General features: G+C 43.6%; 57 protein-coding genes and 1 tRNA gene. 52 read left to right on the top strand and 6 right to left on the bottom strand.

The features are described 5' to 3' along the window. Positions 1–156: 156 nt before the first annotated feature. From MHH26_RS14435 to MHH26_RS14355, 17 genes are all read left to right on the top strand, one after another. Complete coding sequence (locus tag MHH26_RS14435; RefSeq protein WP_106030538.1) at positions 157–1332, top strand: ATP phosphoribosyltransferase regulatory subunit; 1176 nt, start codon at positions 157–159, stop codon at positions 1330–1332. Then, positions 1325–1966 (top strand): ATP phosphoribosyltransferase, encoded by a 642-nt coding sequence (gene hisG, locus MHH26_RS14430; protein ID WP_340973864.1) that lies wholly within the window; start codon positions 1325–1327, stop codon positions 1964–1966. Before MHH26_RS14435 ends, hisG begins: the two co-directional genes overlap by 8 nt. Next, positions 1963–3252, top strand: a complete 1290-nt coding sequence (hisD, locus tag MHH26_RS14425; protein WP_340973863.1) for a histidinol dehydrogenase — start codon at positions 1963–1965, stop codon at positions 3250–3252. The genes hisG and hisD overlap by 4 nt, the downstream gene beginning before the upstream one ends. Then, the gene (gene hisB, locus MHH26_RS14420; RefSeq protein WP_034660084.1) at positions 3249–3833 is read left to right on the top strand and encodes an imidazoleglycerol-phosphate dehydratase HisB; all 585 of its coding nucleotides are present in this window, start codon (positions 3249–3251) and stop codon (positions 3831–3833) included. The genes hisD and hisB overlap by 4 nt, the downstream gene beginning before the upstream one ends. After that, a complete protein-coding gene (hisH, locus tag MHH26_RS14415; protein WP_034660083.1) occupies positions 3833–4471 on the top strand; it encodes an imidazole glycerol phosphate synthase subunit HisH in 639 nt (212 codons plus the stop codon). The genes hisB and hisH overlap by 1 nt, the downstream gene beginning before the upstream one ends. Further along, positions 4468–5205 (top strand): 1-(5-phosphoribosyl)-5-[(5-phosphoribosylamino)methylideneamino]imidazole-4-carboxamide isomerase, encoded by a 738-nt coding sequence (hisA, locus tag MHH26_RS14410; protein WP_307500298.1) that lies wholly within the window; start codon positions 4468–4470, stop codon positions 5203–5205. The genes hisH and hisA overlap by 4 nt, the downstream gene beginning before the upstream one ends. Then, positions 5202–5960, top strand: a complete 759-nt coding sequence (gene hisF / locus MHH26_RS14405; protein WP_034660081.1) for an imidazole glycerol phosphate synthase subunit HisF — start codon at positions 5202–5204, stop codon at positions 5958–5960. The genes hisA and hisF overlap by 4 nt, the downstream gene beginning before the upstream one ends. Further along, positions 5957–6586 carry a bifunctional phosphoribosyl-AMP cyclohydrolase/phosphoribosyl-ATP diphosphatase HisIE gene (gene hisIE / locus MHH26_RS14400; RefSeq protein ID WP_034660080.1) on the top strand — a complete coding sequence of 210 codons (630 nt, stop codon included), beginning with the start codon at positions 5957–5959 and terminating at the stop codon, positions 6584–6586. Before hisF ends, hisIE begins: the two co-directional genes overlap by 4 nt. Positions 6587–6716: 130 nt before the next feature. After that, the gene (locus tag MHH26_RS14395) at positions 6717–8177 is read left to right on the top strand and encodes a tetratricopeptide repeat protein (RefSeq protein ID WP_034660079.1); all 1461 of its coding nucleotides are present in this window, start codon (positions 6717–6719) and stop codon (positions 8175–8177) included. 363 nt (positions 8178–8540) lie between these two features. Beyond that, positions 8541–9923: a C40 family peptidase gene (locus MHH26_RS14390; protein ID WP_340973862.1), complete on the top strand. Its 1383-nt coding sequence runs from the start codon at positions 8541–8543 to the stop codon at positions 9921–9923. 233 nt (positions 9924–10156) lie between these two features. Further along, positions 10157–11107 carry a thioredoxin-disulfide reductase gene (trxB, locus tag MHH26_RS14385; protein ID WP_034660715.1) on the top strand — a complete coding sequence of 317 codons (951 nt, stop codon included), beginning with the start codon at positions 10157–10159 and terminating at the stop codon, positions 11105–11107. A gap of 357 nt (positions 11108–11464) precedes the next feature. Then, positions 11465–11929 carry an 8-oxo-dGTP diphosphatase gene (locus MHH26_RS14380; RefSeq protein ID WP_003213484.1) on the top strand — a complete coding sequence of 155 codons (465 nt, stop codon included), beginning with the start codon at positions 11465–11467 and terminating at the stop codon, positions 11927–11929. Between the two features lie 39 nt (positions 11930–11968). Then, entirely contained in the window at positions 11969–12856 is an 888-nt protein-coding gene (gene rapZ / locus MHH26_RS14375) for an RNase adapter RapZ (RefSeq protein WP_034660713.1), read from the top strand. Further along, complete coding sequence (locus MHH26_RS14370; protein WP_034660077.1) at positions 12857–13816, top strand: gluconeogenesis factor YvcK family protein; 960 nt, start codon at positions 12857–12859, stop codon at positions 13814–13816. A 17-nt stretch (positions 13817–13833) separates the two neighbouring features. Continuing rightward, complete coding sequence (gene whiA / locus MHH26_RS14365) at positions 13834–14784, top strand: DNA-binding protein WhiA (protein WP_034660076.1); 951 nt, start codon at positions 13834–13836, stop codon at positions 14782–14784. Between the two features lie 26 nt (positions 14785–14810). Continuing rightward, on the top strand, positions 14811–15068 hold the full coding sequence (locus tag MHH26_RS14360; RefSeq protein WP_106043544.1) for an HPr family phosphocarrier protein: 258 nt from the start codon (positions 14811–14813) through the stop codon (positions 15066–15068). A gap of 39 nt (positions 15069–15107) precedes the next feature. Beyond that, positions 15108–15851, top strand: a complete 744-nt coding sequence (locus MHH26_RS14355; RefSeq protein ID WP_340973860.1) for an arylamine N-acetyltransferase family protein — start codon at positions 15108–15110, stop codon at positions 15849–15851. A 48-nt stretch (positions 15852–15899) separates the two neighbouring features. Here MHH26_RS14355 and MHH26_RS14350 read toward each other — a convergent pair whose 3' ends face one another. Then, entirely contained in the window at positions 15900–16388 is a 489-nt protein-coding gene (locus MHH26_RS14350) for a ribonuclease (protein WP_034660072.1), read from the bottom strand. Between the two features lie 184 nt (positions 16389–16572). Further along, the gene (locus MHH26_RS14345) at positions 16573–17550 is read right to left on the bottom strand and encodes a 2-hydroxyacid dehydrogenase (RefSeq protein ID WP_307500291.1); all 978 of its coding nucleotides are present in this window, start codon (positions 17548–17550) and stop codon (positions 16573–16575) included. Positions 17551–18102: 552 nt separating this feature from the next. On the opposite strand from MHH26_RS14345, the gene MHH26_RS14340 reads away from it, so the two are divergent. Both MHH26_RS14340 and MHH26_RS14335 read left to right on the top strand, forming a co-directional pair. Continuing rightward, positions 18103–18684 carry a beta-class carbonic anhydrase gene (locus tag MHH26_RS14340; RefSeq protein WP_117731853.1) on the top strand — a complete coding sequence of 194 codons (582 nt, stop codon included), beginning with the start codon at positions 18103–18105 and terminating at the stop codon, positions 18682–18684. Between the two features lie 37 nt (positions 18685–18721). Beyond that, on the top strand, positions 18722–20344 hold the full coding sequence (locus MHH26_RS14335; protein ID WP_307500290.1) for a SulP family inorganic anion transporter: 1623 nt from the start codon (positions 18722–18724) through the stop codon (positions 20342–20344). Positions 20345–20372: 28 nt separating this feature from the next. On the opposite strand, the gene MHH26_RS14330 is transcribed toward MHH26_RS14335, so the two are convergent. Beyond that, on the bottom strand, positions 20373–20714 hold the full coding sequence (locus MHH26_RS14330; RefSeq protein ID WP_034660068.1) for a MazG nucleotide pyrophosphohydrolase domain-containing protein: 342 nt from the start codon (positions 20712–20714) through the stop codon (positions 20373–20375). A gap of 136 nt (positions 20715–20850) precedes the next feature. Between MHH26_RS14330 and MHH26_RS14325 the strand changes: the two genes are divergently transcribed. Continuing rightward, positions 20851–21429, top strand: coding sequence for an LOG family protein (locus MHH26_RS14325; RefSeq protein ID WP_034660067.1), 579 nt, complete (start codon positions 20851–20853; stop codon positions 21427–21429). A 59-nt stretch (positions 21430–21488) separates the two neighbouring features. Here MHH26_RS14325 and clpP read toward each other — a convergent pair whose 3' ends face one another. After that, entirely contained in the window at positions 21489–22085 is a 597-nt protein-coding gene (clpP, locus tag MHH26_RS14320) for an ATP-dependent Clp endopeptidase proteolytic subunit ClpP (RefSeq protein ID WP_034660066.1), read from the bottom strand. 252 nt (positions 22086–22337) lie between these two features. Here clpP and MHH26_RS14315 point away from each other — a divergent pair. The 9 genes from MHH26_RS14315 (at position 22338) to abc-f (ending at position 32044) form a co-directional block, all read left to right on the top strand. Beyond that, positions 22338–22413: transfer RNA gene (locus MHH26_RS14315), tRNA-Arg, on the top strand. Positions 22414–22785: 372 nt separating this feature from the next. Then, positions 22786–23676: an ABC transporter substrate-binding protein gene (locus tag MHH26_RS14310; RefSeq protein ID WP_340974406.1), complete on the top strand. Its 891-nt coding sequence runs from the start codon at positions 22786–22788 to the stop codon at positions 23674–23676. A gap of 168 nt (positions 23677–23844) precedes the next feature. Next, the gene (locus tag MHH26_RS14305; protein WP_340973856.1) at positions 23845–25014 is read left to right on the top strand and encodes a macrolide family glycosyltransferase; all 1170 of its coding nucleotides are present in this window, start codon (positions 23845–23847) and stop codon (positions 25012–25014) included. A gap of 121 nt (positions 25015–25135) precedes the next feature. Further along, the gene (gene nikA / locus MHH26_RS14300) at positions 25136–26767 is read left to right on the top strand and encodes a nickel ABC transporter substrate-binding protein (protein ID WP_340973855.1); all 1632 of its coding nucleotides are present in this window, start codon (positions 25136–25138) and stop codon (positions 26765–26767) included. A 15-nt stretch (positions 26768–26782) separates the two neighbouring features. Then, entirely contained in the window at positions 26783–27712 is a 930-nt protein-coding gene (gene opp1B, locus MHH26_RS14295; RefSeq protein WP_340973853.1) for a nickel/cobalt ABC transporter permease, read from the top strand. A gap of 5 nt (positions 27713–27717) precedes the next feature. After that, positions 27718–28605: a nickel/cobalt ABC transporter permease gene (gene opp1C, locus MHH26_RS14290; protein ID WP_034660710.1), complete on the top strand. Its 888-nt coding sequence runs from the start codon at positions 27718–27720 to the stop codon at positions 28603–28605. Next, positions 28568–29386 carry an ABC transporter ATP-binding protein gene (locus MHH26_RS14285; protein WP_340973852.1) on the top strand — a complete coding sequence of 273 codons (819 nt, stop codon included), beginning with the start codon at positions 28568–28570 and terminating at the stop codon, positions 29384–29386. The genes opp1C and MHH26_RS14285 overlap by 38 nt, the downstream gene beginning before the upstream one ends. After that, entirely contained in the window at positions 29380–30150 is a 771-nt protein-coding gene (locus MHH26_RS14280) for an ABC transporter ATP-binding protein (protein WP_106039055.1), read from the top strand. Before MHH26_RS14285 ends, MHH26_RS14280 begins: the two co-directional genes overlap by 7 nt. Positions 30151–30484: 334 nt before the next feature. After that, the gene (gene abc-f / locus MHH26_RS14275) at positions 30485–32044 is read left to right on the top strand and encodes a ribosomal protection-like ABC-F family protein (protein ID WP_223251432.1); all 1560 of its coding nucleotides are present in this window, start codon (positions 30485–30487) and stop codon (positions 32042–32044) included. Positions 32045–32059: 15 nt separating this feature from the next. On the opposite strand, the gene MHH26_RS14270 is transcribed toward abc-f, so the two are convergent. Further along, positions 32060–33469 (bottom strand): polysaccharide deacetylase family protein, encoded by a 1410-nt coding sequence (locus MHH26_RS14270; protein WP_060597344.1) that lies wholly within the window; start codon positions 33467–33469, stop codon positions 32060–32062. Positions 33470–33791: 322 nt separating this feature from the next. Here MHH26_RS14270 and MHH26_RS14265 point away from each other — a divergent pair, with 322 nt between their 5' ends. The 4 genes from MHH26_RS14265 to MHH26_RS14250 all read left to right on the top strand — a co-directional run bounded on the left by MHH26_RS14265 (position 33792) and on the right by MHH26_RS14250 (position 37105). Continuing rightward, on the top strand, positions 33792–34820 hold the full coding sequence (locus MHH26_RS14265; RefSeq protein WP_181185428.1) for a FecCD family ABC transporter permease: 1029 nt from the start codon (positions 33792–33794) through the stop codon (positions 34818–34820). Next, complete coding sequence (locus MHH26_RS14260; protein WP_060597343.1) at positions 34817–35818, top strand: FecCD family ABC transporter permease; 1002 nt, start codon at positions 34817–34819, stop codon at positions 35816–35818. The genes MHH26_RS14265 and MHH26_RS14260 overlap by 4 nt, the downstream gene beginning before the upstream one ends. 17 nt (positions 35819–35835) lie before the next feature. Further along, the gene (locus MHH26_RS14255) at positions 35836–36741 is read left to right on the top strand and encodes an iron-hydroxamate ABC transporter substrate-binding protein (protein ID WP_060597722.1); all 906 of its coding nucleotides are present in this window, start codon (positions 35836–35838) and stop codon (positions 36739–36741) included. A gap of 139 nt (positions 36742–36880) precedes the next feature. Then, complete coding sequence (locus tag MHH26_RS14250; protein WP_034660052.1) at positions 36881–37105, top strand: phage holin; 225 nt, start codon at positions 36881–36883, stop codon at positions 37103–37105. A gap of 88 nt (positions 37106–37193) precedes the next feature. On the opposite strand, the gene slrR is transcribed toward MHH26_RS14250, so the two are convergent. After that, positions 37194–37664 carry an HTH-type transcriptional regulator SlrR gene (gene slrR / locus MHH26_RS14245; RefSeq protein WP_034660051.1) on the bottom strand — a complete coding sequence of 157 codons (471 nt, stop codon included), beginning with the start codon at positions 37662–37664 and terminating at the stop codon, positions 37194–37196. 258 nt (positions 37665–37922) lie between these two features. Between slrR and MHH26_RS14240 the strand changes: the two genes are divergently transcribed. From MHH26_RS14240 to MHH26_RS14150, 19 genes are all read left to right on the top strand, one after another. Further along, positions 37923–38654: a YveK family protein gene (locus MHH26_RS14240; RefSeq protein WP_034660050.1), complete on the top strand. Its 732-nt coding sequence runs from the start codon at positions 37923–37925 to the stop codon at positions 38652–38654. After that, positions 38644–39327, top strand: a complete 684-nt coding sequence (locus tag MHH26_RS14235; protein WP_034316653.1) for a CpsD/CapB family tyrosine-protein kinase — start codon at positions 38644–38646, stop codon at positions 39325–39327. The genes MHH26_RS14240 and MHH26_RS14235 overlap by 11 nt, the downstream gene beginning before the upstream one ends. 164 nt (positions 39328–39491) lie before the next feature. Continuing rightward, positions 39492–41366, top strand: a complete 1875-nt coding sequence (locus MHH26_RS14230; protein ID WP_066030343.1) for a polysaccharide biosynthesis protein — start codon at positions 39492–39494, stop codon at positions 41364–41366. Then, positions 41332–42471 carry a glycosyltransferase family 4 protein gene (locus tag MHH26_RS14225; RefSeq protein WP_340973850.1) on the top strand — a complete coding sequence of 380 codons (1140 nt, stop codon included), beginning with the start codon at positions 41332–41334 and terminating at the stop codon, positions 42469–42471. Before MHH26_RS14230 ends, MHH26_RS14225 begins: the two co-directional genes overlap by 35 nt. Before the next feature lie 2 nt (positions 42472–42473). Then, positions 42474–43313 carry a glycosyltransferase family 2 protein gene (locus tag MHH26_RS14220; protein WP_340973848.1) on the top strand — a complete coding sequence of 280 codons (840 nt, stop codon included), beginning with the start codon at positions 42474–42476 and terminating at the stop codon, positions 43311–43313. Next, the gene (locus MHH26_RS14215; protein WP_340973845.1) at positions 43306–44436 is read left to right on the top strand and encodes a glycosyltransferase family 1 protein; all 1131 of its coding nucleotides are present in this window, start codon (positions 43306–43308) and stop codon (positions 44434–44436) included. Before MHH26_RS14220 ends, MHH26_RS14215 begins: the two co-directional genes overlap by 8 nt. A gap of 14 nt (positions 44437–44450) precedes the next feature. Then, complete coding sequence (locus MHH26_RS14210) at positions 44451–45554, top strand: EpsG family protein (RefSeq protein WP_307500275.1); 1104 nt, start codon at positions 44451–44453, stop codon at positions 45552–45554. A 27-nt stretch (positions 45555–45581) separates the two neighbouring features. After that, entirely contained in the window at positions 45582–46604 is a 1023-nt protein-coding gene (locus tag MHH26_RS14205; protein WP_307500274.1) for a glycosyltransferase family 2 protein, read from the top strand. Between the two features lie 5 nt (positions 46605–46609). Next, a complete protein-coding gene (locus MHH26_RS14200) occupies positions 46610–47638 on the top strand; it encodes a polysaccharide pyruvyl transferase family protein (RefSeq protein WP_370876280.1) in 1029 nt (342 codons plus the stop codon). 28 nt (positions 47639–47666) lie between these two features. Beyond that, on the top strand, positions 47667–49181 hold the full coding sequence (locus MHH26_RS14195; protein WP_307500273.1) for an MATE family efflux transporter: 1515 nt from the start codon (positions 47667–47669) through the stop codon (positions 49179–49181). Positions 49182–49201: 20 nt separating this feature from the next. Then, complete coding sequence (locus MHH26_RS14190) at positions 49202–49795, top strand: sugar transferase (RefSeq protein WP_060597336.1); 594 nt, start codon at positions 49202–49204, stop codon at positions 49793–49795. Then, positions 49758–50444: an acetyltransferase gene (locus MHH26_RS14185; RefSeq protein ID WP_307500271.1), complete on the top strand. Its 687-nt coding sequence runs from the start codon at positions 49758–49760 to the stop codon at positions 50442–50444. Before MHH26_RS14190 ends, MHH26_RS14185 begins: the two co-directional genes overlap by 38 nt. After that, positions 50444–51622, top strand: coding sequence for a DegT/DnrJ/EryC1/StrS family aminotransferase (locus MHH26_RS14180; RefSeq protein WP_307500270.1), 1179 nt, complete (start codon positions 50444–50446; stop codon positions 51620–51622). The genes MHH26_RS14185 and MHH26_RS14180 overlap by 1 nt, the downstream gene beginning before the upstream one ends. Positions 51623–51771: 149 nt before the next feature. Next, on the top strand, positions 51772–53394 hold the full coding sequence (gene nikA / locus MHH26_RS14175; protein ID WP_340973838.1) for a nickel ABC transporter substrate-binding protein: 1623 nt from the start codon (positions 51772–51774) through the stop codon (positions 53392–53394). Between the two features lie 18 nt (positions 53395–53412). Continuing rightward, a complete protein-coding gene (gene nikB / locus MHH26_RS14170; protein WP_106048199.1) occupies positions 53413–54357 on the top strand; it encodes a nickel ABC transporter permease subunit NikB in 945 nt (314 codons plus the stop codon). Next, positions 54354–55187 carry a nickel ABC transporter permease subunit NikC gene (gene nikC, locus MHH26_RS14165; RefSeq protein WP_066030351.1) on the top strand — a complete coding sequence of 278 codons (834 nt, stop codon included), beginning with the start codon at positions 54354–54356 and terminating at the stop codon, positions 55185–55187. Before nikB ends, nikC begins: the two co-directional genes overlap by 4 nt. A gap of 4 nt (positions 55188–55191) precedes the next feature. After that, positions 55192–56007: an ABC transporter ATP-binding protein gene (locus MHH26_RS14160; protein WP_307500267.1), complete on the top strand. Its 816-nt coding sequence runs from the start codon at positions 55192–55194 to the stop codon at positions 56005–56007. Between the two features lie 13 nt (positions 56008–56020). Then, the gene (nikE, locus tag MHH26_RS14155; RefSeq protein WP_034660031.1) at positions 56021–56836 is read left to right on the top strand and encodes a nickel import ATP-binding protein NikE; all 816 of its coding nucleotides are present in this window, start codon (positions 56021–56023) and stop codon (positions 56834–56836) included. A 62-nt stretch (positions 56837–56898) separates the two neighbouring features. Next, positions 56899–57671 (top strand): MATE family efflux transporter (locus MHH26_RS14150; RefSeq protein ID WP_340973835.1); only part of this gene is annotated, 773 nt, incomplete at its 3' end.

Here is a 57671-nt window from a genome sequence, read left to right as displayed (position 1 = left end):
GTCACTTGAATGTAATAATTCCACAAATTTTTCATGAAAATAGAGAGAAAATAAAAATGATTGATTTAATTACTTTATTTTGTTAGCATATTATCATATTAGCGAACTAAAGGATTCGGAATTTTTTGTTTTAATGTGTTGGAGGTGCAGAAGAGCATGTTTATGTTTGAGAAACCATATGGTATGCGGGATTCATTACCAGGATTGTATGAGACGAAGAAAAAAGTGAGACATTCATTAACAGAGGTCATGAATGGCTGGGGTTACCGTTTGATGGAGACACCAACGCTTGAATTTTACGATACAGTCGGTGTTCAATCGGCGATTACAGATACACAGCTCTTTAAGCTTTTAGATCAGAACGGGCAAACCCTTGTACTCAGACCTGATATGACGGGACCCATTGCGAGAGTGGCGGCTTCAAAGCTTCATGAACAGGCGTATCCGCTTCGCGTTGGGTATGCGGCCAATGTGTTCCGGGCGCAGGAAAGAGAAGGCGGAAGGCCATCAGAATTTGAGCAGGTCGGAATTGAGTTGATTGGTGACGGTTCGATTAGTGCAGATGCTGAAGTGATCGCGCTTGTCGTATTTGCATTAAAAAATGCCGGGCTAAAGTCCTTCAAAATCGCGATCGGGCATGTCGCTTTAGCAGAGACGTTATTTGTAGATGTATTGGGAAATACAGAGCGTGCAAACGTCCTCCGCCGATTCTTATATGAAAAGAATTATGTAGGATACCGCCAGCATGTGAAGCAATTGCCACTCTCCTCCATCGATAAAACGAGGCTGTTACAGCTTTTAGAGTTAAGAGGCGGCCAGGAAGTCACAGAGCGGGCAGAGGAAATCGTCGTTTCACAAGAGGGAAAAGAGGTGCTCACACAGTTAAAATCGCTTTGGGAGACTCTTGAAGATTACGGCTGTACAGAATATATCCGTTTAGATTTAAGCATGGTGAGTCATATGAGCTACTACACGGGCATTTTGTTTGAAGTATTTGCAGATCATGTTGGATCAGTCATCGGAAGTGGCGGCAGATATGACCAATTGCTGGCTCATTTTGATGCACCTGCACCAGCTACAGGATTCGGACTTCGATTAGACCGTCTGCTTGAAGCGCTTGATGCAAAAGAAATCAATGAGCCGCAGGAGGCAGTGATTTTTAGTAAAGAACAAAGGCTGGAGGCTTTTGCTTTTGCAGAAAAGGAGCGGTCAAAAGGGAAAAAGATCGTCCTGCAAGACTTAGCAGGGATTGAAAATATTGACGCGATGACCAAGGCATTTGAGCAGGTGACTTATTTTATCGGCGCTAGAAAGGGAGAGTCAAATGGGTAAAGTGTTGACGATGGCGATGCCAAAGGGCCGGATATTTGAAGAAGCAGCTGGGCTGTTAAGACAGGCGGGATATCAGCTGCCAGAGGAATTCGAGGATTCAAGAAAGTTAATCATTGATGTACCGGAAGAAAACCTCCGCTTTATTTTAGCGAAGCCAATGGATGTGACGACTTATGTAGAGCACGGTGTAGCAGATGTTGGCATTGCAGGGAAGGATGTCATGCTCGAAGAAGCTCGTGATGTGTACGAAGTGCTCGATTTAAAAATCAGCAAATGCCATTTAGCGGTTGCCGGATTACCGGGAGCCAGCTGGGGCGGTGTCGCGCCGCGTGTGGCAACAAAGTACCCAAATGTCGCATCTTCTTATTTTAGAGAACAAGGGGAGCAGGTGGAGATCATTAAGCTGAATGGCTCCATTGAATTAGCACCGCTCATCGGACTTGCCGATCGTATTGTTGACATTGTCTCTACAGGTCAAACACTCAAGGAAAATGGACTTGTTGAAACGGAGCATATTTGTGATATTACGTCACGGTTTATTGTCAATCCTGTGAGCTATCGGATGAAGGATGCGGTGATCGATGAAATGGCGCAGCGCCTTGCAAGAATCATTGAAGGGGAGGAAACATCATGAACATCACCTACATACAAGAAGGTGAGACAGAGACTCTCTCGCTCAAGCGGACTATAGATACAGGTACGGAAGAGCAGCGCCTGGCTGTTCAGCGGATTATACAAGAAGTGAAGCTAAATGGTGATCAAGCGGTACAGTCTTTTACAAAGCAATTTGATGGAGTGCTGCTTGAAGATCCGCTTGTCACAGAGGAGGAAATGACAAAAGCCTCCGAACGCTTGGACCCAGCCATGATTCAGGTGATTCAAACGGCTATCCGTCATATTCGCACATACCATGAGCGTCAGCTGACATCCTCTTGGTTTTATCACCAGCAGGATGGCTCGATGCTCGGACAAAAGGTGACACCGCTCGATGCAGTCGGTGTGTATGTCCCCGGCGGAACAGCTGCTTATCCATCATCTGTTTTAATGAATGTGATTCCGGCGCTTGTCGCTGGTGTTGAACGAATTGTCCTTGTCACACCTCCAGGGAAAGATGGCCATCTCTCAGACGCTGTACTGGCTGCTGCAAAGGAGCTCGGTATTTCTGAGATGTATAAAATGGGCGGTGCGCAGGCGATTGCGGCACTTGCCTATGGAACAGAAAGCATCCAGTCTGTTGATAAAATCACAGGTCCAGGCAACATATATGTAGCCCTGGCAAAGCGGGAAGTATTTGGCCTGGTAGACATTGATATGATTGCCGGTCCAAGTGAAATTGCGGTTCTAGCAGACGATACGGCATCGGCACATGAGGTAGCGGCTGATTTACTTTCGCAGGCAGAACATGATGCGCTGGCATCTAGTGTTTTGGTGACACCGTCTAAGACACTTGCTGAAAACGTGCAGGCTGAGGTGCAAGCGCAGCTGGACACCTTGCCAAGAAAATCAATTGCAGCTCAATCCATACAAGATTATGGCCGTATATACGTGACAGAATCTATGGATCGTGCAGTAGACGTCGTCAACCAGTTAGCGCCAGAGCATTTAGAAGTGCTGACAGCATATCCAGAATCACTTCTTGGTCAAATCAAGCATGCAGGGGCGATTTTTTTAGGGCGTTATAGCCCTGAGCCGGTGGGAGATTATTTTGCAGGACCAAATCACGTGCTGCCAACCAACGGAACGGCTAGATTCTCCAGCCCGCTTGGTGTGACTGATTTTCAAAAGAAAACGAGCATTATTTCATATAGTCAAGAAGCCTTTGAGACACACAGGGATAGCATTGCGGCTTTTGCCAGATTAGAAGGGCTCGAAGCGCATGCAAGGTCGATTGAATCGAGAAAGCGGGAGGAATCGTCATGAGACAGGCGGAAACAGCGAGACAAACAAATGAAACGAATATTTCGTTAGCGTTAGAGATTGATGGGGAAGGAAAAGCAGATATTCAAACAGATGTCCCTTTTATGACACACATGCTTGATTTATTTACGAAGCATGGACACTTTAATTTGACCGTCGATGCGAAAGGAGATACGGATGTTGATGATCACCACACAACAGAAGATATCGGCATCGTGCTTGGGCAAATGTTTAAGGAAGCGTTAGGTGATAAAAAGGGAATTAAGCGGTATGGCTCCAGCTTTGTTCCGATGGATGAAACGCTTGCCCAGGTCGTGGTCGACTTAAGCAATCGCCCTCATTTGGAAATGAGAGCGGCCTTTCCAAGTCAAAAGGTCGGTACCTTTGATACAGAGCTCGTGCATGAGTTTCTTTGGAAGTTTGCGCTAGAAGCTCGTATAAATCTTCATGTGATTGTTCACTACGGAACCAATACGCACCATATGATTGAAGCCATTTTTAAAGCGATGGCACGTGCCCTAGATGAGGCAACAACCATTGATCCACGTGTGAAAGGGATTCCTTCGACAAAGGGGATGCTCTAATGATCGGAGTCATTGATTACGGAATGGGAAATTTGTTCAGCGTATCAAAAGCACTGGAACGAGCAGGTGCCAGTTATATCGTCTCCTCTGATGTGGAGGAGCTCAAAAAGGCAGATGCTTATATTTTGCCTGGGGTCGGTTCGTTTCGTGATGCGATGCAGCTGTTAAAACAGACAGGACTTGAAGAGTTTATCCACCAAGTTGTGCAGGAAGGAAAGCTGCTATTTGGTATTTGTCTCGGGATGCAGCTGTTATTTGAAGAAAGTGAAGAGGCAGGACGTACGAAAGGTTTGGGGCTGTTAAAAGGGCGTGTCGTTCTTTTAAAGGATCGCGACCAGGATGGGCAAAGGCTGAAGGTGCCTCATATGGGGTGGAATGAGCTCACATTTCATCAGCCCTCCCCATTGTTTGATGGTGTACCGGAAGGATTTGCGTACTTTGTTCACTCTTATTATGTAAGTGATATGAATCCAAAAGAGCAATTAGCAAGTGCGGATTATGGCGTTCAAGTACCAGCAGTTGTCGGCAAGGGGAATGTGCTTGGCGCACAGTTTCACCCTGAAAAAAGCAGTACAACGGGAATGGCGCTGCTCAAACAATTTATTCAATTAGCAAACGAACAGAGGGTGAACAAATGAGTGAATTTACATTGTATCCAGCGATTGATATGAGAAATGGCAAATGTGTACGGCTTGTGCAAGGAGATTATGATCAAGAAACCATTTATGGAGATTCGCCGCTTGATATGGCTGCGCGGTTTGCAAATGAAGGAGCAAAGTGGATTCATCTCGTTGACCTAGATGGTGCGAAAGCAGGGAACCGCGTCAATCATGAGCATGTACTGGCGATTGCTTCATCCTTAGATGTGAATGTACAAATTGGCGGCGGCATTCGGACAGAAGAAGACGTTGCCTTTTATATAAACAATGGTGTAGCTAGAGTCATCCTTGGCAGCTCCGCTGTTTCTAATCCCGCCTTTGTGAAAAAAATGCTTGCCCAATATGGGGAGAAAATAGCGATTGGGATCGATGCGCGAAATGGCTTTGTATCGACTGAGGGGTGGCTTGAAACGTCGAAAGTGAAGGCGGAGGAACTCGGCAAAGAATTGGCAAAGGAAGGCGCGGAGGTCTTTATTTTCACGGATATTCAAAAGGATGGCATGCTGTCTGGACCCAATGTGGAAAGTACAGTTCGCTTAGCGGAAGCTACCGGCAAACAAGTCATTGCTTCAGGTGGTGTAAGCGCGCTAGCTGATCTTCAAAAGCTGTCAGCACAAAAACAGTCAGGTGTTTCTGGTGCGATCATTGGAAAGGCCCTTTACACGAAGCGGTTTACTTTAGCTGAAGCAATTGAAGGGCTTGACCGCGTATGATGACAAAACGAATCATCCCATGTCTCGATGTGAAGGAAGGGCGTGTGGTCAAAGGGGTGCAATTCCTCGGCTTAAAGGATGCTGGTGATCCGGTAGAATTAGCGCAGATGTATGATGAGGAAGGTGCGGATGAACTTGTCTTTCTTGATATTTCTGCCTCTCATGAAGGCCGGAAAACGATGGTGGATGTGGTCAAGCAAGTGGCGTCCACTCTTGCCATCCCTTTTACGGTAGGCGGCGGAATTAACCACCTTGATGACATGAAGCGCTTATTAAGAGCGGGTGCAGACAAAGTATCTGTGAACACAGCGGCAGTTTTAAGACCAGAACTGATTTCAGAAGGCGCCGATTTCTTTGGTTCCCAGTGCATCGTCGTCGCAATAGATGCAAAGTACGATGAAGAGAAAAAAGAGTACATGGTCTACACACACGGAGGGCGCCGTCAAACGGATATAGAGGTCAGCGATTGGGCAAAAGAAGCCGTGCTGAGGGGAGCAGGAGAGATTTTACTGACAAGTATGGATGTTGACGGTGAGAAAACAGGCTTTGATCATCGATTAACAAAGCTTGTGTCAGAAGCCGTCACCGTGCCTGTCATTGCCTCGGGAGGCGCTGGCAATGCCCAGCATATGCTGGAGGCATTTACAAAAGGAGAAGCTGATGCAGCATTAGCAGCCTCCATTTTCCATTATAAAGAGACTTCAATTCAAGAGGTAAAGACATACTTGAGAGAACACGGGGTGAAGGTCAGATGAAACAGGCAAACGAATTATCCTTTAATGAGGCAGGCCTGATACCTGCGATTGTACAGGATGCTCAAAGTAAGGAAGTATTGACATTGGCGTATATGAATCAAGAATCCTATGAAAAAACACTGGAGACAGGGGAAACATGGTTTTACAGCCGGTCGAGAAACGAGCTTTGGCACAAAGGCGCCACATCTGGGCATACTCAGCGAGTCACATCCATTCGATATGACTGTGACAAAGATGCTCTGCTTGTTCTTGTCACACCAAGTGGACCAGCCTGCCATACTGGCAGCTATAGCTGCTTTTCGGAAGAAGGCGTGAAGCTTCAAACGGAAGAGCAGGATCGTTTTGCGATTTTAAATGAACTTGAACAGGTGATTGCAAAACGTCAGACAGAAATGCCAGAAGGCGCTTATACAACCTATCTATTTGAAAAAGGGGTCGATAAAATCCTAAAAAAGGTAGGGGAAGAAGCGTCAGAGGTCATCATTGCAGCGAAAAACCGGGATCAAGAAGAATTGAAATGGGAAACAGCCGATCTCCTGTATCATCTGCTTGTGTTATTACGTGAACAGCAATTGCCGCTTGATGAGGTATTAAAAGTATTAAAAAAGCGTCATCAAGGTGAGTGAAAAGCCGGGGGCACCTCTGGCTTTTTGTTTTTGAGTGAAAAACAAATCCTTCCTTTTCTTTTGTTCTATGTGACGACTCGTGAAGTATGTTATACTACACACGGTACACTGTTCGAAATGGAGGGTATCGGTGAGTAAATACACTTCTCAAAATAATCACACACAAGTCGTCCAGCTATTCCAAGATGGGCATTACTTTTTTCATAAAGGTCTAAAAGCTTATAGAGAAAGAAATCTATCTAAAGCGAGTAAGCTGATACAGCGGGCTATCGTACTTGAGCCTGAAAATGTAGAAATGCTATCACAGCTTGCCATTATTTATACTGAAATGGGTCATTACCAACAATCAAATGAACTGCTTGATTTCATACTTGAACATATCGATGAAAACATGTCTGAGTGTCACTATTTTAAAGCCAATAATTATGCGAATCTAGGACTCTTTCAAGAGGCATATAAGTCAGCTACTGCCTATGCTTCATTGGAAGAGAACGGGGAATTTGCAGATGAAAATGACGATCTCCTCGACCTGCTCGATATGAGCGACGAAGAGGACGAAGATTTTCCTTACGATCAGGATGACCTGATTGTCAAGCAGGATCAAGCGAATCACTTGCTAGAAAGCGGCAGGCTTGATGAAGCCATTGAAATGCTGGAACAGATGATTGTTGAGTATCCAGAATTTTGGTCAGCGTATAATAATCTCGCTTTGGCCTATTTTTATTCTGGTCAAATCCATCAGGCGAAAGAGATGTTGAACCGGGTTCTTCATGAAAATCCGGGTAATCTGCATGCCCTTTGCAACCAGCTTGTCTTCTATCATTATGAAAAAGAAGAAGAAAAGGTCAATACGTTAGCGAAGCAATTAACGCACGTGTATCCAATATTAAGTGAACAGCGTTATAAGCTTGGCGCAACATTTGCCCTAGTTGGAGAATTTGAATGGGCCTTTAAATGGCTTTATTCTTTGTACAAAACAGGCTTTCAGGGAGATAGTACATTTTTATACTGGCTCGCAAGCGCAGCTTATTATACAGGCCACAAAACGCTTGCACAGACGGTTTGGAATAAGATGGTCGAAGAAGATATCGATGCAGATGAAATCAAGCCGTGGCAGGATAAACCCGAGGAGACTGAGCCAATGGTCTCCATTGAGGAGCGGCTGACTGCGTACTATGTGAGCAAACAAAAAGGGGAACGTGACGTTCTTCAATCTGTCCTTGATGCACACGCAGCGAAAACAGCCTTCGAACAGCAATTCATCGAACTGCTCTTATACGAAGATGAAATGGAAGTGCGGTCGTTTTCAGAAGATGCGGTTTTCGCAAAACAGGCGGCATCCAGCTTGGAAGAAGCTGTTCAGCCTGACAGCCATATGCCTTATTTTTGGTTATTCCATATTATTCAGCAGGCACGTGCTTCTGGCGTAGATAAGAAAAATGCGCCTGCATGGGCAGCAGCATCTTATTATTTATGGATGAAGGAGCAAGAAGAATCAGCTGTGAGCAAAAAAGAGATTGCAGCCTCTTTTCAAATCAGCGTTCAAACACTGTCTAAATATGAACAAGTCATTTGTGCGTTAATCGATTAAATAGGTAAATAGATTCAGCAGATTGCAGCATGGCCGAAAAGGTCATGCTTTTTTCTTGGATAAAAAGGTGGGATTTGCAAGGATTTGGCGAAGTATGACAATCACGACATGTTTTTGAAACATAAATGTAATAAAAATATTAGCTCATTTTGTCGATGTCTCATGTATAATGAAAATCGTGGATTAAAACAAAGACATATATTTAGTTATTTTACTATACATAATGAAACACCTAGTGATAGAAACAATCTGGTCAACATCTGACTGATCAATCAGGAAGAAAGACATAGATAGCACAGATTGGCCGCAGAGAATTTGCTGCTTTCTCATGTCGCTTGGAAATTGTCAAAGGAGGAACTATTCGTGAAAAAGTTTATTACTTTCGGTTTAGCTTCGGTCATCGGAGCGAGCAGTTTATTTATCCCATTTACTCATGAAGCAAACGCACAGAACTTTGAACAAAAGAAACAAGAGCTGGACAGCAAGCAATCTGAGGTCAACAAAAACCTTCAAAAGAAAAAAGATGAGCTTTCAAAGCTTGAAGCAAAACAAGAGGCACTTGCACTAAAGCTAAAAGAAATTGACGAGAAAGCTTTAAAAACAAGTGATCAAATCGAAGAAAAACAAAAAGAAAATGAACAAACGAAAAAAGAAATCAAAGCACTGAAACAAGAAATAGCTGATACTGAAAAACGTATTGAAGATAGAAACAAGTTCTTGAAAAAGCGTGTACGTGCGCTTCAAGAAAGCGGCGGTTCTACGAAATACATAGATGTATTACTAGGAGCGAAAAGCTTTAGCGATTTCATCAGCCGTGCAGGTGCAGTATCTACACTCATCAACGCAGACAGCGAAATCATTAAAGAGCAAGAAAAAGACAAAGCTGAGCTTCAAAAGTCTGAAAACGAATTAAACACAAAGCTTGCAGATGTTCAAAAGACACTTGCAAAGCTTGAAACGCTTCAAACAGACTTGAATAAACAGCTTGATGAAAAAGACCAGCTATTCAAGCAAGTGAAAAAGCAAAAAGGAAGTGCTTCTTCTGAAATCAGCGAGTTAAACAGTGAGGCTAACAGCATTGCATCTGAAAAAGACGCAACAATCGCTGCTCAAAAACAAGCTGAAAAAGAAGCGAGAGAAGCAGCTCAAAAAGCAAAAGAAGAAAAAGCACAAAGACAAGAGCAGCGTCAAGCGAGTGTTCAAGCGGAAGACAACAGCTCAACTAACGACAGCAGCCCGTCTTCAAATAACAGTAACAGTGGATCTTCAAATAATAATAACAACAGCAGTTCACCAAGCAAGAAGCCATCTTCTGGCGGTGGATCACCTGTCAGCAGTAACGTAGGCGGAATCGAAGGTGCAATCAGCACAGGTTCTACCATCGTTGGACAATCTCCGTATAAATGGGGCGGCGGCAGATCACAAGCCGATATTGATGCACGTCGTTTTGACTGTTCTTCATTCGTTCGCTGGGCATTCGCATCAGCAGGCATCAACCTTGGACCAGTTGGCGGTACAACAACAGATACGCTTGTAGGTAAAGGAAGAGCTGTAAGTGCATCTGACATGAAACGCGGAGACCTTGTGTTCTTTGATACGTATAAAGTAAATGGACACGTTGGTATTTACTTAGGAAACGGTACATTCTTGAACGATAACAGCTCTCGCGGTGTTTCAGTTGACTCTATGAGCAATGTTTACTGGAAAAAAGCATTCAATGGCGTTGTGAGAAGAGTCGTTGAATAAATCGTTACTTACTATATAACCGTAAACAGGCTTCCTTAAACAGCAGTTTAAGGAAGCTTTTTCTTTTTTTGAAGATATGAGCAAATGATTCGCTTATTATCCGCAGATTTAATAGGATATGGGTAAGGAATAAAAGTAAGAGTGGAATTGATGCTCTCTGTCATGAATGGAAGCATCACCCAAGGGCATTCTAATAAGAAATGCTAGCAGCAATTGAAGAGGGAGTGACAGTTGTGTCAGAAGAAAAAATCTACGATACGATCATCATTGGAGCGGGACCTGCCGGAATGACAGCCGCTGTTTATACATCACGGGGAAATCTTTCAACATTGATGATTGAAAGAGGGATTCCAGGCGGTCAAATGGCAAATACGGAAGATGTCGAGAACTATCCTGGCTTTGAAAGCATTTTAGGACCAGAACTTTCAAATAAAATGTTTGAGCATGCGAAGAAATTCGGTGCTGAGTATGCATATGGCGATATCAAAGAAATCGTAGACGGTGAAGAGTACAAAATCGTCAAAGCCGGTTCAAAAGAATACAAAGGACGCTCTGTCATTATTGCGGCAGGTGCTGAATACAAAAAAATCGGTGCACCAGGTGAAAAAGAACTTGGCGGCCGGGGCGTCTCTTACTGTGCAGTATGTGACGGTGCTTTCTTTAAAAACAAAGAGCTCGTGGTCATTGGCGGCGGAGACTCTGCGGTAGAAGAGGGTGTATACCTCACACGCTTTGCGTCAAAAGTAACGATCGTTCATAGACGCGATAAACTTCGTGCACAAAGCATTTTACAAGCGCGTGCTTTTGATAATGAAAAAATCGACTTCATGTGGAACAAAACAGTTAAACAAATTAATGAAGAAAACGGTAAAGTCGGCAGTGTGACCTTGATTGATACGGTGACTGGTGAAGAAGAAGACTTTAAAACAGACGGCGTCTTTATCTATATCGGGATGCTCCCACTATCTAAACCATTTGAAAATCTCGGCATTACAAATGAAGAAGGATATATCGAGACAAACGAAAGAATGGAAACGAGAGTGGAAGGCATTTTCGCCGCTGGTGACATTCGTGAAAAAACACTCCGTCAAATTGTGACAGCAACAGGTGACGGAAGTATTGCCGCACAAAGCGCACAGCATTATGTAGAAGAGCTTGCTGAAAAGCTGAAAGCAGCGAAATAAATGGCTGTCGTAAATCCTTAATATAGCGTCATGGGCTTTTAACTGGAATGTAACACGGGTGAAATAATTATCCGTTATGATAAAACTAGTAATTGACCCCCTTTTATAAGGAATTCATGTTTGGCACGGATGAGAATCCGTGTCCTTTTTTTTGCTTAAAATCAGAAATTCATGAGATGTTCACAAATGACGCATGGAGAACCATTAGATGCTGTAAAATAAAGAGTAGAGAAATTGCCCGCCACCTCTTTCAGACGAAATCCGGTCTGTTTTCGGTGAAGAAGGGGCATGTTCATTGTGAGAGTCAGGATGAACCTGTATAATAAGTTAAAGACATAAAAGAGTAGGTGACAGCTGATGCAACGAGTAACCAATTGTGTGCTGCATCACGAAGATCAAGTTCTCTTGCTGCAAAAGCCAAGACGGGGCTGGTGGGTAGCGCCGGGCGGCAAAATGGAAAGCGGAGAATCGGTCAAGGATTCAGTCGTTCGAGAGTATAGAGAAGAAACAGGAATTTATATTTTAAATCCTCAGTTAAAAGGTGTTTTTACCTTTATCATAAAAGAAGGCGATCAAATCGTTCAAGAGTGGATGATGTTCACCTTTATGGCAGATTCATTTACTGGAAAAAACGTGACAGAGTCAGAGGAAGGCATTTTAAAGTGGCATGAAGTAAAAGATGTGCCTCATTTACCGATGGCTCCAGGAGATTCCCATATTCTTGATTTCATGCTAAAGGGAAAAGGACTTCTGCACGGTACTTTTACGTATACACCTGATTTTGAATTGATTGCTTATCGGTTAGATCCTCAAGGAGACTAATACATGAACCGTTTTCATAAAGAAGGAGAGGAAGCAGGCATGAATACGAACAAACAAGAAGATATTCAGCTTGTGATTATTACAGGAATGTCAGGTGCGGGGAAAACCGTTGCCATTCAAAGCTTTGAAGACTTAGGTTACTTCTGTGTAGATAACTTGCCGCCATCACTTTTACCGAAGTTCCTAGAGCTCATGAAGGAATCGAATTCTAAGATGAGCAAGGTTGCCCTTGTGATGGATTTACGCGGACGAGAATTCTTTGACAGCTTAATTGCAGCTTTAGATGAAATGAGTGATCTTGGCTGGATCACACCAAGAATATTATTTCTAGATTCAAACGATAAGGTGCTTGTCTCAAGATACAAAGAAACGAGACGTTCGCATCCCCTTGCGACAACAGGTTTGCCCCTCGAAGGAATCGCAATGGAACGCGACCTGTTAGAAGAGTTAAAAGGCCGGGCGCAAATGATTTTTGATACATCGGATTTAAAACCAAAACAGCTTCGAGAAAAAATTGTCGCGCACTTTGCCACGAACCAAGGGCAGGTGTTTACAGTGAATGTGATGTCCTTCGGTTTTAAATACGGTCTGCCGATTGATGCTGATCTTGTATTTGATGTGAGATTTCTGCCGAATCCTTACTATATTGAGAGCATGCGTCCACAGACTGGAAACGATGAAGAAGTGCGCTCCTATGTAATGAAATGGAGCGAGACACAAAAATTCACAGAGAAATTAATTGACCTTCTCAGCTTTATGCTTCCGTCCTATAAACGAGAAGGAAAAAGTCAGCTTGTGATCGCTATTGGCTGTACAGGCGGACAGCACCGATCAGTGACGCTAGCTAACTACTTATCGGAGTATTTTAAAAATGACTACTACACTCATGTCACTCACCGGGACATTGAAAAGAGAAGCAGAAAATAGATGACGACACTTCCAAAGGTGGTCATTCTTGGTGGGGGCACTGGCTTATCTGTTTTGCTCAGAGGGCTAAAAACAAAGCCAGTGGACATTACCGCTATTGTAACGGTTGCTGATGACGGAGGCAGCTCAGGCAGACTGCGGCATGATTTGAATATTCCGCCTCCAGGCGATATTCGAAATGTCCTTGCAGCTCTCTCTGATGTTGAACCGCTTGTAGAAGACTTATTTCAGCACCGTTTTAACAAAGGGAATGACTTAACAGGCCACTCTCTTGGCAACCTCATTCTTGCGGCCATGACAAATATAACCGGTGATTTTTTTCATGCCGTCACAGAAATGAGCAAGGTCTTAAATGTGAGAGGAAAAGTCTTGCCAGCAGCGAATTCAAGTGTTGTTCTTCATGCTGAATTAGAAAACGGGCAAGTGGTGACAGGAGAATCAAAAATCCCAACCTACGGTGAGCGAATTAAACGAGTGTTCCTCACACCCGATACGATTGAACCGCTCCCAGAATCGATTCAAGTCATTCGTGAAGCTGATTTGATCGTCATTGGGCCAGGCAGCTTGTATACAAGTATCCTGCCAAACTTGCTTGTACCGCATATTGGCGAAGAAGTGATTCGCTCGAAGGCGAAAAAAGTGTATATTTGCAATGTCATGACGCAGCCAGGGGAAACGCTTTCCTACAGTGCAGCTGATCATGTGCAGGCATTAAATGATCATATGGTTCGTCCATTTATCGATACCATTTTTGTGAACAATAAAGAAATTCCAGAAGAGATCAAAGCAAAATATGCAGAAGAACAGGCACAGCCTGTACAGTTCGACACAGATGTACTCAAGGCAATGGGACTGGAAGTCATCCCTGGGGAAATCATTACATATGACCAGCATGTGATTCGTCACGACACGCTGAAAGTAGCCTCGCTGCTTGTCGACCTGCTGCATAAGAAAAAATAGGAATGGGGGTGGCAAGGATGTCATTTGCATCCGAAACAAAAAAAGAGCTGACTAATCTGGACGTGAAGGACTGCTGCACAAAAGCAGAGCTTTCTGCCCTCATCCGTATGAACGGTTCATTATCTTTCTCTAATCGAAAATTAATTCTAGATATACAGACAGAGAACGCAGCCATCGCAAGACGGATTTATACGCTGCTGAAAAAGAAATATGATGTCACAGTCGAGCTGCTCGTTCGTAAGAAAATGAGATTAAAAAAGAATAATGTGTATATTGTCAGACTGGTAGAACGAGCGAAAACCATTTTAGAGGATTTGAAAATATTGGGTGAGCAATTTGTATTTGAGCGCAATATTTCAGAAGAGCTTGTAAAGAAAAGATGCTGCAAGCGCTCCTATATGAGAGGTGCTTTTTTAGCAGGCGGTTCTGTGAATAATCCAGAAACGTCTTCCTATCACCTTGAGATTTTTTCACTATATAAAGAACACAATGATGCCCTTTGTGAGCTGATGAATCAATTTCAACTCAACAGTAAAACACTTGAGCGTAAAAAAGGATACATCACGTATATGAAAGAAGCCGAAAAAATTACCGAATTCTTAAGCGTTGTAGGTGCGCATAATTCACTTCTTCGCTTCGAAGACGTTCGGATCGTCCGTGATATGCGAAATTCCGTGAACCGGCTCGTCAATTGTGAAACAGCAAACTTGAATAAAACGATTGGTGCATCACTGCGCCAGGTCGAGAACATTCAATTCATTGATGAAAAAATTGGACTTGATGCCCTGCCGGATAAGCTGCGTGAAATTGCAAAACTTCGAGTCGACTATCAAGAGGTCACGCTAAAGGAACTGGGAGAAATGGTGGAAAGCGGCAAGATCAGCAAATCAGGCATTAACCACCGCTTAAGAAAGCTAGATCAAATTGCAGAACAATTACGAAACGGACAAGCTGTTACACTCAAATAGGAGAATGAAAAAGGGAGGCAGATCATATGGTGGAAAAAACGGTCACCATCCAGTTAAAAACAGGCTTGCAGGCACGTCCCGCTGCTTTGTTCGTACAAGAAGCCAATCGCTTTGGGGCTGAAATTTTTCTAGAGAAGGACGGAAAAAAGGTCAATGCGAAGAGCATTATGGGTCTCATGAGCCTTGCGATCAGTTCTGGGGTCACTGTCAAACTGATAGCAGATGGTGCGGATGAACAAGAAGCCATTGATGCGTTAACGGATTTTATCAATCAAGAAAACTGAGTCTCTTCACAGACTCAGTTTTTTTAGAAGGGAATGAATATGATGCAATCAGCATTTTTACAGAAGATCGGATACGAAGGCCAGTCCATCACCTTTGATGACCTGCCTGTATTATTAAAAAAGATGGCCTACACCTTTCCATTTGAAAATAGATCTGTGCTGAACAAACAATCCTATGCCTTGAATCAAGAGGGGTTGAAGCAGCATCTTCTTGAAGGAGAAAGAGGAGGTCTTTGCTACGATCTCAATCCTCTCTTATATTATGTGTTAAAAGAGGCAGGGCTTGCTGTACAGCTCGTTCAAGGGACCGTGTATAACAAAGAAGCGTGCACATGGGCAATTGATGGCACGCACGTCGCCATGACGTTGAACCATCACAACGAACGCTTCCTTATTGATGCGGGATTTGGTGTGAATTTACCTCTTCAGCCTGTACCTTTTACAGAAGAATGGGTGGAAGGAGCGTCTATTCGGTTTCGAGTCAAAGAAGAGGACACCGAAAAAGGAACGCATCTGCTCCAATTAGATAAGGGGGAAGGCGCTGAAACAGGCTATGCTTTCACATTGGAAGAGGTGAGCGAGCCTACTTTGGTCCAAATGAGACATGAGATTTATGAAAATGAAGCCTCTCCTTTTAACAAAAGACCGCTTGCGTCAAAACTCACACCAACAGGACGTGTAATCGTCACCGAGGATCATGTCACCACACATGAACATGAAGAAGTGTCGAAAAAACCGCTGCCTCTGCCTTTTGAGGAATACGTGAAAACTCTGTTGCCATAAGCAGCATAAAAAACAGCCCTAGGTCAAATGGGGCTGTTTTTTGATTGATTATCGAATACGTGTGAAAGTTGCATAATGGTCTGTTGTTTTGTAAATGAGCCAGTCACTTGAATACACGAGGCGGTCAGCATTTCGGAAGCCAGAGACGTAGTTGATATCTGCCTCACGCCATGTTCGGCCGCTTGCTGAAGGAAGACGTCCCTCCCGGTTAGAGAAAACATCTCCACCGATGCTTTTACCTGGGGCAACCTCTGCTAGATTTCCCTTTGATGCCACCCATCCAAGAGCACTTGCTTGTGATTTTGTGATGTAGTTATCAGGCAGTCGTTTGTAGCGAATTAAATAATCTGCTACACCATCAAACGTATTAATGACGGCAAGGGTATGAACATCTGATGTAAGTTGAATAGTAGCTGTTTCATTTGTGGCGGTCTGTGTAAGAGGTGTTTCGGCATAGGCTTGCTGCGGAATAAAACCAGAAAACAGAATAGCAGCGATCAGAGCAAACATAGTAAAAACCGAACTGATTTTTTTCATCTTCATCCTCCTATTAAGGAAATCGGATGCTGTCCTCTTGATGCTTGTCTACCTCATATTATAGCACCCGAACATGAAGGAAATGTAAAGAAACAGGTTCTTTGCTAAAATGAGGCTTTTTTCCTGATAACCTTCTGATGAAATAAATAAAAAGACGCAGCTCCGAATCCTGCGTCTTTTCCGATTAAGATGAAGCAAGCTCCTTCACAATATCAACAGGGGCTTTGCCATCAATTCCATGAATCACATTATGAATGGCTCGTTTCAGCATAAGATCCCGTGTTGTTTCAGTAGCAGAACCGATGTGAGGAGCAAGGGTGACATTGTTCATTTCTTTGAAAGGATGATTCTCCTGAAGCGGTTCCTGCTCAAACACATCAAGACCTGCGCCTTTGATCCATCCCTCCTGAAGCGCTTGAATGAGGCTTTTTTCATCCACTGTTTTCCCGCGTGAGATGTTTACAAATAAAGCCGTTTGCTTCATTAACTTCAATTCCCGTTCTCCAATCATATGATACGTTTCATTGGTCAGCGGTGTAATCAACACAATGATATCGGCTTGCTTTAGCAGGTCATCAAGTGTGCAATATAAAGCGCCATATGCTGATTCAGCCTTTTCATTCCGGCTGCGGTTATGATACAGGACGTTCATATCAAAACCATGTGCGGCTCGTTTGGCTACTTGCTCTCCGATTCGTCCCATGCCAATAATGCCAAGCGTTTGATGATGGACATCGATGCCAAAGATATCTTCTTCCTGTACAAATTTCGTCCATTTTCCCTCACGGATAAAACGATCAAGCTCGGCAATTCTTCGCGCAGAGGAAAGAATGAGTGAAAATGCAAGGTCAGCAACAGTATGATCGAGTGTATGAGGCGTGTGTGTACCAATTACGCCTCTTTGCCTCATCAATTCTATATCGAAATTGTCATAGCCAACAGAGTTATTGCTCACTACTTTGAGTTTTGGTGCGTGATCTAATAGCTCTTGATCGATTTTCGTTCCAGACGTTAAAAGACCATCAGCATGCTGCAGTTTTTGAAACAAAATACCTTTTGGAATGGGGTCTTTGGATTGCCACACCTCGTATGTACAATGTTCCTTTAGCATTTCCTCAAAAGAGGCAGGTAATGGTTTGGCGACAAAAATGTGTGGTGTCACAGTCTACTCGCTCCTTTCACATGATCATCTTGCTCCTTTTATTATAAAGCAACAATTTCGGCTGAACACGTTTGAAGGTTATCTGCTCAATATTTAATATACTAAAATAACGGAAAAGAGAGACATTTTCTTAGTGAAAAAGTATATTCATATGCCATCTGATCCATTTTTTACATAGATAAGAGTCAGCTAATGGGTGATGTGACATATGAAAAAGCCTGATTTTCTGAGAGATTATCTGACAAACTGGAAAATAGATCGAGATTTTTGATAGAAAAATGATTATATTTGAAACGTATTAAACGGGAAGGTCGTTTTCTACTAAACCATTTCATCGTCTTTTGGCGATCAGAGAACGATAGATTGAAAGGAAGACCGCGTCTCCCTTACGTTGAAGCGGAAAATAAAGAAAATGATGACTTTTTTTCTCATCGTTTTCTCATTTTTTTCTTTTTTTTCTATCATTTTTCTTCTCTATGCTTGAGAACACACGAAAGAAAAGGGGGACAGGCAGGGACTTACGTGACTTATAAAAAGATGGGAGATGGCAAGATGGGATCAAAATTAGAACAGATTCTTCAGCACAATTCAGAGTTCGTACAAGAGAGACATTATGAGCCTTACAAAGCGGGGAAATTTCCCGAAAAGAAACTGGTCATATTAACTTGTATGGATACACGTCTTTTGGAATTATTGCCGCAATCCATGGGGCTGCGCAACGGTGATGCCAAGATCATTAAAAATGCGGGCGCCATTGTAACTCATCCGTTCGGCAGTGTGATGAGGAGTATTCTACTAGCCATCTATGAGCTAAAGGCAGAAGAGGTATGCATTGTAGGACATCATGAATGCGGAATGGCAGGTCTTGCGGCAGATCCTTTACTTGAAAAGGCGAAAGCACGCGGCATTGAAGAGAAATGTTTGAGCATTGTGAAAAACTCAGGAGTTGATTTAAAGGGGTGGCTGACAGGCTTTGATTCGGTTGAAGAGAGCGTGTCCCAAAGTGTGAAATTGGTCAAAGAGCATCCATTGATGCCAAGTGATGTGGCTGTTCATGGACTAGTCATTCATCCAGCAACGGGAAAGCTGGATGTTGTTGTGAAAGATAAACAGATCGATCCACAGTATACCTAAATCATCTACACATACTTGAAGGAGGCCAACACATACCATGCGTTTTTATGGAAGATTTGAAGGATATGATTCATCAAAGTTTAGACGCGATTTAATCGCTGGGCTTGTCGTGGGCGTTGTGGCAATTCCTTTAGGCATGGCTTTTGCCATTGCATCTGGTGTCGGACCAGAATATGGATTATACACAGTCATCGTTGCCGGCATTTTGATTTCATTGTTTGGTGGTTCAAAGTATCAGATCGGCGGGCCGACTGGGGCGTTTGTTCCGATTTTATTTGGTATCGTCAGCCAGTATGGTATCGAAAACTTACTCATAGCCGGTTTTATGGCAGGCTGTATGCTTGTATTATTCGGAATATTCAAACTAGGGAAGCTCATGAAATTTATTCCTCGTCCGGTTATCATCGGCTTTACTGCTGGCATTGCTGTCATTATTTTTTCAGGGCAGATTGCCAACTTCCTCGGATTAAAGGGTGTTGAAAAGCATGAAAGCTTTTTCCTCAATATGAGAGAAATTGTGGTCCATCTCGGTACCGCAAACAGTCTTGCCATCATCACAGCCGTTATTGGGCTCATCGTGATTGTGGCGGCTCAAAAATACATTCCCAAAATACCTGGTGCTCTATTAGGTCTATTGGCTTCAACGTTTCTAGCTGTTCTCTTTTTCCAAGGACAAGTTGAAACGATCGGCTCGGCATATGGGGAAATTCCTCGTCAGCTGCCAAGCTTCGCTTTTCCTGAATTAACGATTGAAAAAATGATATACCTCCTGCCTCCAGCGATTGTCATTGCACTTTTAGGCGGAGTGGAGTCAATCTTGTCAGCTATGGTTGCTGATAATATGAAAGGCTCAAAGCATGACAGCAATAAGGAGCTTGTCGGACAAGGGATCGCCAATATGGCGGCACCGCTGTTCGGAGGAATTCCGGCGACTGGGGCGATTGCCCGTACGGCAACAAACATCAAAAATGGCGGAGCAAGCCCGATTTCTGGTGTGGTACATGGCGTCGTCGTGCTACTCATCTTAATGCTATTTGCGCCATATGCGTCGATGATTCCACTTGCTGCGATGGCACCGATTTTAATGTTTGTGGCTTGGAATATGAGTGAGAAAAAAGAGTTTATCAATATTGTAAAAGTGAAAAATGCGGATTCACTTGTACTTGTTGTGACCTTCCTGCTGACGGTCATCGGTGATTTGATTATTGGCGTCACCGCAGGTCTCATTTTAGCATTTATCACTTTTATCAAAAAAATGAGCCAGACGACCAGCATTCATACTAATGTTGCGGTTCCCCAAATGGAAACGGCAGCTGCTTTAGAAAAACAGACAGACCAGCGAGGCATCAGTATGTACTCCATTGAAGGGCCGCTGTTTTTCGGAACAACAGATTCATTGGAAAATTCGATTTTGGACCATGTTCAGACAAAGCCGAAAACGCTCATTCTGCTCATGAATAAAGTCAATTATATGGACACATCAGCAGAAGCGGTTCTGATGAATATCTCCAATCGTTTAAAGCATCATAATGGAAAGCTGATGATTGTCGGACTTCAATCACAGCCTAAAGAGCTTTTGCGTCGAACGGGTCTTTTTCATCATATTGGAAAGCAGCATTTCTTTGAACGAACAGATGATATCTCGCCACAGCAGTTATAAGGTGGAAAAAAAGCACGTGCCAATGTGGTCACGTGCTTTTCACTTGCTCTATTTCTTCTGAAAAACGCTTTGTGAGTTTCTGTTGATGAGAGGAGAAGACCTCTTCTACTGTGACATCATAGAGATTGGCTAAAATAAGTAGATTCGCTAACACATCACCCATTTCTTCAACGAGTTCTTTCTTCAACTCGGATGATTTTTGTCTTTGCTCATCAGGCCGGTCACGTCCGATCTCTATTGCTCTAACAGCACGAGCGAGTTCTCCCGTTTCTTCCATGAGGAAGCCTAACCGGATAAACGGCCCGTATTTTGTCCAATTTCTCATTTCATAAAAATCCTTGATCCACTTCTCCATCTCCGTTGTTTGCATTTTCTTTATACAGCTCCTTATATGGTGTTTGCCTTTTGATTTTACACTATATATAGATGGATCGGCTGTTTTTTTACAATTAATTATAGTAGAATGAGTGGGAGAAGAAATCATAGAGAGAGATGGAGCTGTTCTGATGAAAACGATTTGTGTGTTTGCTGGTTCGAATCCAGGCGTGAAGGACGTCTACAAACAAAAGGCTGTAGAGCTGGGGACTTATATGGCAGAGCAAGACATCCGTCTTGTATACGGCGGTTCACGAATTGGATTAATGGGTGCCATTGCAGATGAGGTTTTAAGACAAGGCGGGCAAGTGATTGGGGTCATGCCTAAGGGGCTTTTTAGAGGAGAAGTTGTGCATCAAGAGCTGACAGAATTAATCGAGGTAACAGGAATGCATGAACGAAAAGCGAAAATGAGCGAGCTGGCTGATGGATTTATTGCGATGCCCGGCGGCTTTGGTACATATGAAGAATTATTTGAGGTGCTATGCTGGGCACAAATCGGCATCCACCAAAAGCCAATCGGCTTGTATCAAGTGAATGAGTATTTCAATCCGCTCATTGACATGGTGAAGTTTAGTGTACAGGAAGGTTTTTCGAATGAATCACACCTTCAATTGTTACATGCTTCCAGCGAACCGGAGGAATTAATCACGCAGATGGCTTCTTATCAAACACCATCTCTTCAGCAGAAATGGACAGAGTTGTCTTAAAGCGTTTTTGAATCACAAAAAACCGTCTGTTCAAGGAGCAGACGGTTTGTTTTGTCATATTATTTTTGTTCTTCTGAATTACGGGTCAAGACTTTGTCAATAAGTCCGTATTCAAGTGCTTCTTCCGCTGTTTTGAAGTTGTCACGATCTGTATCGCGCTCAATCACTTCAATTGGCTGACCAGTACGTTCAGCAAGTACTTGGTTCAGTTTATCGCGTAAAGAAAGGATTCGTTTTGCCGCAATTTCAATTTCTGTTGCTTGACCTTGGGCACCACCTAGTGGTTGGTGAATCATGACTTCACTGTTTGGAAGGGCATAACGCTTACCTTTTTCACCAGCAGCAAGCAGGAACGCACCCATAGATGCAGCCATACCAATACAAATGGTTGATACCTTTGGTTTAATAAATTGCATCGTATCGTAAATGGCCATACCAGCTGTGATCGAACCGCCAGGGCTGTTAATGTAGATAGAGATATCTTTCTCTGGATCTTCAGCTTCTAAGAAAAGCAGCTGTGACACGATGGAGTTGGCAACATTGTCATCGATCGCAGAACCAAGCATGATAATACGGTCTTTTAAAAGACGAGAATAAATGTCGTAAGCTCTTTCCCCACGATTTGTTTGCTCAATGACTGTAGGTATTAAATTCATAATGTTCCTCCTTCACCTTTTAGGTAAGTATGTAATTCAATGATACATTTTTGGTCAATAAAGGTCAAACAAAACGCTGACCTAAATTCAAATACCCCTATCCATTTTCCCCAAAATCATTCCACTTCAAACCATCATATTAGTCTATGTATCCAAAAGAAGAAAATACATGTTCAGGACTGATGATTAATCATTGCTTTCTTGCAGCATTTCCCTTATAATTTGATATGCTGACGTTCAAAAATATATCGTGCGCTCGTAGCTCAGTTGGATAGAGCGGTGGTTTCCGGTACCACGTCTGCCGGGGGTTCGAATCCCTCCGAGCGCGTACTTGATCTTGTTCACGATCGATAAAGATCCAATGAAACCCTCTCCTTTGAGAGGGTTTTCAGATTGTTGACAAAGGGCTAAAATGATCTTTATTTTAGCCCTTTGTCTTCTTTTCAGCGTGATAGAAAACCTTTGAAGTCTAGGAAGGACGAGCACCGAAGCGGAGCGAATTTAACATTCGTGAGCATCGGCGCACAGGACTGACACCGAATGCGAGGGTTTGTCTACACGCTGAAACCCTCTCCTTTGAGAGGGTTTTTTCGTTTACACATATATATCATTCACTTTTAAAATTTTTCATTTATGACTAGCCATTTATGCTATAATTAATAATCATTCTCAATTAAAGGTGGTTTCACTAGTGAAAAAAATGATTTGGCTGGTCAGTCTGCTGGCATTATTATTAGTGGCATGCGGGCAGAAAGAGAATAAAGAGAAAGCAGCAAGTACACGTACATATACAACTGAAACGGGTGAAAAGATCACCATTCCCGCCAAGCCGAAGCGTGTTGTTGTGTTAACAGCGCAGCTTGGAAATTTTAAAAAGTTAGGTGTGACACCTGTTGGCATGACAGATGTTTACCCAGAATCGTCGTTTTTAGATGAATCAGGTGTGAAGCGTGTACCGATCGAAAATGTGGAGGCGATTGCCAAGCTAAAGCCTGATTTGATCATTGCATATTCCCAAAACGAACAGATTGAAAAGTATAAAAAGATTGCCAAAACGATCACGTTTACGACAAGTGAACACAGCTTCAAAGAGATGCATATTGAAATCGGAAAGATTCTTGGAAAAGAAGCGTTAGCGAAAAAACAAATACAAGAAATGGACGAGCAGCTGAAGAAAGACGGCAAAGAGGTCAAAGCAAAAATTGGTGATGACAAGACGTTCTCCATTATGGACGTGCAGCCAAAGCAAGTTTACTTATTTGGTACAGACTTTGGCCGCGGCGGGGAAGTCATCTATCAAGGCTATGGGTTCAGCTTGCCTGAAAAGGCAGAAAAAGCTCTTCCGAAAGAAGGCTATCTTGGTATTTCATTAGAAGAGATGAACCAGTATACAGGTGACTATTTACTTGTACCCACAAAGGATGGAAAAGCACCGAATCTTGATATCACAAACAGCGGTATATGGAAAAAGAATCGAGCGGTGAAGCAGGGACATGTTCTTTATTATTCAATCAACGAATTTATCTATGCAGATCCGATCTCAATTGAAAAACAGTCTGCTGCGTTTAAACAAATGCTGCTCAAAAAATAATAGAAAAAAGACAAAGCACATAACATGGGGCTTTGTCTTTTTTCTTCTTGTCATCTCTTAAAATACTGGCCATAAGACTCATTTCTTCCCTTTACAGGCGTATTTGTTGAGCCTGCTGGCTGTATATGATTAACATGGAAGAGAATTGACAATGAGGAGGGATTTCTTGTGGCGAAGATTTTATTGATTACATTTCCCGCTGAAGGGCACGTGAACCCTATGTTAGGGATCATCAAAGCATGGGCGGATCGAGGAGATGAAGTACATGCGGTCACAACTGTACATTATGAGCAGCGAATCAAACGCTTAGGAGCTCACGTACATAAACATCCAGACTATATTCGTACATTACATGTGGATGAAGGAAATCTCGATTCCATGCAGCCGTTCTTTCATGCCATGCTGCAAACATCATTTGATATTTTAGAGGTGGTGGAAACACTTTCTCAGCAGCATTCATTTGATTTTGTCTATTTTGATATGTTTGGGGCAGGGGAGCTTGTTCGAGATTACTTACAAATTCCAGGGATCGGCTCAAACCCATCTTTTGTGCTGCAAGAGGCGCATTTTGATACACCGATATACAGAAAGGATGAGAAAGCCGATCATCTGTTAGAAAACATACAAGAGCGTTTTGGCGTTCAGCCAACGCGTTTGATGCAATTCATGAAAAACCGCGGAGAGCTCAATATCGTGTATACAAGTGAATATTTCCAGCCGTCTGTCGATGCAGTGAACGACTCGTTTGATTTCATTGGACCGAGCTTTCTAAAAAGGGCAGATCAGCATGATTTCCCGCTGGAAGCACTTGAGCAAGAAAAAGTCGTCTTTATTTCGATGGGCACCGTACTTGGGGATACAGAAGCATTTTTTAATATGTGTATTGATGCCTTTGTTGACTTTGATGGAAAAGTGGTGCTCGCAACAGGTGAAAAAGTGGATCGGTCTCTCTTGAAAGAGGCGCCTTCTCATTTTCTGATAGAACCTTATGTACCGCAGCTTGAAGTGCTTGAGCTGACAGATGTGTTTGTGACCCATGGCGGAATGAACAGTGTCAATGAAGGCATTCATTATCACGTTCCGTTGGTCGTCATTCCGGTCGACAAAGATCAGCCGATGGTCGCTCAAAGACTGACAGAGCTATCTGCTGCCCGTGCACTTGATAAAGATCAGCTGACAGCAAAGCAGTTAAGAGAAACCGTGGAATCTGTTCTGGGAAGTGACACGTACCGTGCTGGGATTGAAAAAATTGAAGAAAGCTTCCAAACAGCAGGTGGAACAGAAAAAGCATTGCGGGTAATCGATCAATTGTTGCAAACGAAACAGACTCAATCGTGAGTCTGTTTTTTTGATAAAAAAGAGATTGTATTCCCCATTTCTGTATGATATTATTCAATTCGTAATCATTTCGATTAATAATCGTAATGATTACGATAATATAAATTTGGGGGAAGTACATATGAGTGATCAGCCTGTTTACATAAAGAAAAAGCAATCCTATGTAACATACATCTTGATGCTGTTTTCAGTCATGGCATGTTTTTTATTGACATCATGCTCTGATAATAAAGCATCTTCCAGCATGAATGACAGAGAAGAAGATGAGCTGGTGTATGCAAGTACAAAAGATATAAGGGACATCAATCCCCATTTATATGGTGGAGAGATGGCCGCTCAAAATATGGTGTTTGAATCGCTTGTCGTCAATACAGAGAAAGGCGTTCAGCCTGCCTTAGCGAAGAGCTGGGATATTTCAAAAGATGGAAGGACCTACACCTTTCACCTTCGAAAAGGCGTGACTTTTTCAGATGGCGAGCCTTTTAATGCAAAGGCAGTGAAAATGAACATGGACGCTGTCGTCAAAAATATTGAAAAGAACGCTTGGCTTAATCTCGTATCCGAAATCAAATCCACAAAGGCGGTGGATGACGATACATTTGTTCTTACGTTAAAGGAGCCTTATTACCCTACGTTAGAAGAACTGGGCTTAACACGCCCCTTCCGTTTTATTTCTCCAAAAAGCTTCATTGATGGAACGACAGCAAAAGGAGCTCAAAGCTATGCAGGCACAGGTCCTTATGTGCTAAAGGAACATAAAAAAAATCAATATGCCGTTTTTAAAGCGAATGACCACTACTGGGGGAAAAAGCCAAAAATTTCAACAGTAAAGTGGAAAGTCATGCCGGATCACCAAACGATTTTACTTGCCCTGCAAAAAGGAGAGATTGATCTCTTATTTGGAGCAGATGGCGACATGATCGACGGAGACTCATTCCAGGCTTTAAAGGAAGCAGGTCATTACGGTGTGACCGTGAGTCCTCCTGTTGGTTCAAGATCGATCGTCATCAATTCAAACCAGCCAATGACAAAAGATCCGAAAGTCAGAGAAGCGTTTCAATATGCCATTCAAAAAGAGATGATCACAAAAGGCATTTTAAATGGAACGGAACAGGTGGCACATACGCTGCTTGCCCCGTCCGTTCCTTACGCAGATATCCCGCTGAAAAAGAAAACCTATCAAAAAGAGAAAGCAGAGGCATTACTGGATGAGGCAGGCTGGAAGCTGAAAGAAGACGGCTACCGCTATCAAAATGGCAAAAGGCTGAGTGTCGCCATTTACTATAATTCCGATAATGCAGGTGAAAGAACGATAAGTGAATCCATTCAACAAGATTTCAAGCAAGTGGGGATCAAGCTGGATATTAGAGGAGAAGAAAAACAGGCGTTTTTAGATCGCCAAAAAACAGGGAAATTCGATCTGATGTACTCGCTATCGTGGGGACTTCCTTATGATCCACAAACCTATGTTTCTTCGTTCCGCGTAGCATCGCATGCTGATTATCAAGCCCAGTTAGGATTGAAGAAGAAAAAGTGGCTGGACGAGACGATTACGAAAGTATTGGTAGAACCAGATGAGCAAAAGCGGAAACAAATGTATCGAGACATCTTGACGTATATCCATGATGAAAATGTCTACATCCCAATTTCTTATTCTGTGACAAAGGCTGTTTATAATAAGCGCCTGAAAGGCATAGGTTTTCATGTGTCACAGTATGAAATTCCCTTTGACCGTATGTATTTTTCTTCATAAAGCGGAGGCAGAAAGATGACACGCTATCTCTTAAAACGAATATTACTGCTTTTCCCACTCATGATCTTCATCACCTTCTTTGCTTTTGTACTGCTGACGATGCGGGCAAGTGATCCAGCTGAGGTCGCTTTGCGGGTAAATCAAGTCACTCCAACAGAAGACATGATTGAATCGATGCGGCAGGAGCTAGGCTTAGATCAGCCATTTCTTAAACGATATGCCACATGGCTTAAAGATGGATTAAAAGGTGATTTTGGCAGGAGTTATGTTACACAAGAGCCAGTTTTTGATCTCATCATGGAGGCGCTGCCTGCCACATTGCAGCTTGCAGGAGCAGCGCTCTTTTTCATCATTGTATTGAGTTTGTTATTCGGAGTGATCTGTGCATATGCTGCTCATACATGGGTGGACCGAGTACTGAGAGCCTTTGTGTTTATCGCTGCTTCAATGCCTAGTTTTTGGTTAGGGATTTTGTTTATTTGGCTTTTTTCTGTCAAATTCAATTGGGTCAATACGAGTGGAATGGAAGGATTCAAATCAATTCTTCTACCAGCTGTCACACTATCACTTGGGTACTTATCAACCTATGTGAGACTGATCCGCAATCAAATCCTGAAATTTCAGCACGAGCCCTTTGTTTTTTATGCAAGAGCTCGCGGTTTAAAGGAACGGGCTGTTCAACTGAAAGTGATGAGACATGCACTTCAATTAGCTGTGACAGCACTTGGCATGTCTATCCCAAAACTCATTGCTGGCACAGTTATTATTGAAAATCTTTTTGCTTGGCCAGGGGTTGGCCGGTTGTGTGTAACAGCTATTTTCCATGCCGATTTCCCTATGATTCAAGCCTATTTATTTGTGATGGGGTTCCTTTTTGTTGTGTGTAACCTCATGGCTGATGTTGTGCAAATGACCATGAATCCGCAGTTGCGAAAGGAGGTCTGAGAATGATGATAGGATGGCATCAATTAAGAAAAGACCGTATGGCGGTTGTTTCTATCTGGCTGTTAGCACTTGTCGCTTTAGCAGGACTGTTTGCACCAGTGTTAGCACCACATGATCCAACAGAAACGAACATTCTTCAAAAATATGCCGGCATCAGCCTGACTTATCCGCTCGGAACGGATCAGCTTGGGAGATGCGTATTGTCACGGCTTTTATATGGCATTCGGACTACGATGCTTGCGGCCATGCTGACGATGTGTATCACGATGCTCATTGGCAGCACACTTGGACTCATGGCGGGCTTCTTCCGAGGAAAAGTGGATGGCGTGTTGATGAGACTGTGTGATGTTATGCTCTCTTTCCCAGCAGAAGTGATGATTCTAGCTGTTGTGGGGATACTGGGGCCTGGATTATTCAATATTATTTTGGCGAATGTCCTAGCGAAATGGGCCTGGTATACAAGAATGATTCGTTCGTCCGTTCTGCAGTATGCGAATGAACCATCTGTTCAGTATGTAAAAGTGTCTGGCGGCTCCCCATTTTACATACTGAGGAAGCATTTATTTCCTCGCATTTCAGGAGAAATTGCTGTCTTTGCGACACTTGATGCGGGCTGGGTCATCTTAAATATATCTGCTCTGTCTTTTCTTGGGTTAGGCGTGAGCGCACCTACACCGGAATGGGGGATGATGCTCAACGAAGCGAAGAATGTCATGGTGACACATCCAGCCCATATGCTTGCGCCTGGACTTGCCATCTTATTTGTGGTCATGGCGCTGAACTTTTTAGGAGACAGCCTTCAGCAGGCCACGACCCCTGCCATGCATCACAACAATCAAAAGGGAGGGAGACCATTTGCCTTTCATCGACGTAAAAAATCTGTCCGTACATGATCCAGTGCAGCAAAAGGATTTAGTGGCGAACATAACGTTCTCCCTACAGCAACAACGTTGTTTAGCTGTTATTGGAGAAAGTGGAAGCGGAAAATCAACCGTCGCAAAAGCGTTAATTGGCTTGATTCCTTCTTCGCTAGAAGTGGAGGGAGCGATCATGTTTGACGGCGAAACATTGACAACTCAGACAGCTGAGCAGTGGCGAGGCAAACGAATTGGCTTCATCTCACAAGATGCGATGAATGCGTTCAATCCCATCGAAACCATTGGTCATCAAATGATGGAAACGTTCCAGCGTCATTTGGGCTTACAAGGAAAAGAAGGGAAAGCACATGCCATCGCAGGACTTGAGCGTGTTCATTTAAAAAATCCAAATGAATTGTTGAAGCAATATCCTTATGAATTATCTGGCGGTATGCTTCAGCGAGTGATGATTGCGATCACGATGATGCTTTCTCCTGATGTGATCATTGCCGATGAGCCAACGGCGTCGCTTGATGCATATAATCGGCGTGAAGTCATCAGGCAATTACAGAGGCTGAAAGAAGAAATAGGCGCGGCCTTGATCATCATTTCGCATGATTTAGGCGTCGTTCAGGCGATCGCTGACGAGGTGTTGGTGGTGCATCAAGGCGAGATGCTTGAGCATCGCCCAGCTGATAAGGTATTCACATCGTCTGAGCATCCCCAAACGAAGCATTTACTTGAGACGAGGCGCCGATTATCTGCGCCTCTTGAAGCACTGCGGCAGCAGCAGAGAGTGAGGGCATTTCCATGTTGATTACAGCTGATAGCCTCATCAAACATGGAGAGAAGAAAGGTTTCTTCTCTCGACAAATGCAGTCAAAACCACGCATATCAAACGTCTCGTTTGAAATCGAAAAAGGACAATGTGCCGGGTTAGTCGGTGAGAGCGGCAGCGGCAAAAGTACATTGGCAAGAATTCTGCTCGGTTTAGAAAAAATAGATGGCGGCAAGGTACAGATTGATGGAAAGCCAGCTGACACATGGCGAAAGATGAACCGAGGAAAAATGAGTGTTGTCTTTCAGGATTATCGATCTTCTGTTCACCCCTCCTTTACGGTGAAAGAAATCGTTGCTGAGCCTATGCGATTGTTAAAGCAGGAAAAAAATGTGGATCAGAAGGTTTTATCGTTGCTTGAACAAGTCAGACTACCCTCTTCTTTGCTGTATCAATATGCACATCAGCTAAGCGGCGGTCAGCTCCAGCGAGTGTGCATCGCACGAGCCATATCAACGCATCCAGCCATTCTCATACTAGACGAAGTTCTGAGCTCACTGGATGTCTCTGTTCAGGTGCAAATATTGGAGCTGCTCGAGACATTAAAACAAGAGCTAGACATGACCATCCTTATGATTACTCATGATATAGAAGCGGCGGTGTATCTATGTGATCGTCTCCTTTTTTTACATGAAGGAAGCATAGTGGAAGAATGCAAAAAGGATGAACTGCTTGATGCGGTCCATCCATTTACGCTGAAATTAATGGACTCACTTATGCCATTTCAGCTTGACAAAAAATAACCAATCTTTTATCGTATACGTAACAAACGACGGAAGGGTGACCCAATGCAATGAAGTACTAATCCTATGACCTGTAAGCAAAATGAAAAAACGAAGGCAGTGAGCAAACGATTGGTTTGCCATGTTTGCTGCGTTTTCATTTTTTAGCTTCGGAATAGGATGGTACAGCTTGGGAATCAAAGAATGAGGTGATTGATACGGGGGATGTGTGTGTTCAGATAGGAACGCGGCACGTCATCCTGGATTGATCTGCTTATTTTTGTACACCATTTTGCCTCCTATTCTGAGAATGGGAGGCTTTTTCATGTCTCCTGATACGAAAGGAGAGGGTTGGATGTTAGTAAAAGCCAATCAGTTAAAGATTTTTCGAAAAGATCGATTGTTATTTGATATTGAGGAGCTTGCCATCCATCAAGATGACCGCATCGGCCTTGTGGGGACAAATGGCAGCGGGAAAACGACTTTATTGCATGTGCTGGCTGGGCAAGAGAAACCAGACAGTGGCACGTTTGCTGCCACAACGACCTGCACACTGCTTCCTCAGCTGAAACAAGCAGATGGCACACAGAGCGGTGGTGAGATGACCCAGACTTATATTGAAAGCGCGTTAAACCGTCCTTCTGCCCTTTTATTAGCAGATGAACCGACGACTCATTTAGATACAGAGCACATTGAGTGGCTGGAAGAGAAGCTGCATCATTATCAAGGGGCCCTCATTGTCGTTTCACATGATCGTGCTTTTTTAGATGCGGTATGTACGGAGATTTGGGAGCTGGATCATGGACGGCTTAATCAATACAAAGGCAACTACTCGCAATTTGCACAGCAAAAAGAGCTGGCGCATCGTCAGCAGGTGGAAGCGTACGAAGCTTATACACAAAAGAAAAAACAGTTAGAGCATGCGCTTGAAAAGAAAAAGAAAAAAGCCGACAAAGCAACAAAGCCATCCCAAAAGCTGAAATCCTCAGGGCCAAAAATTGCAAAGCCCTACTATGCAAATAAGCAAAAAAAGCTGCAAAAAACAGCCAAATCCATTGAGACAAGGATGGAGAAATTAGAAAAGGTTGAGAAAGTAAAAGACATTCAGCCCATTCAAATGACTCAGCATACAATGAAGGAAGTAGCGAGCCGTACTATTTTGCGAGTGAAAAATGTAGATGGCAAGGCGGGCGATCAATTGCTTTGGAAGCAGGCAAATGTGGAAGTGAGAGGCGGGGACAAAGTCGCCATTATCGGCAAGAATGGGAGCGGGAAAACGACATTTCTCCGAATGCTGGTGAATGGGCATCCCGGAGTGTCTCGCTCAGAAGCTGTCAAGCTCGGCTATTTTCGTCAGGATCTTTCAGGATTGAAGGTAGATGAATCGATTTTACAAAATGCGCTGAAAGAGGCTGTTCAAGATGAGACAGTGGTACGAACGGTTTTAGCGAGACTGGGATTTCGAGGGGATGATGTGCATAAACCTGTTAGGGTGTTAAGCGGGGGAGAACGGGTGAAGACCATGCTTGCGTCCTTGCTTGTCAGTGATGCCAATGTCCTCATGCTGGATGAACCGACAAACTTTCTAGATCTGTCGGCAGTTGAAGCGCTTGAAGGTCTATTGAAGGATTACCCAGGTACCGTTGTGTTTGTTTCCCACGATCGCAGACTGATTGAGGAGGTGGCCACTCGCATTTTCCATGTTCATGAAAAGCGTATTGAAGCATTTGACGGCACATATGAAGCGTATAAACAAAAGGACGACAAACCAGCTGTTACACAAAGAGAAGAGGAGCTTCTTTTAATTGATATGCAGCTGTCTGAAGTGCTCAGCCGTTTAAGTATTGAGCCGTCTCAGGAGCTGGAAGAGACATTTCAAGCATTATTGAAACAAAAGAAGTCTTTGGAGTCATAAAGAAAACCCCTGTGTTTACTGCACAGGGGCTTGTTCATGCCGTTCTTTTGTTAATTGTTCAAGTTCACTTACTGTGACCAGCTGATAGCCTTGTTTGGTGAGCTCATGGATGATCTTCACTGCTGCTTGAGCTGAGCTGTCATAAATATCGTGCATTAACACTGTTCTGCCATCTGCTGCATGTGAGAGAACATGGTTTGTGATCTGCTGACTGTTGCGAATTTTCCAATCCTCTGGATCAACATCCCATAAAGAGACCTTCATCCCAACCGCTTGATTGATGTCTTGATTTGTTCCACCATATGGCGGTCTAAAGTGCGTAGGTGTATACCCGCTCGCTTTCTCAATCAACTGCTGGGTGTCCTTCACTTGTTTCACCGCCTCCTTTAAAGGCAGTCTTGTTAATAAAGGATGACTGTAAGAATGGTTTCCGATTTCATTCCCGCCTTTTAGAATATCTGCAAGCATACTAGGATAATACTGCACCCTGCTGCCTAATACGAAAAAGGTCGCATGTCCTTTATTTGCCTTTAATGCATCTAAAATTTTTGATGTTGTCGCTGGGTTCGGACCATCATCAAATGTGAGGGCGATGGCTTTTTTATTTGGGTCAAGCTTTGATTTTTGCGGCAGCTTGACGGCTTTTCTTTTCGGATTTGGTTCTTTCATTTCATTTTGGTTATTGGTTTTATTCATATATTCTGGCTTTAATATATCTTTCAGCAGCGTCTTTTTAATCGCGAGTGTTTGCGGACCAAGATCCTTGTCGGCTACTTGAGATGCTGGGAAATAAAATTCTACATATTTCTCTTTCAAGGCAAATTGACTGAAGTTTTGAGCAGTAGGGGCTGTTCCTTTCTGAAGGAGAGTCTGATCCTTAGATAAGGTTTTGTCCTTTTGAAGCTCTGAATATGTAATGTAGGATAATTTCTTCAAAAAGTTGGTTTTAGGCAGAAATAAATCTTTTGTGTCAAGAAAGGTTTTTTTCTGAAAATCATAGTTGATCGTGAGATGATTGGTGGTCCCATTTTGCTGACCTGTATAGGTATAAGTCGTAAAGCGAATAGCAGCAGACTGCTTCGCATAATGCACCATATCATAATCAATATTCAGTTCAAAGCGTTTGTTTTCATCGATGTCCTTGGCTTCACTAAACGTCTTTTTGAAATGCTCTAATGCTGAATTGGCGTAGCTTTGAATCTTGTCATCTAGCTGTTTTTGATGAAAAAGAGGATAGTTGACTGCATATCTCATAAATTTCCCGTCATTTACGAGAGTAACGATTTCGACATTTTTATAGTTCGTATCCTGCTTTACATTTTTCTTCTCTGTACCGCTTGCTTGTTGATTTTGAAAGAAAGCAACGACTCCAATGATGATCGCAAGTGCAAATAGGCTGATACTCCATTTTCCCTTTAATGACACAACGTTCAAATCTCCTCTCATGACGGGCCATTCTTTATCAGTTTGACATCTGTTTGTAATATTTTTATAACATTTGACTTACTTTTGTAATTTTAGAGGATGTTCAGGCGGAATGTCAACTATTTTCCTATTAAACTATGAGAAAAAATGATAGGCCATTCCAAACGAGCAAAAGACACCTCATTTTACTGCCACGCACATACCTTCATTAATTAAAAAATAGGGTGTACATTGATTTTTCAGAGGCAGACGGCTATAATTTTGATGATTATGATTCTCATTTTCAAACTGACTTTTAATGAAGAAAAGGATGACACCGATTTTGCAGGATAAGCGAACACCTCAACAAAAACGATCATCACATATTCTGTTCTTTTTGATATTTTTTCTCGCCGTCATTGGTTTGGCGGCTGCCATGTTTTTGGCTGTGTCATATGGTGCCAAAACATTGTCTCTGCAAACGGTTTGGACAGCTGTATTTGACTATCAGTCAGATGTCACAGAGCAGCAGATCATCCATGAATTAAGACTTCCTCGTGTTTTAGGAGCAGCTCTTGTTGGAGCGGCATTTGCCGTAGCAGGTGCGCTCATGCAGGGCATCACAAGAAACCCGCTGGCAGATGCGGGGATTCTGGGCATTAATGGCGGTGCGATGTTTGTGGTCGCTCTCTGTTTTGCCTTTTTCCCAGAAATGCCTTATTCGGCACTTATGTTTTTTTCCTTTATTGGTGCAGTGCTTAGTACGCTGCTGATCTTTGCGATTGGGGCGGCTGGTGGAGTTTTGACACCGCTGCGCTTAACTGTAGCAGGAGCCGTTGTGGCTGCATTGCTTCATGCGCTTAGCTCTGGGATCGCGATTTATTTTGACTTGAGTCAGGACCTTGCGTTTTGGTATGCAGGCGGTGTGGCTGGTGTGAAATGGCCGCAGCTGACGATTCTTGCCCCAGTCATTCTGATAGTGATCGTATGGGCGATGCTATTAGGGCGTTCACTGTCGCTGCTGTCGCTCGGTGAAGATGTAGCGGCAAATTTAGGGGTGAAAACACGACAAGTGCGAATACTAGGAATGGCAGCTGCCGTATTATTAGCAGGGGTTTCTGTATCAGCAGTCGGATCGATTGGGTTTGTCGGTCTTGTCATCCCGCATATCGCAAGAAAGCTGGTTGGTGTAAACTATCGTTTTGTCATTCCGATGTCGGCGATATTAGGCTCGGTGCTGCTAGTCTTTGCTGACCTTGCCAGCCGCACCGTTAATCCGCCCCGAGAGCTTGCCATTGGCGTGATGGTGGCACTTGTCGGTGTTCCTTTCTTCTTATATATTGCCAGAAAAGAAGGGAGGAACCTGTCATGAGAGAGAAACAGCGGGCTCTTGTCGTGACAGTCGTTTTGCTTTGTTTGACTGCGGCTGTTGTGCTGTATAGCTTAAATACCGGCACGCTGAAACTAAGTCCTCTTGTGGTCGTCAAAACGTTATTCGGCTTTGGGGATTTTCAAAGTGAAACGGTGCTGTTTGACTATCGTCTGCCTCGAATCGTGGTGACGATGCTGGCGGGAATTGGTCTTGGCATTGCGGGCGGCATTTTGCAGAGCTTATCTCGTAACCCGCTGGCCGATCCAGGAATTATTGGACTGAATGCAGGAGCAGCATTTGGCTTAATCGTGTTTGTGACGTATTTCCATGCACTAGAAGGCAATCCATCTCTTCTTATTCCGCTCTTTACATTTGGCGGAGGGCTTCTTGCGGCAGCGGTCATCGTGCTTCTGGCGTATAACCGGCAGGAAGGGCTTGTTCCCATCCGGCTGATCCTAGTAGGAATTGCGGTTGCGGCGGGATTCAGTGCTTTGACGTTATATTTGTCATTGAAGCTGGATGAAGATACTTACACATTTGCTTCAAGATGGCTTGTCGGCAATGTCTGGGGGAGAGACTGGATTCATGTGTTAGCGCTTCTGCCTTGGATTGTATGCCTTGTGCCGCTTACGCTGATGCAGTCAAACACGCTCAATGCATTGACATTAGGAGATGCTGTCGCCTCAAGTGTAGGTGTACGTGTCCAGCGTCAGCGTCTCCTTTTGCTGACCTTAGCTGTTGGTTTGGCGAGTGCAAGTGTTTCGATGACAGGCGGTATTGGTTTTATTGGACTTGTCGCCCCGCATTTGGCAAGGCGGCTTGTCGGCTCACTCCATCAGTATTTTTTACCGGTTAGTGCGCTGCTTGGCTTGTTGATTTTGGTCAGTGCCGATACAATAGGACGTTCCATCTTTGCCCCAAATGCCATACCAGCGGGTGTGGTTGTGGCTTTTATTGGCGCACCTTATTTTCTCTATTTATTAACAAAAACGAAATAAACGTGAAAGAGGAACTCATCATGAAAAAATTACTTGTGCTTGGTTTAACGCTCTGTTTCATTATGCTTGCCGCTTGTGGTCAACAGGAAACAAAGAATACAACAACTCAAAATGATCATGGAACACCGAAAATTGCTTCCTTGTCTATCCATTTAACCAATGACTTATTAGCACTCGGTATCAAGCCGGCAGGCTCTGTTGTAGGAGGGGACTTAAAAGATTTCCTTCCACATGCGAAAAAGCAGCTGAGTGGTACGAAGAAGCTGGGCATCGCAGCCGATCCCGATATGGAGTCACTGCTTGCATTACAACCAGATGTCATTTATGTCGATGAAGAACTAGCTGGACAAGACTTATCGAAATATAAGAAAATCGCCAAAACGGAAGTGTTTAATTTAAATGACGGCACTTGGCGTGATCATTTGAAAAAAATCGGCAAGCTCGTCAATAAAGAAAAAGAAGCCGATCAATATATTCAGGATTACAATCAAGAAGCAAAAGAAGTCAAATCGCTCATCAAACAAAAGATTGGAAACGGGAAAGTAATGGCGATCCGTGTGACGGCAAAGGAGCTTCGAGTATTTAGCATGAAGCGCCCAATGGGTCCTATTTTATACGAGGATTTAGGTCTGACACCTGTCGATGGTGTGAAGAAACTGGACAGCAAGCGGCCATTTGAAGTGATTTCTCAAGAGGTTCTTCCTGACTATGATGCAGATGCTATCTTTGTCGTCGTGAATCGTGATGATAAAGCGCAGCAGGCATTCAAGCAATTAGAAAAGACTCCGATTTGGAAGGGTCTAAAAGCCGTGAAGAAAAATCAAGTCTATCCGATTGCCGATCAGCCATGGCTCGATTACTCAGCACTAGGCAATAAAATGGCATTGGATGAAGCAAAAGAGATGTTTTCTACATCAAAATAAAATGAAATCAGGCATCATTCCTTATATGGGAATGATGTCTCTTTTTTTGATCCGGTCTTCTATTCATTCGGTTTTTGCATACATATGAGAGAGAACGAGCAGTACCGCCCGTGAAGGGGAAGAAAGGGAGGGGATACAGTTGAAGGTTCAAAAAATTAGTGCAGGTACAATCGCAAGGCTTGTGCTGCTTTTGCTCGCGCTTGTCAACAGTGCTCTAACCGCTGCGGGAAAAAGCCCAATTCCTATTGATGAAGAAGGTATTCAGCAATTTATCACGTTAGCCTTTCTTGGGATTACATCACTATGGGCCTATTGGAAAAACAATGATATAACGAAAAAAGCACGAACAAAAAAAGAAGAATAAGAGAAAAAAGAGCCTTTTCATGATAAAAGGCTCTTTTTCAGCGAAGCGTCAAACGCCTCTCCCCGCAATTTGACTCTTCCTGAAAGGCTTACGCCCGTCGTTCTCCCATGTTGGCGAGGAATGCTTTTACTTCCTCAATGCTTAAGCCGATAGCTTTCGCCTCACTCATCAGACGCTTCCACTCTGATATATTCGAATCCGTCAGCTTTCTATGAGTGACATGTAACGTCTTTTCTTCCTGCTCCTTTCGGTACGTTTGGAGCAGCTGATAGAGTTCTTCTTTCGGCATGCCGGATTGGACGGCATTGACGATATGCTCCCGCCATTCGTGTTCACCACCCTCAGAGTAATGAAACATCATCGTCTCTGCATCAAACAGCTCTTGTAAATCAATTTCTAGTGAAGAGGATACCTTTTTTAAAAACTGGACAGATGGATTTCTGTGGACACCACGCTCAATTTTACTCAAATACGACTTAGAGACATGGGCATCTTCAGCCAGCTGCTGAATGGAGTATCCTTTCCTCTTTCGGTAAATGCGTATCACCTTTCCTATCATTCTTATCAATGATCTCCCTTCTCCCTGGCGAATCGTACTGCGACCTTTTCGTTCATTATAAGAAATAAATTGTTCTTTATAAAATTCAAAAACGTAAGAAACAGGAAGTAAACAAAAGAAAACGAACGATTTCGTTCTTTAAAAAGAACTATAAGACCTATTATGACATTTTTCTTTGCGGGTATTATCTTTTATAATCCAATCATTAACAAAAAGAAACCATATATAACCTTTTTATGATGAAATCGGGAGGTATCTATGAATGAGAATATAGGTTTTAAGCAGCTGTTTTCTGTCATTAAAGAGAAAATGGCCCTTCTGATCCTGATTGTCCTGATCGTAACGGGCACTTCAGCCTACTATCAGTTCTATGTCTCGACTCCTGTATATCAGGCAACCACTCAAATTCTTGTTCATAAACGCAGCAATGACGCACAAGCAAACTTAAACGATATTCAGATGAACCTTCAATATACACGTACCTTTCAAGTTTTATTAAAAAGTCCGATCGTCATTGAAAAAGTAAAAGAAACACTCAACCTCACAGAATCAGCTGAAGGATTAAAACACAAAATTGCCACAAGTACAGAAAATGAGTCTGAGGTCATCAATATTTCTGTACAAGATGAGGATCGCGCAAAGGCAGTCGCCATTGCGAATACCGCAACAGAGGTGCTGCAAGAAGAAATCAAAAAAACCATGAATATGGATCGCATTAATGTTTTGTCTGAAGCCAAGCTGTCCAATACGATTCTCATGAATTCAAGAAAATTCGTTCATATCGTTCTGGCACTAGGTGCCTCTTTATTAGGGGGGATGACACTCATTTTCTTAATGAATTTACTCGATGATACTGTAAAACGAACACATCAAATAAGAGAAGAGATCGGATTGCCGTCGCTCGGAAGTGTCTATCAGATGCAGGCAGACAGGAGGGCAAAAAAAGACAAGCAGTCCGTCATAACGGGAGGACAGAACATTGATCTTTAAGAGGAAGAAAAGAGAAAAGAGAGATTTATCCTGTATTTCTGTATTAAATCCTCACTCTGTCATTGCAGAACAATTCCGTACAATCCGAACTAACATCGAATTCACATCAATCCAAACAAGGCTGAAATCCATATTGGTGACATCCTCCTTGCCGAAGGAAGGGAAATCATTTACGGCTGCAAACCTAGCAGCTGTTTTTGCACAGCAGAAAAAGCGGGTGCTGCTGATGGATGCTGATTTGCGAAAGCCGGCTGTTCATGAATATTTTGACCTGAGTCATCACACGGGTTTGACCAATGTACTATTAAATAATTGCAGCTTGGAGGAAGCTATTTTGCCTACACCCATTGAGCATTTAGAGCTGCTTCCGAGCGGAACCATTCCGCCGAATCCAGCTGAGCTGCTCTCCTCTTCTGTCATGAAGCAGCTGTTTTATGAAATTGAACAGCAATATGACATGGTGATTGTTGATTCTGCGCCGCTTCTGCCAGTGGCCGATGCAAAGATCCTGGCGAACCGGACCGATGGGAGCATTCTTGTTGTCTTAAGCGGCAAAACAAAGATAGCGGCTGTGAAGAAATCAAAAGAAGTGTTAGAAGGAACAACAGGTAAACTGCTTGGGGCTATGCTAAATGGCAAGAAAGAGAAAAAGGGAAGGCTGTATATGTATTAACAAGATTGATAGGTGATGTCTCCTAATCTTTAACAATGGAGGCACTCGATCCTGCTGTGGGCATGACAAATGCCTTAGATGCTCGTCATCAATAGTGGGGTGTGAGGACGGGTTTGATGCCCATTTTACGTAAGAATAGTGATGTTGAAAAAGGGGGAGGAGCGTTGACTTACGCCCAAAGATTATCAATCATCGTGGCACTAGATTCATATCTCATCTTAGTGGCTGTCTTTTTTGGCTTTCAATTTGTCCAAGAAGCGGCGTTAACTGTTTATACATTTGAAATGCTCGTCATTTCTTCGCTCAGTCTGCTCATTGGGCACCATTTGTTTTCGTATATTTTTCACGTGTACAAGCAAGTATGGGCTTATACAGGGGTAAGAGAGCTATTTTCTTTAATGAAGACCTTTGTGTGTTCTTTTTTATTTTCAATGGCAATGCTGTACCTTTTCGTGCAGACATGGCCCTTTCGGTTTTTGTTCATTGTGTGGCTTTTCCACGTATTATTCATCGGTGCATCTCGAATGGCCTCTCGGCTATTTCATGATGGTGCAAAGCGGCTGCAGGTAGAAAAGGAGCGGGCCTTAATCATTGGCGCCGGATCAGCCGGGACCATCATCGTTCGTCAGCTTCAGCAATCGAGTGATGTACATATTGAACCAGTCGCCTTCATAGATGATGACAAGACGAAGCATAAGCTTGAAATCATGGGACTGCCTGTTCTAGGGGGAAAAGAACAGATTCAAACAGCTGTTGTGATGATGGATATTCAAAAGATCATCATCGCCATTCCGTCCAAAAGCAGCCATACCTTAAAAGGGCTGTATAAGGAATGCGTAGCGACTGGGGTCAAAACGCAGATCATGCCAGAGATGGAGCAGATTTTAAAAGGAACTCATGCGCTGAATCAATTACGGGATGTACAGCCAGAGGATTTACTCGGAAGAGAACCGATTCAATTAGATTCAAGCCGTCTATCTGTCCATTTAAAGGGGAAAACGATTATGGTCACAGGAGCAGGCGGATCGATTGGGTCAGAAATCTGTCGTCAAATTTGTGTGTTTGCTCCTCAAGCGATTGTGCTTGTGGGACACGGGGAATTTAGCATTCATTCTATTTTACTAGAGCTGAAAGAAATTTATGGGGACACCATCAGTCTCTATCCACAAATTGCAGATATCCAAGATAAACAGAAAATGAGTGAAATCGTTGGTCAGTTTCAGCCGGATATGATTTATCATGCCGCGGCACATAAGCACGTCCCGCTCATGGAGATCAGTCCAAAAGAAGCAGTGAAAAACAATATTATCGGGACAAAAAATGTCGCAGAAGCTGCACATGAGCATGGCATTGAAACATTCGTCCTCATTTCCTCTGACAAAGCGGTCAATCCTGCCAATGTGATGGGCGCCACAAAGCGATTTGCTGAAATGCTGATCATGCAAATGGGGGCAAGCAGTGAAACAAAATTTGTAGCGGTTCGATTTGGAAATGTACTCGGAAGCAGGGGAAGCGTCATTCCAATTTTTAAGAAACAGATCGAACAAGGCGGGCCGGTCACGGTCACGCACCCAGCCATGACAAGATATTTTATGACCATTCCAGAAGCATCAAGGCTTGTCATTCAGGCGGGTGCACTGGCAGAAGGAAGACAGATTTTTGTATTAGATATGGGGGAGCCAGTGAAAATTGTTGACCTCGCAGAAAACCTCATTCACCTCTCAGGCTATACCACAGACCAGATTCCGATTACGTTCACAGGCATTCGTCCTGGGGAGAAAATGTATGAAGAATTACTCAACCAGCATGAAAAAGCACAGGAACAAATTTTTCCGAAAATTCATATCGGTCATGCGCTGGATGGGGACCCATATGTGCTGAACCGCTTTATCCATGAATTTGACATGATGAGTGAAGAGCAAATGAGAGAAGCATTGTTTGCTGCCATCGAATCGCATGATTTGTTGTCTGAACAGATGACCAGAGAGGAGGAAGCGCTTGCCAATGAAGAAAAAAGTCTTGTTTTGCGCAACGGTTGACTATCATTTTAAGGCATTTCACCTTCCATATTTCCGGTGGTTTCAGGAACAAGGATGGGAAGTGCATACAGCAGCAAATGGTCAGCTGGAGCTGCCCTATGTGGATCAAGCGCACTCAATTCCGATTCAGCGCTCACCTTTTCATGTGCACAACCGGTTTGCGTATGTGGAGCTGAAGAAGCTGTTAGCGAAAGAGCACTACGACTTCATCCATTGTCACACACCAATGGGAAGTGTTATTGGCAGACTTGCAGCCAAAAGCGCGCGCAAAAAAGGAACGAAGGTTCTTTACACAGCACACGGCTTTCACTTTTGGCAGGGGGCGCCGCTTCAAAACTGGCTGCTCTATTATCCGATTGAGCGATGGCTCGCCCGCCATACAGACGCTTTGATCACTATTAATGGAGAGGATTTTAAAAGAGCAGATCGTCTATCAAAAGAGCGTTCATCTGTCTATTATGTTCCCGGTATGGGTGTGGATATGAAACGATTTGCACCAGTTGATGAAAAAGAGAAGCAGCGTCTTCGTGCAGTCTATGGCTTTTCCTCGGAAGATTTTATTGTGCTGTGTGCTGGTGAATTAAATGCGAATAAAAACCAAGGGATGCTCATCAAAGCATGTGCACAGCTATATAGGAAAATATCAAATGTGAAGATCGTATTTGCCGGGGAAGGCACAATGAGGCCGATGTATGAAAAGCTGGTTTGCGGGCTCCATCTTGAAAAGCATGTCCACTTTGCTGGTTTTTGCAAACGAATTGAGGAATGGCTGCATTTGAGTGATGTATGTGTGTCGACTAGTTTGAGAGAAGGGCTTGGCATGAATCTGCTTGAAGCGATGTCTGCGGAAAAGCCGGTCATTGCAACGGAGAATAGAGGACACTGTGAGCTGATCAGACATGGCGTCAATGGTTTTTTAGTCAAACCGCATGATGTGAATGACTTGGCTGATTATTTGCACCAGCTCTATCACAAAAGGGATCAGCTGCCCCTCATGGGAAAAGCGGGACGCTCCTTAGCGCATGCATTTGCACAGGAGCAGGCGGTGAGTGCTATGGAAGAAATTTATACAACTTATATGGATCAAGCAGAGAAGGTGATGTGAGCATGCGTAAGCCAAAGGTGTCTATCATCATGGGTGTCTACAATTGCCAAGACACAGTAGAAGAAAGTATTGAATCCATTCTTTATCAAACATATGACAACTGGGAGCTCATCATATGTGATGATGCATCAACAGATGGCACCTATGAAAAAGTGCTGTCTTATACAAAACGAGACCCTGAAAGAATTCGCCTTATTCGCAATGAGCATAATCAAAGGCTTGCTGCCAGTCTGAATCGCTGTCTCGCTGAAGCAAGGGGAGACTTGATTGCACGGCAGGATGGCGACGATGTATCAGTACCAGTTCGTTTAGAAAAACAGGTTCATTTCCTAGAAACACATCCTGAATATGATGTGGTCGGTACGGCGATGACGGTGTTTGATGAATCGGGTACAAAAGGTGTACGTGCACTGATTTCAGAGCCTGATCGGAAAGTGCTGGCAAGAGGGACGCCGTTTTGTCATGGAACCATTATGATGAGGGCTGCTGCATACAAGGCTTTACATGGGTATCGCTCTGTGAAAACAACAAGGCGGATGGAAGATATCGATCTTTGGATCCGTTTTTTTGCTGCGGGGAGAAAAGGCTTTAATTTACAAGAGCCGTTATACCTTGTGAGAGAGGATGAAGCGGCCTTTCAGCGCCGTAAGTTTCAATATTCGATGGATAATGCCTGGCTCGTTTTAAAAGCATGCTGGTTATTAAAATTGTCGCCGGTTCATTATCTGTTTGCACTAAAGCCGGTGGTCCGCGCCTGTTTATCACCGAAGATCATGAAATTTTATCACCAGCGGAAGTTGGAGGCGTCTTTGTTGAAAAGGAGGACGATTCGGGATGAGTGAGCCAAAGCGTGTACTCCATATTGTGGGCGGGATGAACCGCGGCGGGGCTGAAACGATGATTATGAACATCTATCGTGCACTCGATAGAAATGTCCTTCAATTTGACTTCATTACCCACCGAAAGGATGTCTGTGATTATGATGAGGAAATTCAGAGGCTCGGGGGACGTATCTTCTACGTCCCAAGTATTGGGGCATCCTCTCCTTTGGCATTTGTGAAAACATTGACAAAGACAATCAAGCGAACAGGACCGTATCAGGCAGTGCATGCCCATACGGATTTTCAAACAGGTTTCTCCGCACTTGCTGCGAAATTGGCGGGTGTGAAGGTGCGGATTTGTCATTCGCATAATACAGCTTGGAAACAGTCGCCAAATTTGGTAGACCATATGATGCTCAAAGGGTTTCGCCAGCTGATCTTTGCATTTTCTACACAGCTTGTTGCATGCGGTGAGGATGCCGGTTCCTTTTTATTTGGGCAGAAAAAAATGAAGAATGGACAAGTTGAGGTGCTGCCGAATGGGATTGATTTATCCCTTTTCTTTCAGCCTGATCCAGACGAAAAGGTGAAGATCAAAAAGCAGCTGGGTCTTCACGAAAAGAGCATGATTATTGGTCATATTGGCCGGTTTCATGAGCAAAAAAATCACGTTTTTTTTATGGAACTGGCACAGACCTTAAAGAAACAAGGGGTCTCATTTCAACTTGTCCTTGTAGGGGATGGACCACTGAGGCAGGTGGTTGAATCATATGCGAAGAAGGCAGGCTTGTTAGACGACATTGTCTTTACAGGCGTCGTATCAGACGTTCCGCAGTATATGAAAGCATTTGATGTATTTGTGATGCCGTCCTTGTTTGAAGGACTTCCGCTTGTATTAGTGGAAGCACAGGCATCTGGATTGCCTTGTGTGATTTCAGATCATATTACAGAGGAAGTGGATTTAGGCTGCGGTCTTGTGAAAAGAATGTCGCTGCGGGATTCTGCGCATGAATGGATGAAGGCGGTGCTTGAAGCATATCATGCAGAGCCTCCTCTTCAAGAGACCATTACGTCCCAGCTTGAACAAAGAGGATTTGATGTCAAACAGAACATCACACGTGTGATGAATGGATATGGACTGTAAGGAAGGAATGGCAGATGGCGGTTTATTTGGTGAACATGATCATGGTCTATTTATGGTCGAGCTTTGCCGCATTTTACGGCAGGCGTGATGATACCATTCAAAGCGGATGGCGGCCTAACAAGATTCTGGTGTTATTTCCGTTTTTGTTTCTTTGTATTGTCGCTGGTATTCGGTACAAAGTAGGAACCGATTTTGTCACATATGGACAGATGTATGAGTTCTCCGTCAATTATGAAAAGCCTTGGCATATATTCGGATTTGGTGTGGACAAGGCGGCCACTGACCCAGGATTTACGTTTATTTTATGGATGCTCAATCAACTGTCCCGTGATCCGCAAATCATGTATATCTCGGTTGGGGCGATCACCTATTTTTTTATCATCAAGACGCTCATTCAATATGGCCGTCCCTTTGAGCTGAGTATGCTGCTTTTTCTCGGCACTTTTCATTATTACGCTTCGTTTAATGGCATGCGTCAGTATATGGTGGCTGCGGTTCTTTTTTATGCCATCCGTCTTGTGATCAATGGTCAGTGGAAATTGTATTTTCCGCTTGTCCTCGTATGTTCATTGTTTCATTCATCGGCTCTCATCATGATTCCGGTGTATTTTATCGTGAGAACAAAAGCATGGTCTTGGATGATGCTGGTCTTATGCATGATTTTCTTAGGGTTAACCGCTCTTTATGACCGCTTTGTTTCCGTGTTTGTCGTGATGCTGCAAGGCAGTTCATATGGGCATTACGAGGAATGGCTCACAACGAATACGAATGGAATGAATGTGACAAAAATTGGTGTGTTGGTTTTGCCGCTTTTACTTGCTTTCCTTTATCGAAAACGACTTCGTGAGCTGACGCCTGAGAGTGATTACATTGTGAATTTTTGTTTGCTCGGTTTCTTGTTTGGCATCCTTGCTACAAAGGATGTCATTTATGCAAGATTTCATATTTATTTTGGCTTGTACCAGCTCATTTTACTGCCATATTTCACCCGTATTTTTGATCAGCGGTCTAATGTCTTTATCTATGTAGGGATTGCTGTTTGCTATATTCTGTACAGCATCATGCTGATGCCGTTCGATTCATCTGTTTTACCGTACAGGACGATATTTACAAAGTAGATTTGGAGAAAGGTGGGGCATGTTGTAATGCCAGCTATCAGTCTATTGGTCGCAGTCTACAATACGAGTCAATATGTGGAGCAATGCCTTCAATCAATTGCAGATCAAAGTTTTTCAGATATAGAGGTCATTCTCGTGAATGATGGATCGACGGATCACAGCGGAGAATGTCTTGAAGCGTTTGCTGCGCAAGATCAGCGCTTTCGGGTCATTCATCAAACAAATCAAGGGTTAGGCGCTGTGAGGAACCGGGGCATCGAAGAAGCAAAAGGGACGTATATCGCCTTTATTGATTCAGATGATATTCTCACGCCTCATTACTGTGAAGCCTTGTATGAAAAAGCTGAAATGACCGGCGCAGATCTTGTTGTCAGTGAGTACTGGATTCAATTTGAACAGTCAAAGCGAACCATACCAACGACGCTGTTAGCCGAGCGATCAGCCGAAAAGACGAGTTTAATTGAAGCGTTATTGCACGGAGACATCACGGGGTTTTCATGGAATAAGCTGTATCGGCGTGCCTTTATCGAAGAACATCACATTCGATTTCCGCTGCGGGGGGAACTTGAGAACATAGAAGATCAATATGTGACGCTGCGCTGTTTTTCTTTATCACGCAGCATCGCCTTTGTTCATGAACCTCTTTATTACTACAGGGTTCATCTGTCATCTATTGTGCAGCGATATCAGAAGCAGTATTTTCATCATGGACTGACCTTTTATCATGCGCAGCGCTTGTTTTTGAAAGAATATGATGACATCTCTCTGTATGAGAAGGCACTTGATTTTTTTATTGTCAATCATACTCTTCATTGTATGCTCAACGAATGGAAGAGCCAAAATGCCCTCTCTATTCGGGAAAAGCTTGATCACATGCGGGAAATGGTGACACACGAGGCCTTTCTGCATGCCGTCAAACAAGTGGAACCATCGAAGCTCACCGCTCGAAAGCGAATGATTTTATTCCTTGCTAAGTGCCGGTTGGTTTATCCGCTTTCTGCCGCCGCTTCAAGCTATCAAAAATGGATCGAATATCAAACAAGGAAATAGGGGTGATGAGATTGACATTGCAGCAATTGAAGGCGCACGCCGCAGAGTGGCTGCTCTTAAAGGTTAAATATCCACTTGAATATCGACTGAGCCGCCAAAGCCTGCCAGAGCTGAGTCATCAGAAGAAAATCATTCTCACGCTGCTGCCGGGGCATGATAATTTAGGGGATCATGCGATTGCCTATGCGAGTTATTGTTTTTTAAAAGAGCACTTTCCCGCTTATGACATCATGGAAGTGGACATGAAAGAGATCTATCGCCTCGCTCGTCCGTTAAAGCGTATGCGGCACCCAGAAGACATCGTCTGTATCATCGGTGGGGGCAATATGGGGGACTTATACCGTTATGAAGAATGGACGAGACAATTTATCATGAAGACCTTCAAGTCCTATCCGGTGATTCAACTGCCGGCCACTGCCCATTTTACAGAAACAAAGAGAGGAAAAAGAGAGGAACGCCGCGCCATTCAGACATACAAACATCATCCAAGGCTGCTTCTCATGGCAAGAGATCAAACAACCTATACATGGATGAAGCAGCACTTCTCTGATCAAGATGTGTGGAAACAGCCTGATATGGTGCTGACATTAGACGAAGCATCAAAGGAACAAAAACGTGAAGGGGTTCTGCTTTGTCTGCGTGAGGATAAGGAAGCCTATCTCACCAAGGAGAGCCGGCAGCAGCTGCAGCAGCATATTCAAGACACGTATGATCAAGTCGGTTTCATCACAACGACAATTGGCAAACGAGTTGATCGAACGACTCGCTTAGATGAATTATCTGCCTTATGGACAGAGTTAAGAAAGGCGCAGGTCGTCGTGACAGATCGGCTTCATGGCATGATCTTTTGTGCGATTACGCATACACCATGTGTTGTCCTCAGGTCGTTTGATCATAAGGTGATGGAAGGGTATGAATGGGTGGCTCATCTTCCGTTTTTGACGCTATTAAAAGAACCGAATGAGGCGACTGTGAAAGAGGCGATTCATCAGCTGATGAAAACGAGCGGACAAAAGGGAGAGGAAGCTGGATGAAAGCTTTTAAACGCTGCGTGAAAACAAAATGAATCGAGCGTTTCTTTACAATGCCAGTGCAAACTTCATGACGTTTGTCTTGATGATGCTTATGTCTGTTTGTTTAACACCGTACATCGTTCATACACTTGGAGTGGAAGCATTCGGCTTAATCCATCTGACGCAAAATATGATCAACTATTTATCGGTTATTACGGCTTCATTAAGTGCTGTTGTGGTGCGTTTTTTTTCTGTGGCGGCTCATAAAGGAGAAATGGAGAAGGCGCAGCGCTATCTCTCATCTTATTTCGTTAGTTCCATTGTTTTATCGATCAGTCTTTTTCTGTTTTGTCTGTTCATGTCCCGTCAGCTGGTAGAGTGGCTTCATGTGCCTGATTATCTCGCAAAAGACACACAGACCGCCTTTATATTAGGGGGTCTTTTATTTATGCTCAATTTTGTCATGTCCGGCATTGGGGCTGCGCCGTTTTATGCGAATAAGTTATATGTATCAAGTGTTGGTCAGGCCATTCAGATGTTTTTGAGGGCATTTATGATTGTGATGCTGTTTACATGGACGGCACCAGCCATCTGGCATATTCCGCTTGCGGCCGTCATAGGAAGCTTGGCGGCTATGGGAATCGGTATCTATTATTTTAAAAAACTCATTCCTTGGTTTTCGTTTAAGTGGCGGCACGTCTCATTATCTTCTAGTCTCACACTTGTTCGATCAGGGGTCTGGCATTCTTTTGAGCAAATGGGAATTTTGTTGTTTTTACAAATTGACTTATTGATGACCAACCTGCTCATTGGAGCGGAAGCGACGGGACAGTATGCGGCGATTTTACAATTCCCATTATTATTACGCACACTCGCAGGGACACTGGCGGTTGTATTTGCCCCAACGATCACGAAATTTTACTCGAATCAAGACAAAGAAGGTCTCATCCAATATGCAGCCAGTGCCATTAAATGGAGCGGTTTATTTGTCGCGTTCCCAGCCGCTTTACTAGGAGGGCTCGCCGGTCCGCTCATGCTTTTATGGCTTGGACCTGCCTTTGAAGAGCTGAAATGGCTTCTCATGATTCATGCAGCTTATTTATGTTTGACCTTGATGTTTTTACCGCTGACATATGTGCCGACCGCTTTTAATCGATTGAAAGTTCCAGCGGTGGTCACGCTCATATTAGGTGTATCCAATGTGCTTTTTGCCTATGGATTGACTCATATGCTTCAGCTTGGCTTATATGGCATTGCATCAGCAGGAGCGATAGTTTTATTGATGAAAAATATCGTGTTTCTGCCATTTTATACGGCCCACATCACGAATCAGAAACGCACCATCTTTTACAAACATACATTGGTTCCACTTGCAGGAGCGCTCATGATTTGGGGCGTCTGTGCAGGGATTCAAGCGATTTATGACGTGACCTCATGGTGGGAACTGTTTTGTATTGGTGGTCTTTGTTTCATTCTCTATATGGGCTACTTGTATCAATTTGCAGGAACAAAACGAGAGCGGCAGCAGCTGGTGCATAAGGTAAAACAAGCTGTTTCCCGCTAGTGAGATAAGGAGATTTAATGATGAAAAGAATGTTAGATGTGATGGTGGCATTGACGCTGCTCATCGCAGGCAGTCTTCTTTTTCTTCTGATTTATGGACTGATTCGGTGGAAAATTGGGACGCCTGTGTTGTTTCGGCAGAAGCGGCCTGGTCTGTATGGCCGGCCATTTATGCTATATAAATTTCGGACGATGACCGATGAACGCGACGAGCACGGGGGGCTCCTGCCAGATCATCTTCGATTAACAAAAACCGGCGCCTTGATTCGCAAGCTCAGTCTTGATGAATTGCCGCAATTAGTCAATGTCCTAAAAGGAGAGCTCAGTCTCGTTGGACCAAGGCCTCTTCTGATGGAGTATCTGCCGATGTATACAGAGGAGCAAGCAAGGCGCCATCTTGTAAAGCCTGGCATTACTGGATGGGCACAGGTGAATGGAAGGAACACGATCTCCTGGGAGGAGAAATTCACCTATGACCTCTGGTATGTCGAGCATCAAACGTTTTGGCTTGATATGAAAATTTTATGGATGACCTTGCTGAAAGTCATCAAAACAGAGGGGGTGCAGCAGCCGCATCATGCCACAGCTGAAAAATTCAAAGGAACCGATATGTAAAGAGCAACCCATAGGTTTAATTGGGGCTGGCGGGCATAGCAAAGTTATTCAGGATATGATTGTTGCACATCCCGATTACTCATTATGTGCCGTATTAGATGATCAATTTGAAGAGGAGATCACTCAAAGCGGCATCTTGTATGGACCGATCTCCATGAGTCAACAGCTGAGAGAGACAATGCCTCATATGAAATGGCTGATTGCTATTGGGCAAAATGAGATGAGACAGCTAGTAAAGGAACGCCTCTCATTTGAAAACAAGGCGTTTGCCACACTCATCCATCCAGAGGCAGTCGTAAGTCCATCAGCGGTCATTGGAAGGGGAACTGTCGTGATGGCAAGGGCAGTAGTTCAAGCAGATGCAGCAATCGGTGAACATGCGATTATCAACACAGGATCTATCGTAGAGCATGACTGTATACTCGAATCGTTTGTGCACCTATCACCAGGAGCAGTGTTAACTGGCTGTGTGTCTGTACGAATGGGTACCCATATTGGGGCAGGTGCTGTTGTGATACCCGGGATATCGATCGGAAGCTGGACAATCATTGGCGCAGGAGCCGCAGTAACAAGAGATATACACGATCAGAAAGTCGCTGTAGGCATTCCTGCAATAGAAATCAAAGATCGGAGAGAAGGTGGGAAATGATGCAAGAAAAGAAACGAATTTACTTATCGCCTCCGCATATGAGCGGAAAAGAGTATCTGAAAATAGAGGAAGCCTTCAAGAGCAACTGGATTGCGCCGCTTGGACCTCTGGTGAATGAATTTGAGCAGGTAGTCGCGGGCTATGCAGGAGTGAAGACAGGATCGGCTTTATCTTCAGGAACAGCAGCGATTCACCTCGCCTTAAAGCTTATTGGTGTTCAAAAAGGGGACGTTGTCTTTTGTTCAACCCTCACATTTGTTGCAACTGCAAATCCGATTTTATATGAACAAGCGACGCCCGTTTTTATTGATTCTGAAAGGGATACATGGAATATGTGCCCGCTTGCTTTAGAGAAGGCATTTGTGGAATCAAAACGACTTGGAAAAAGACCCCGCGCAGTCATTGTCGTGCATTTATATGGACAAAGCGCAAAAATGGACGAGATCATGGCGTTGTGTGAAGCGTATGATGTGCCAGTCATTGAGGATGCCGCTGAATCGTTAGGCGCTCTGTATAAAGGAAAAAAAAGCGGTTCAATGGGCAGGTTCGGCGTCTATTCGTTTAATGGAAATAAAATCATTACAACGTCCGGGGGTGGAATGCTTGTGAGTGATGATGAAGCTGCGATCGAACGCTGCCGCTTTCTCGCTTCACAGGCAAGAGAGCGCGCTATGCATTATGAGCATCAAGAGATGGGATACAACTATCGCATGAGCAACCTGCTAGCAGGTGTCGGGATTGCTCAGATGGAAATATTGGACGAGCGTGTTGAGCAAAAACGCCGCATTTTCAAGAGTTATCAGGAAGCGTTATCTGAAGTAGAGGGTCTTTATTTGATGCCAGAATATCAAGACACCAAGTCCAACCGCTGGTTGACCACATTGACCATTGATCGTGATAAGCAAATGTATCCAGTGGACATCATTGCTGCACTAGAAAAAGAACAGATCGAAGCAAGGCGTGTATGGAAGCCGCTGCACCAGCAGCCGCTCTTTCGGGATTGTCCTTTTTATTCAGCGGCGAAAGGCACTCCCGTATCTGAGTTGTTATTTGAAACAGGGCTTTGTCTCCCCTCTGGAACAAGTATGACAGAAGCTGAACAGGATCGTATCATTGACACACTTCGTAATGCCCTGCGAGAAAAAACATTCACCTCTTCACAGGCTGCTCATTCGTAAGCAGCCTGCCTCTCTTTCTATCAAATTCATCAATTAATGGAATAAATAGGTATATGTATTGTCAATTCGTTTTAAATATGATATTGACAAAGGGGTCCTTCCTCCTTAAAATGAAAATGATTATCAGCGTCAATTAGGAGGAACATCTTATGTCTATTTGGAGTAATTTTTTTCCGAAAATTAAAATAAATACAGTATTACCTTTCCTGCTGATCTTTTTATTAGTAGGCTGCTCTCAAGCAAACAATGGAGCAGAAGGAAACAAGGATCATCCTGACATGATCACGATGGCTTGGCCGAGAGATATTGGCGAAATGAATCCGCACGTATACAACCCATCGCAATTGTTTGCACAATCAATGATTTATGAGCCATTGGTCAGCTATCAAAAGAATGGAAAGCTAAAACCTGAATTAGCGAAATCATGGGATGTTTCAAAGGATGGCAAGGTGTATACTTTTCATTTAAGAGACAATGTGACGTTCTCAGATGGATCTGATTTTAATGCAAACATTGTGAAAAAGAACTTTGATTCCATCTTAAAAAACAAGGATATACATAGCTGGTTAGGTGTTATAAAAAAAATCAAAAAGACAGAAGCAGTAGACAAGAAAACGTTTAAACTCACATTAACAGAGCCATATTATCCAACTGTTCAAGAATTAGCAGTTGTCCGCCCGGTTCGTTTCTTAGGCGAAGCAGGCTTCCCTAAAAATGGAGATACGTCAAAAGGAATTGAAAAACCAGTGGGGACAGGCCCTTGGGTATTAAAAACATACCAAAAAGATGACTATGCCATTTTCGAACGAAATGATCATTATTGGGGAGAAAAACCAAAGGTTAAAGAAATTAAAGTAAAGGTGATCCCAGATGCGGAAACGAGAGTCATGGCATTTGAAAAAGGCGATGTAGATATCCTTTACGGAGAAGGAACCATTAGCCTTGATGCCTACAAACAGCTAGAGGCGAGCGGCAAGTATGAAACAAAAATGTCAGAGCCTGTAGCAACGAGACAGCTTGTCATGAACACAAAAGTGGATCAGTTGTCAGATGAGAAAGTGCGTCATGCCCTTCAATATGCTATTAATAAGAAATCAATGGTAGAAGGTGTCACCTCTGGCTTAGAGGATGAAGCAGATCACATATTGCCGACCAACATGCCTTACACATCTGATATTAAGGTGAAGTCTTTCCAGTATGATGTAGACAAAGCGAAAGCATTGCTGGATGAAGCAGGCTGGACACTTCCAAAAGGAAAAACCGTTCGTGAAAAAGATGGAAAAGCGCTTGAATTTAGTATGATGTATGACTCAGCAGAATCGATTCAAAAAGCGATGGCTGAGACGCTTCAAGCAGAATGGGGAGCCATTGGCGTTGGCGTCAAACTTGAAGGTGTGGAGCTGGCAACACAGGTGCAGCGCTTTAAAGCCAACAAATTTGATATGAACTTCTTTAGCAACTACGGAGCGCCTTATGATCCGCATACATTTATGAACGTCGTCTCATCAGATGGTTTTGGATTCAAAGAAGCCATCTCAGCCTATCCAAATAAGGACAAGCTGATCAAAGAAATGAGCGAAATTCCATCAACAACCAATGAAAACAAACGAAAAGCACTTTATTCGTCTGTGTTATCTTCATTACAGGATCAAGGGGCGATTGTGCCAATCTCTTATTTTAAAAAGACAGCCGTTTATCAAAAAAATGTGAAGGACTTTGAGTTCCCAGCAAATCGCGATGAACATCCATTCACAGGCATTAAGCTGAAGTAATAGAAGGAAGGTAAGGAAATGGGCCGCTATATCGTCAAACGCATGCTATCAATCATCCCTGTATTTTTATTAGCCACACTTTTTACGACTGGTATGATTCACCTTTCACCAGTTGACCCGGCTGAGGCATATTTAGCAGCGGCTCATATCCAGCCTACGGATGAAATTTTAGCGCAAAAACGAAGTGAATTTGGTTTAGACCAACCGTTTTATATGCAGTATCTTCACACCATTGAAAAAGTCATTCACCTTGATTTTGGCCAGTCGTATATGTCGAACCAGCCTGTGCTCAATGAGGTGATCTATAGAATACCAGCGACGATTCAATTGGCGCTGACTAGTCTGCTGATAGCTATTTGTGTCAGCATTCCGCTCGGCTTTTTCAGCGGCATGAGGAAAAATGGCGTCGTTGATCATATGAGCCGGCTTATTTCTTTTTTAGGAGCATCTATCCCGACGTTTGTCTTGGGGTATTTGCTCATCTTCTTTTTTTCAGTGAAGCTCGATCTTTTACCAGTTGAAGGGGTCGGAACATGGGAGCATCTCATCCTGCCGTCGATCACACTGGCCGTCCCTTTAATTGCTACGTATACAAGGCTATTACGATCAAGTGTGAGTGAGGCGCTTCAAGAGCCTTTTGTTCAATATGCGAGAATCAGAGGATTAAAGGAACGGTCGATCATGTTCAAGCATGTATTGAGAATCGCGATATCGCCAATGCTGACAGGGCTTGGGGTGAATCTTGGCAAGCTGCTGACAGGAACCATTATCGTAGAGGCGGTTTTTTCATGGCCGGGGTTTGGGCGCTTCTTTATTGAAGCGATCTTTAACCGGGATCTGCCGGTCATTCAATTCTATGTCCTCATGGCAGCATGTATCTTTATCTTGAGCAGCTTGATTGTGGACTTGCTACAGCTGATCATTGACCCCCGTATTTCCAGAAAGGAAGGCCGCCAGCCATGATGACAAAAGGAAAATATCTCTTCTCTCATCAAAAGATGATCTCGATCTGTGTGGTGCTCCTTGGTCTATTGCTGATTGTGACAGTATGTGCACCGTGGATCGCTCCACATGATCCGGCGGCTGTCAATCTAGCGATGAAGCTAAAGGGGTCTTCGTGGGAGTATCCTCTTGGGACAGATCAATTAGGCCGATGCAATTTATCTCGAATTTTATATGGTGCACGTGTTTCGCTAGGCTGTGCGTTATTAATCTTTCTCTCTTCTTTATTGATTGGGTTAATCATTGGTTTGTTGTCAGGTTACAAAGGCGGCTGGATCGATCACGTCTTGATGAGAATCTGCGACGGGATCATGGCATTCCCGAACCTGGTGCTGATTCTTGGATTAGTCGGCATCTTTGGTCCTGGACTTTCTCAAGTAGTGCTTGCCTTGATGCTGGTACAATGGGTATACTATGCTCGCGTCTTTCGAGGAATGGTGCTGAGTTTAAAAGAACAGAACTTTATTGCTGCTGCAAAAATCAGCGGGACATCCCACTGGAACATCATGAGAAAGCATATGATTCCAAATGTCCTGCCGCCACTCGCGGTCATTGGTACACTCGAAATGGGCTGGGCGATTATGGACATTTCTGCGATGTCCTTTCTCGGATTAGGCGTTCAGCCTCCTATGCCTGAATGGGGAGCCATGATCCATGAAGGGAAGTCGTACATTCAAACGAATCCTCAGTTGATGCTGTACCCAGGTCTTGTGATTATGGCTGTCGTGGTCCTCTTTAATTTACTAGGAGAGGCCCTCTCAGAGAAATATGGTATCAAACGCCGTGTGTAAAGGAATGATCGATGTGCAAGAGTCCATTTTACAAATAGAGAACCTGCATGTGCAGACGAAAACGCCTCATGGGACAACCTCTCTTATTCAGGACGTATCGTTTGAAGTAGGGCGTGGTCAAATCGTTGGTTTAATAGGTGAGAGCGGCTGCGGGAAAACGGTGACAAGTATGTCGATCTTACATATGCTTGATCGAAAAACTACGGAAGTCACTGGCAGCATCACATTACAAGGACGAGAATTGATCGGTATGAGTGAAAAGGATATGCGCTCTATTCGGGGCAAAGACATCTCATATATTATGCAAAATCCAATGAACAGCTTTACACCAGTATGGACGATCGGTCATCAGCTGATTGAAACCATCCGCCGGCATACCGCTGTCAGTAAAAGGCAGGCACAAGCGAAGGCAATGGATGCGTTAGCGCAGATGAATCTGCCGCAGCCAGATCAGCTGTTAAACAAGTATCCCTTTGAACTAAGTGGCGGCATGCTGCAGCGTGTCATGATTGCCATGGCTGCCTGCATGCACCCGCCTCTTCTCATAGCAGATGAACCAACAACTGCTTTAGATGTACACACGCAGAAGCTGGTGCTTGAGCACCTAAACCAAATTCGTCATGAGTATGGAACTGCCATTTTGCTCATTACTCACGATCTTGGCGTCATTGCAGAAATGGCAGATCAGGTTGTCGTCATGAGACAAGGAGAAATGGTTGAAAAGGCAGAAGTGCTTGAGCTTTTTGAAAACCCGAAGCATGATTATACAAAGAAACTATTAGCAGCTCGTCCATCCATCCCAGCTGTTTGCCCGATTTGAGGTGAGAAGGCCCTTGCATTTATTAGAAGTGAAAGCAGTTAGTCATTCATACAACAGCCGGTCGTTTCTGATGAGAAAAAAAGGTGCAGACCAAGTCTTAAGCGGCGTCAATTTAATCATTGAAGAAGGCACATGCCTCGGATTGCTGGGGCAAAGCGGCGCAGGGAAAAGTACACTAGGCCGCATCATACTTGGTCTAGAGAAACCAAGAGCCGGTCAGGTCCTTTTTGAAGGGCAGGATATATATTGTGCAGATCAGCGAACACGCAAACATTATCGCCGGCATGTGCAAGCGGTGTTTCAAGATTCATATTCGGCGGTGAATCCAAGGTGGACAGTCGAACAAATTTTATCCGAGCCGCTTGAAAACTATGAAGCTATGAGCCGACAAGAACGCAAAAACGTGTTGATTCACTGGCTGGAAAGAGTCGGGCTCAGTGAAAAGGACTTGTCTAAATATCCGCATCAATTCAGCGGCGGCCAGCTGCAAAGGATCAACATCGCAAGAGCCTTATTGCTGCAGCCAAAGCTCGTCGTACTGGATGAATCCGTCAGCAGCTTAGACATGGTTACACAGGCTGTCATTTTAGATTTATTAGTAGAATTAAAGAAGGAACTGGGTGTCGCTTACTTATTTATTACACATGATATGACGGCAGCCTATCATGTAAGTGATCAATTGGCGATATTGGATCAAGGTGAACTTGTTGCTCAATTTCAATCAAAGGATGATTTCTTTTCATCAGAAGAGACAGCGGTGCAGAAAATGAGAGATGCAATGCTCGCAGACCATCCTTTGTCCCGAACAATTGGCAGACCGGTTCGGTAAATCTTCATTTCATCAACGCCTCTTTTAGAAGAGGCTATTTTTCATGAAAGGCAGGTGGCATCGTGAACCATCGAGCGTATTTAGCTTTGGCCATTCCTTTAACCATCTCAACGATGACCACTCCATTACTTGGAGCTGTTGATACAGCAGTTGTCGGTCAGCTCGCCAATCCCGCTTATATTGGAGGCGTCGCGGTTGGCAGTCTCATTTTCAGTACACTATATTGGCTCTTTGGTTTTTTGCGGGTGAGTACATCTGCTTTTGCCGCCCAGGCAAACGGGGCGCAGAGTGAGGAGCAGGGCGTACTTGCTTTTCTAAGACCTTTTTTAATCGCCATCATTGTCGGCCTTTGTTTTATTGCCCTGCAATGGCCAATTATTCAATCTGCTTTTCTAGTGATTTCTCCCGCTGCGGATGTCCGGCAATTTGCAGCAGATTATTTTCATATTCGTATTTGGGGTGCCCCGTTTACCTTGATGAATTATGTGATATTAGGGTGGCTGATGGGAATGGCAAAAATGAAAGAAGCCCTCTCTTTACAAATCTTGATCAATGTCATGAATATGGTCCTTGCCCTTCTGCTTGTTCATGTGTTTTCTTTTGCAGTCAAAGGGGTGGCGGCTGCGACATTGATATCTGAATTAACCGCCTTTGTGCTAGGCGCATGGATCATCATGAAGCATTCAAAAAACGGGTTCCAGATGCCTTCTCTTAAGAAAATCATGGATACACAGGCAGTTCAGAAAATGTTTCATGTGAATAAAGATTTGTTTATTCGGACGATTTGTCTGCTAGTGGTGATTAACATGTTTACAGCGAAAGGTGCTTCTTTTGG

The organism is Bacillus sp. FSL K6-2839, assembly GCF_038003365.1.
Classification (GTDB): Bacteria; Bacillota; Bacilli; order Bacillales; family Bacillaceae; genus Bacillus.
Note: the sequence above shows the minus strand (reverse complement) of the source record. Positions and strands in the feature narration are given on the sequence as shown.

Bases quoted from the DNA above. Each gene is read 5' to 3' on its own strand.
- MHH26_RS14435 (WP_106030538.1), top strand. From the start codon at position 157: ATGTTTATGTTTGAGAAACCATATGGTATGCGGGATTCATTACCAGGA.
- hisG (WP_340973864.1), top strand. From the start codon at position 1,325: ATGGGTAAAGTGTTGACGATGGCGATGCCAAAGGGCCGGATATTTGAA.
- hisD (WP_340973863.1), top strand. From the start codon at position 1,963: ATGAACATCACCTACATACAAGAAGGTGAGACAGAGACTCTCTCGCTC.
- hisB (WP_034660084.1), top strand. From the start codon at position 3,249: ATGAGACAGGCGGAAACAGCGAGACAAACAAATGAAACGAATATTTCG.
- hisH (WP_034660083.1), top strand. From the start codon at position 3,833: ATGATCGGAGTCATTGATTACGGAATGGGAAATTTGTTCAGCGTATCA.
- hisA (WP_307500298.1), top strand. From the start codon at position 4,468: ATGAGTGAATTTACATTGTATCCAGCGATTGATATGAGAAATGGCAAA.
- hisF (WP_034660081.1), top strand. From the start codon at position 5,202: ATGATGACAAAACGAATCATCCCATGTCTCGATGTGAAGGAAGGGCGT.
- hisIE (WP_034660080.1), top strand. From the start codon at position 5,957: ATGAAACAGGCAAACGAATTATCCTTTAATGAGGCAGGCCTGATACCT.
- MHH26_RS14380 (WP_003213484.1), top strand. From the start codon at position 11,465: ATGCAACGAGTAACCAATTGTGTGCTGCATCACGAAGATCAAGTTCTC.
- rapZ (WP_034660713.1), top strand. From the start codon at position 11,969: ATGAATACGAACAAACAAGAAGATATTCAGCTTGTGATTATTACAGGA.
- MHH26_RS14370 (WP_034660077.1), top strand. From the start codon at position 12,857: ATGACGACACTTCCAAAGGTGGTCATTCTTGGTGGGGGCACTGGCTTA.
- whiA (WP_034660076.1), top strand. From the start codon at position 13,834: ATGTCATTTGCATCCGAAACAAAAAAAGAGCTGACTAATCTGGACGTG.
- MHH26_RS14360 (WP_106043544.1), top strand. From the start codon at position 14,811: ATGGTGGAAAAAACGGTCACCATCCAGTTAAAAACAGGCTTGCAGGCA.
- MHH26_RS14355 (WP_340973860.1), top strand. From the start codon at position 15,108: ATGATGCAATCAGCATTTTTACAGAAGATCGGATACGAAGGCCAGTCC.
- MHH26_RS14350 (WP_034660072.1), bottom strand. From the start codon at position 16,388: ATGAAAAAAATCAGTTCGGTTTTTACTATGTTTGCTCTGATCGCTGCT.
- MHH26_RS14340 (WP_117731853.1), top strand. From the start codon at position 18,103: ATGGGATCAAAATTAGAACAGATTCTTCAGCACAATTCAGAGTTCGTA.
- MHH26_RS14335 (WP_307500290.1), top strand. From the start codon at position 18,722: ATGCGTTTTTATGGAAGATTTGAAGGATATGATTCATCAAAGTTTAGA.
- MHH26_RS14330 (WP_034660068.1), bottom strand. From the start codon at position 20,714: ATGCAAACAACGGAGATGGAGAAGTGGATCAAGGATTTTTATGAAATG.
- MHH26_RS14325 (WP_034660067.1), top strand. From the start codon at position 20,851: ATGAAAACGATTTGTGTGTTTGCTGGTTCGAATCCAGGCGTGAAGGAC.
- clpP (WP_034660066.1), bottom strand. From the start codon at position 22,085: ATGAATTTAATACCTACAGTCATTGAGCAAACAAATCGTGGGGAAAGA.
- MHH26_RS14310 (WP_340974406.1), top strand. From the start codon at position 22,786: ATGATTTGGCTGGTCAGTCTGCTGGCATTATTATTAGTGGCATGCGGG.
- nikA (WP_340973855.1), top strand. From the start codon at position 25,136: ATGAGTGATCAGCCTGTTTACATAAAGAAAAAGCAATCCTATGTAACA.
- opp1B (WP_340973853.1), top strand. From the start codon at position 26,783: ATGACACGCTATCTCTTAAAACGAATATTACTGCTTTTCCCACTCATG.
- opp1C (WP_034660710.1), top strand. From the start codon at position 27,718: ATGATAGGATGGCATCAATTAAGAAAAGACCGTATGGCGGTTGTTTCT.
- MHH26_RS14280 (WP_106039055.1), top strand. From the start codon at position 29,380: ATGTTGATTACAGCTGATAGCCTCATCAAACATGGAGAGAAGAAAGGT.
- abc-f (WP_223251432.1), top strand. From the start codon at position 30,485: ATGTTAGTAAAAGCCAATCAGTTAAAGATTTTTCGAAAAGATCGATTG.
- MHH26_RS14260 (WP_060597343.1), top strand. From the start codon at position 34,817: ATGAGAGAGAAACAGCGGGCTCTTGTCGTGACAGTCGTTTTGCTTTGT.
- slrR (WP_034660051.1), bottom strand. From the start codon at position 37,664: ATGATAGGAAAGGTGATACGCATTTACCGAAAGAGGAAAGGATACTCC.
- MHH26_RS14240 (WP_034660050.1), top strand. From the start codon at position 37,923: ATGAATGAGAATATAGGTTTTAAGCAGCTGTTTTCTGTCATTAAAGAG.
- MHH26_RS14225 (WP_340973850.1), top strand. From the start codon at position 41,332: ATGAAGAAAAAAGTCTTGTTTTGCGCAACGGTTGACTATCATTTTAAG.
- MHH26_RS14220 (WP_340973848.1), top strand. From the start codon at position 42,474: ATGCGTAAGCCAAAGGTGTCTATCATCATGGGTGTCTACAATTGCCAA.
- MHH26_RS14215 (WP_340973845.1), top strand. From the start codon at position 43,306: ATGAGTGAGCCAAAGCGTGTACTCCATATTGTGGGCGGGATGAACCGC.
- MHH26_RS14210 (WP_307500275.1), top strand. From the start codon at position 44,451: ATGGCGGTTTATTTGGTGAACATGATCATGGTCTATTTATGGTCGAGC.
- MHH26_RS14205 (WP_307500274.1), top strand. From the start codon at position 45,582: ATGCCAGCTATCAGTCTATTGGTCGCAGTCTACAATACGAGTCAATAT.
- MHH26_RS14200 (WP_370876280.1), top strand. From the start codon at position 46,610: ATGAGATTGACATTGCAGCAATTGAAGGCGCACGCCGCAGAGTGGCTG.
- MHH26_RS14195 (WP_307500273.1), top strand. From the start codon at position 47,667: ATGAATCGAGCGTTTCTTTACAATGCCAGTGCAAACTTCATGACGTTT.
- MHH26_RS14190 (WP_060597336.1), top strand. From the start codon at position 49,202: ATGAAAAGAATGTTAGATGTGATGGTGGCATTGACGCTGCTCATCGCA.
- MHH26_RS14185 (WP_307500271.1), top strand. From the start codon at position 49,758: ATGCCACAGCTGAAAAATTCAAAGGAACCGATATGTAAAGAGCAACCC.
- MHH26_RS14180 (WP_307500270.1), top strand. From the start codon at position 50,444: ATGCAAGAAAAGAAACGAATTTACTTATCGCCTCCGCATATGAGCGGA.
- nikA (WP_340973838.1), top strand. From the start codon at position 51,772: ATGTCTATTTGGAGTAATTTTTTTCCGAAAATTAAAATAAATACAGTA.
- nikB (WP_106048199.1), top strand. From the start codon at position 53,413: ATGGGCCGCTATATCGTCAAACGCATGCTATCAATCATCCCTGTATTT.
- nikC (WP_066030351.1), top strand. From the start codon at position 54,354: ATGATGACAAAAGGAAAATATCTCTTCTCTCATCAAAAGATGATCTCG.
- MHH26_RS14160 (WP_307500267.1), top strand. From the start codon at position 55,192: ATGATCGATGTGCAAGAGTCCATTTTACAAATAGAGAACCTGCATGTG.